Origin of the sequence: Microbacterium esteraromaticum (assembly GCF_900163815.1) — a bacterium.
Taxonomy (GTDB): domain Bacteria; phylum Actinomycetota; class Actinomycetes; order Actinomycetales; family Microbacteriaceae; genus Microbacterium; species Microbacterium esteraromaticum_B.
In genome coordinates, this window is record NZ_FUKO01000011.1 from 1 (window position 1) to 56,038 (window position 56,038).

Genomic DNA, 56,038 nt, shown 5'->3' on the forward strand with positions numbered 1-56,038 from the left:
TGGGAACGAGCCGGATGGGCAGGAAGGGGATGACACGCCCGAACCCATCCACTCCTTTTGGCCGATAACCCCGGATGCCGGCCATAGGCGACGACGTCGCAGACCTCGAGTCCCGAAGGGTGCGGTCGCGACTGCGAGAGCATCGCCACGGTGCGCGCGAACTCCTTGACGGAGAGGGATGCCGCATCGCGCGGGCCGGTGGCGCCGTCGACGTGCACGGTGCCGGCATCGACCCGATGCAGGCGCGACAATGCGCGCAGCGCCGTTGACTTGCCGCTGCCGTTCGGCCCGATCAGCGCGGTGACGACACCGCGTCGAAGATGCAGAGAGACGTCATGGACAACACGGGTGCGCCCATAGCTGAGGGCGAGATGCTCGCCGTGCAGCTCGTCGGCCCGGGCTTCGTGAAAGTGAAGATCTGTCACGTTAGGAGAGCCTAACCTATAGTTGGTTGGGTGAGCCACCATGCCTACCGCACTTTTCGAACGACCGTCGCGCGTCTGACTCCGCTGTCGCCCAACTTCACCCGCGTCACTCTGACCGGCGAGGAACTTCAGCATTTCGGCACAGATGGCCTCGATCAGCGCATCAAGCTCATGTTCCCCTTCCGTGATGGTTCGGTCACGGATGTCGGTCAGTTCGACGAGACGCAGAACCAAAGCGAATGGTACCGACGCTGGCGGGAATTGCCCGACGAGCTGCGCAATCCGATCCGCACGTACACGATTCGCGCGCCCCGCCCGTGGGACCGCGAGATCGACGTCGATTTCGTGCTGCACGGCACCGACGGTCCGGCATCCGCGTGGGCGACTGATGCGCAGGTGGGCGACCCGCTCTGCGTCGTCGGGCCCGACGCTCGCTCGGAGCAGCGCGGCAGCGGCATCGAGTGGCGACCGGGCTCAGCGATCTCTGTGCTCATCGCCGGCGATGAGACCGCGGTGCCGGCGATCTGCTCGATCGTCGAGTCGCTGGATGATCATGTGACCGGCGAAGTCTGCATCGAGGTTCCCGTCGCAGCCGACGCCCTGCCGCTGCGCGCGCCTTCGGGAGTGCGCGTGACCTGGCTGCCGCGCAACGGCGCCGTGCACGGCATGCGACTGAGTGCGGCCGTCCACGCCTGGGGTCGCGAACGCGCGGCATCCGCCGTGGAATCCGCGGCAGCATCCGCCGGCGCCGACGACACCACCACCGCCGAACTGCCCGACGTCACCGACGACGAGGTGCTCTGGGAGGTCCCCGAGGCCGCGCCGACAGCACTCGCGACAGAGCAGAAGACGGAGTACGCGTGGCTGGCCGGCGAGGCCGGAACCATCACTGCGCTGCGCCGCCACCTCGTGCGGAATCTCGGCATCGACCGTCGCTCGATCGCGTTCATGGGGTACTGGCGGGCGGGGCGCGCCGAGGCCTCCTGAGCGCCTCTGGTCACGACACGCCAACCCTTCGGCCGCGCATCTTGCAGATGGTGCCACAGCAGGCGTAATGTCGCCGTTCGTGGCACACGAAGGCCGCGAGAGTGCGGATGCTCCGCAACTCGCCAAACGCATCCTGATCGGCGAACCGCTGACGACCGAGCAGGTGAACGATCAGCTGCTTCCAAAGCGCATGGCGTTGCCGATCTTCGCGTCCGACGCACTGAGCTCTGTGGCCTACGGGCCGCAGGAGATGCTGATGATCATGCTGATCGGCGGCACGACATTTCTCACCCTCAGCCCGTGGATCGCCGCCGCGGTGGTGCTGCTGCTCATCGTCGTGGTGCTCAGCTATCGGCAGATCATCAAGGCGTACACCTCTGGCGGCGGTGACTTCGAAGTCGTGCAGAAGAACCTCGGCGAGCTGCCCTCGGTGATCGTCGCCGCGGCATTGCTGGTCGACTACATCCTCACCGTGTCAGTGTCGATCGCCTCCGGTGTCGACAACATCATCTCGGCTCTGCCGGAGCTGAATCCGTGGCGAGTGGAGCTCGCCGTCGGATTCGTCGTGCTCATCATCGTGGTGAACCTGCGCGGGGTGCGCGAGGCGTCGAGTGTGTTCGCCATTCCGACCTACGTCTTCATCGGTTCGGTCGTCGTGATGATCGGCACGGGATTGATCAGGATGCTGATGGGCGATGCGCCCGTGGCATCCAGCGCCGGCTACGCCGTGCATGCCGAGAGTCTCGGTCAGGCGGCGATGGTCCTGGTGATCCTGCGCGCGTTCTCAAGCGGGTGCTCGGCGTTGACCGGGGTCGAGGCCGTATCCAACGGCGTGCCCGCTTTCCGGGTGCCGAAGGTCGCCAATGCGAAGACGACGCTCGCCCTGATGGGGTCGATTGCGGCGGTGCTCTTCGCCGGACTCACGACGATGGCGCTGGTGTCTGGGGTGCGCTACGCCGAGAATCCGTGCGACCTGATCGGTTTCGACTGCACGGGCCCGCAGCCGAGTCTGATGGCACAGGTGGCGGCGGCGACGTTCGGGGCGGGCAGCATCCCGTTCTTCATCATCCAGGCGGCGACCGCCTGCGTGCTGCTGCTGGCCGCGAACACCGCGTTCAACGGGTTTCCGCTGCTGGGCTCGGTGCTCGCACGCGAGGGATACGCACCCAAGGCGCTGAACACCCGCGGCGATCGGCTCGTCTTCTCCAACGGCATGATCGTGCTGGGAGTCGCGGCGATCGGCGTGCTGGTCGTGTTCCAGGCGAATCTGACCAGCCTGATCCAGCTCTACATCATCGGCGTGTTCGTGTCGTTCTCGCTCGGGCAGATCGGGATGGTGCGGCATTGGCGGCGGATGCTGCGCAGCATCCGCTCCGGTGGCGATGGCGGATCACGACGCGAGATCTACACGGGCATGACGGTGAACCTCGGCGGGGCCGCGTTCACAGTGCTCGTGCTGATGATCGTGACGATCACGAAGTTCACGCACGGCGCGTGGATGGTGTTTCTGGCGATTCCCGTGCTCGCAATGCTCATGCTGGGGGTGAAGCGGTACTACCGCGATGTCGAGCACGAGATCACGGTCGATGACGCCACGCACTTCGGGGCTCGCGGCGATGTGGCGATCGTGCTGGTGAGTCGGCTGCAGAAGCCGGTCATCAAGGCGCTCGACTACGCGATCGCCGCGCGGCACGAGAAGACCATCGCGCTGCACGTGGCGCTCACACCCGCCGACGGCGAAGAGCTGCACCGGCAGTGGCAGGAGTACAGCATCCCGGTGCCGCTGATCATCGTCGACTCGCCGTTTCGCACCTTCGCGCAGCCGGTGGAGCACTTCATCAGGCAGTACCGCGAGAAGCACGGGCCCAGTGTGGTCACCGTGTATCTGCCGCAGTACATCGTGGGGCACTGGTGGGAGAAGGTGCTGCACAACCGCCGCGCCCGCCGCATGGCGAACCAACTCATGCTCGTGCACGGGGTGTCGATCACGCTGGTGCCGTGGCTGCTGGATTCGTCGGAACTCATCTACGGCCGTCGCTCGCGACCGCTGCCCGGCCAGCAGCGCGCCGGTCGGCCGGTCGCCCTGTACGGAGGAGCTCCGCGGCGCGAGCGCCGGGCGCAGCGGCCGGGCGGGCCGCCCGATCGGGAGTGAGTGCGCGTGCGTGCGTCGGGGCGCCGCCGTGATCGGAGGAGTTCTCTCTGATCGGAGGAGATTCTGCGCGCAGGGCTCCTCCGATGGGTGAGATCTCCTCCGATGCAGGTGCCAGGACGCCGCAGAATATGGCGGCCTCGCTGCAGGCTGCCGGTGGCGCGGGACTAATCTGGTGCGGTGAATGCTCCGCATCCGGCCAACGCCTGGCCGATCCGAACCGCGCGACTGCAGATCCGTCCTTGCACGCCGACTGATCTCGACGCCGTATGGGCGTACCGACGCCTGCCCGGCGTGAATCGATGGCTCGGCCGCGCGCCCGACACCCGCGAGTCGTTTCACGAGACCTATCTCGACCCCGAGCGGCTGGCGACCACCTTCGTGATCGAACTGCTCGATGCGAAAGGCGAGCCATCAACGGTGATCGGTGACGTCATGGTGCGCATCGAGGACGGCTATGCGCAGGCCGAGGTTATCGACCAGGCTCGTCGCACCCAGGCGGAGCTCGGCTGGGTGCTCGACACCGATCACACCGGCCACGGCTACGCCACCGAGGCGATCAGAGCCGTGATCGACGTGTGCTTCGGTGCACTCGCGCTGCGTCGCGTGCATGCCGGCTGCTTTGCCGACAACGAGCCGTCGTGGCGACTGATGGAGCGCATCGGCATGCGTCGCGAGGAGTTCAGCCGCGGCACCGCGTTGCACCGCTCAGGCGAATGGATGGATGGGTTGAACTACGGACTTCTCGCCGATGAATGGCCTGCTCCTGGCACGGCGACGGCTGCGTTCAACGCTGGGTGAGGCGCTCGGGGCGCAGGTCGAGTCTGCGCAGCGTCTGCGCGTTCACCGCGACGACGATCGTGGACAGCGACATGAGCACGGCACCGACCGACATCGGCAGCACGAATCCGATCGGGGCGAGCACCCCGGCGGCGAGCGGCACCGACAGCAGGTTGTACCCGGCCGCCCACCACAGGTTCTGCTTCATCTTTCGATAGCTGGCCTGGGAGAGCTCGATCACCGAGACCACCGAGCGCGGATCGTCGGAGGCCAGCACCACGCCGGCTGAGGCGATCGCCACATCCGTGCCAGCGCCGATGGCGATGCCGACCTCCGCCTGCGCGAGTGCCGGCGCATCGTTCACGCCATCACCCACCATGGCGACCTTCTTGCCCTCATGCTGCAGTTCGGCGACCTTGGCGGCTTTGTCCTCGGGACGCACGCCGGCGAAGACGCGGTCGATGCCCAGTTCAGCGGCGACGGCGTGCGCCACGGCTTCGGCATCGCCGGTGATCATGACGACGGCGACGCCGCGGCGGTGCAGCGCATCGACTGCTTCGTGCGACTCGGCGCGGATCTCGTCGGACAGGGCCAGACCACCGATCACCTCTCCGTCGCGCACGACGTGCAGGATGATCGCGCCGTCAGCACGCCAGGCGTCAGCATCCGCCATCTCGGTGCCGTCGACCTCGTCAAGCAGGTGCGGTCCGCCCACACGGATCTCACTGCCGTCGACCACGGCAGTGACGCCGACGGCCGGAGACGAGTGAAAGCCGGTCGCGGATGCCACATCAAGGCCGCGGTCGGATGCTGCGCGCACGATCGCCCTGGCCAGCGGATGCTCGCTGTCGGTCTCGGCGGCGGCGGCGAGCGCCAGCACCGCATCCGCTTCCCACGCTTCGGTCGATGCGATGTCCGTGACCGTCGGCGCACCCTTCGTGAGCGTGCCGGTCTTGTCGAAGAGAACGGTGTCGACCCTGCGCATGCTCTCGAGCGAGAGGCGGTCTTTCACGAGCACACCGGCGCGTGCGGCCCGTTCTGTCGCGATTGAGACGACCAGCGGGATCGCCAGGCCCAATGCGTGCGGGCAGGCGATCACGAGCACGGTGATCGTGCGCACGACTGCAGTGTCGGGACTTCCGACGATCGACCAGACGATCGCCGTGACCACAGCAGCACCCAGCGCGAACCAGAACAGCCATGCGGCGGCCCGATCGGCGAGTCGCTGAGCGCGCGAACTGGAAGCCTGCGCATCGGAGACGAGCTTGCGGATGCCGGCGATCGCCGTGTCATCGCCGATGGCGTCGATCTCGACGCGCAGCCCTGAATCGGTCGCGACGGTGCCCGCGGTGACCCGGTCGCCTACCGTGCGGGACACAGCGCGGGACTCTCCCGTGAGCATGGATTCGTCGATGTCGGCGCGACCGTCGACGATCACGCCGTCAGCGGGGATGCTGCCACCGGGACGCACGATGACGATGTCGCCCACGAGGAGATCGGCGGGCGAGACCCTGGCGACCTCGTCGCCCTCGACCCGTTCGGCCTCATCGGGCAGGAGTGCGGCGAGGGAGTCGAGCGCGGAAGTCGTCTGCGCGAGCGAGCGCATCTCGATCCAATGGCCGAGCAGCATGATCACGACCAGCAGCGCGAGTTCCCACCAGAACTCGAGCTCGTGGTGGAGGATGCCCAGGGTCGCACCCCAGGAGGCGAGGAACGCGACCGTGATCGCGAGCGCGATGAGCAGCATCATGCCGGGGCGCCGGGCCTTCAGTTCATCGACACCCCCGGTCAGGAACGGGCGCCCGCCCCACACGTACATGATGGAGCCCAGCACAGGGGCGATCCACGCGGCCCCTGGGAAGTCAGGAACGCTGTATCCGAGGAGCATCGCGAACATCGGCGAGAAGGCGACGACGGGGATCGCGATGAGCACGTTGATCCAGAACAGGCGACGGAACTGGGCGACGTGGCCGCCGTGGTCGTGGTGCTCGTGATCTTGGCCCGCGGGGTGCGCTTCGTGATCGGAGGAGTTCTCACCATGCGGAGGAGTTCCTGCGCGCGCGGATCCTCCTATCCGTGCGTTCTCCTCCCCTGGGGGCGCTATCCGTGCGTTCTCCTCCCCTGGGGGCGTCTGTGATGCGTTCACGCGCGAGCTGTGGGGATCGGTCATGACGCTCTTCCTGTTGTGACCTGCGACCGGAAACGGCGCAGGCGCAGACTGTTGCCCACGACGAACACGCTCGAGAACGCCATCGCGGCCCCCGCAAGCATCGGGTTCAGCAGGCCGAGGGCTGCCAGCGGAATCGCGGCGGCGTTGTAGGCGAAGGCCCAGAACAGGTTGCCCTTGATCGTGCCCAGGGTGCGTCGCGAGAGCCGCACGGCATCGGATGCTGCCCGCAGGTCGCCCCGCACGAGCGTGATGTCGGATGCTTCGATCGCGACATCTGTACCCGTGCCCATCGCCATGCCGAGCTCAGCCTGCGCGAGCGCCGGCGCATCGTTCACGCCGTCGCCGACCATCGCGACGACCTTTCCTTCGCCCTGCAGACGCGTGATGACATCGACCTTCTCGCTCGGCAGCACCTCGGCGATGACTTCGCTGATGCCGACCTTGGCAGCGATGTGCTGAGCGGCAGCCGTGTTGTCGCCGGTGAGCAGGATGGGCGTCAGCCCGAGCGCCTTCATCGACTCGACGGCAGCGGCGCTGGTGGCCTTCACTTCGTCGGCGACAGCGATCATGCCGCGCGCCTCACCGTCCCAGGCGACGAGCACCACGGTCTGGCCGGATGATTCGGCGTGGGCCTTCGCGTCGAGAAGCGTCTGAGAGGGACGGATCGCCCAGTCATCGAGCAGGGACTCACGCCCGACGAGCATCGCCCGCCCTTCGACAACGCCGCTGACCCCGCGGCCTTCGAGATTCTCGAACGACTCGACGGCAGGCAGCTCCGTTCGGGTGCCCCGAATCGCCGCATCCGCACCCCCCGAAGCGACCACCTGCGACACCTGAGCCGGGTTGAGGGGTGATGCGCCCGACCCGCTGGCCGCGGCCGTCGCGATGGCGCGGGCGATCGGATGCTCACTGGCATGCTCGATCGCGCCGGCCAGGCGCAGCAGGTCGCCGGCATCCGTTCCCGCTTCGGGGACGACCTCGACGACGCTCATGCGCCCCTCGGTCACGGTGCCGGTCTTGTCGAGCACGATCGTGTCGACGCGACGGGTGGACTCCAGTACCTCCGGCCCCTTGATGAGGATGCCGAGCTGCGCGCCGCGGCCGGTGCCGACCAGCAGCGCGGTCGGTGTCGCAAGCCCCAGCGCACAGGGGCAGGCGATGATGAGCACGGCGACAGCGGCGGTGAAAGCAGCGGATGCCGGGAAGCCCGCGAGCAGCCATGCCGACAATGCGACGACGGCGATGACGAGCACGATCGGCACGAAGATGCCGGAGATCCGGTCGGCGAGACGCTGCACGTCGGCCTTGCCTGTCTGGGCCTGCTCGACCAGCCGCGCCATCTGCGCGAGTTGCGTGTCGGCGCCGACGCGCGTGGCTCGCACGACAAGTCGCCCGCTGGCGTTCACCGTGGCGCCGGTGACAGCATCCCCTACTCCGACGTCGACCGGTACAGCCTCGCCGGTGACCATCGACTGATCGACCGCAGACGCACCCGAGACGATCGCGCCGTCGGTGGCGATCTTCTCGCCGGGACGGACGACGAACTCGTCGCCGACGCGCAGTTCGGCGATGGGAATGCGCACCTCGGTCCGGTCGCCACCGGCTGAAGAACGCAGCACCGCGACGTCTTTCGCGCCCATCTCGAGCAGTGCGCGCAATGCGGCACCCGCCGTGCGCTTCGCGCGCTGTTCGAAGTAGCGTCCGGCGAGCACGAACATCGTCACGCCCGCAGCCACTTCGAGGTAGATGTTGCCCGCGCCGTCGCTGCGCTCGATGGTGAACGAGAACTCGTGCGTCATGCCTGTCATGCCGGCAGTGCCGAAGAACAGGGCGTACAGCGACCAGAGGAAGGCGGCCGACGTGCCGATGCTGATCAGCGTGTCCATGGTCGCCGCGCCGTGGCGCAGATTCACCCATGCCGCCTGGTGGAACGGCCACGCCGCCCACACGATCACCGGTGCCGCGAGCGCGAGCGAGAGCCACTGCCAGTTGGGGAACTGCAGCGGCGGAATCATCGCCAGCAGAATCACCGGCACCGAGAGGACGATCGAACCGATCAGGCGGTGGCGCAGGGTGCGCAGCTCGAGGGATTCGGCATCCGGCTCGGCATCTGCGTCGCCGTCCGCCTTGGGCGCCTTCGGCACGACGGCCGTGTAGCCGGCGTTCTCCACCTCGGTGATGAGCCGCGCGGCGTCGACATCGCCCGCGATGGCGACCTGCGCCTTCTCGGTCGCGTAGTTGACGGTCGCGGTGACGCCGTCGATCTTGTTGAGCTTCTTCTCGATGCGCATCGCGCACGAGGCGCACGTCATCCCCCCGATCTCGAGGTTGATGCTGGTCTGCGCTGCGATCGTCATGACGATGTCGGATTCAGACGGATGCTGCCTGATAGCCGGCTTCATCCACGGCGGCGATGACGGCGGTCGCGTCGGCCTCCGCATCGGAGGTGATGAGAAGTCGACCAGTCTGGGCGCTGACGTCGATGCCTTCGATGCCCGCGATCTTCTCGACTTCTTCGCGCACCGACTTCTCGCAGTGCGCACAGGTCATTCCGGTCACGGTGAACTCTGTAGTGGTCATGGCACTTCCTTCCGTTGATACCCCCGGGGGGTACTACTCTCAGGGTACAACCTCGACGCAGATGAGGTATTCCCATCTTCCTCGCGTCAGCGCGCGGTCTGCTACCGCGTGTTCCACCGCCGACCGCAAAATGTCAGCCACCTGGTGCGTGGTTTCTCGAGCGGGAAGTGGTTTCTCGGTGAAATTGCGCGGATGCCGCGGAGCGGCGCGCTCAGGTGCCGATGAACTCCTCGACCGGCCCGAAGACGGGCTCTTCGCGGATCTCGACGCGGTCGCCGAGGCCATCACTGTCGAGCACGACGATCTCGTTCGCTCCGGCACGCCACAGCGGTGCCGGGGCGTAGAGCGTCTCCTGCGGCCCGCGCTCCCAGTACCGACCGAGCAGGAACCCGTTCAGCCAGACCATGCCCTTCGTGCCGCCGGGGAACGCCAGCCAGGCGTCAAGCGGTTCGGAGACCTCGAGGGATGCCGAGGCGAGCCCCGCCGCGCCAGCATCCGCCGCCGATGCACCGCCCGCAGTCGGCGCACCATCGCCGAGCACGCGGTGCGTCCAGCCGTGCACGTAACGGCGGTCGTCGACGACGACGCCGGCGAGAATGCCCTTGCCCTGGCAGGTGAGCGGTCCGTAGTTGATGCGTCCGAGGCTCTCGACGATGATCGTCAGTCGACCCGATCCGCCCGCGGCGGGAAGCGGCAGCGACTGCTCACCGTCGTGCTCGATCACGCCCAGACGCACATCATCGAGGAAGATGACCGCGCGGTCGTGCAGTTCGCGCAGCCCGAGGCTGGCGCCAGCCGGGAACGAGACCTGCGCCTCGTAGGCCACGAGTCCGTCCTCGGCACCGAGCTCGTCGAAGCTCAGTGGCATCGGCGCGGATGCTGTCACGGGCACGGCGCGCACGACGTCCAGCAACGAAGCGGATGCCTTCAGTGGCGTGGATGCGGCACTCTGCCTGCGCGGAGCGTCGGGAACAGCAGGCAGCTCGCCCTCGTGGAACGGTGCGAAAGCGGCGCGCAGCGCGTGGAACTTCTCGCTCAGCGTGCCGTCTTCGCCGATCGGGGCGTCGGAGTCATAGCTGGTGATGGTGGGCTGGATCACGCCGTCGTGGTTGGATCCGTTCCAGAACCCGAAGTTCGTGCCGCCGTGCGCCATGTACATGCTCACCGAGCCGCCGGCGTCGAGCAGTTCGGTGACGGTGGACATCATGCTGTCGACCGAGCGGATGTGGTGCTGCTCGCCCCAGTGATCGAACCAGCCGCCCCACAGCTCGCTGCACATCAGGTGCTCGCCGTCGCGCTTGAGCTCGATGGCGCGCGGCACGCCGGTGCCGAAGGTGAAGGTGGCCATCGCTCCGGGAACGCTGCCGTACTCGATCATGTCGGAGGTGATGCCGTCGGCGGTGGAGAGCATCTCGACGAGTCCGCGATCACGCAGGCCATCGCGCAGGTGCGCCATGTAGCCGGCGTCGCTGCCGAAGGAGCCGTACTCGTTCTCGACCTGGATCAGACGGATCGGCCCGCCGTTGACCGCCTGCAGCGGAACGAGCTGCGGGATGAGCTGGTCGTACCAGGCATCCAGCGCCGAGAGGAAGACCGGTTCGACGGTGCGCACGGCCTGGGTGCGTCCGGAGAGCCAGAACGGGATGCCGCCGTTCGACCACTCTGCGCAGATGTACGGGCTGGGGCGCACGAAGACGTCGAGGCCCACTTCGCCGGCGATGCGGATGAAGCGTGCGACGTCGCGCCACCCCGTGAAGTCGTATTCGCCCTCGACTCGCTCGTGGAAGTTCCAGGCGATGTAGGTGTCGACCGTGTTCGCACCCATGGCTGCGAGACGGCGCAGCCGGTCCTCCCACTGGTCGGGGTGCACGCGGAAGTAGTGCACCGCGCCGGACAGGATACGGTGCGGCTTGCCATCGCGAAAGAGTCCGCCGTCACGCCAGGCGAAAGAGGGGGAAGCTGAACTGAGCATGGATCTCCCTGATCGATAATGTTTGCGCTCTCATCCTTGCATCAAAAGGGCTTGCCGACCAAGTCTCTTGTATCGCTAACATGGGCACATGCCACCGCGCCACCCTTCCGATGACCACACGCCGAACCAGGTCGACGTCGCGCGACTCGCGGGCGTATCCACTCAGACCGTCTCGCGAGTGGTGTCCGGCCAGCAGAATGTGCGCCCCGAGACCGCGCGACGGGTGATGGCGGCGGTCGATGAGCTCGGCTACCGGGTGCACGCGGCGGCGGCATCCCTGGCATCCGGGCGCACCCGCATTCTCGGCCTCATCGTCGTCTCGACCGACCGCTACTCCACCTCGGCCCTGAGCGTCGGCATCGAGCACGCCGCCGCGGCCAACCGGTACACCGTCACCACGGCCGCAGTGCCGGACCACGCGTCGAACGACGCCTTCATCGAAGCATTCGACAGGCTCGAGCGGCAGGGCGCCGAGGGTGTCATCCTCGGCGTGCCCGTCGCCCTCGACAACAAGGCGATGCAGCTGCGCACGGCGCGCACACCATCGACCCGCGTCGAGCGGCCATCGACGGATGCTGATGCGCCCCTCATCGTCGACCAGTACGCGATCGCGCGGCTCGCTGTCGAGCACCTGCTCGACCTCGGGCACCGCACGGTATGGCACGTGACCGGCGACCCGTTCTGGCTGGAGACCACACAGCGACAGGCTGCCTGGGAGCAGGTTCTCATCGAGCGCGGAATCACTCCTCCTCCACTGATCCCCGGCGACTGGACCCCCGAATCGGGCTACCGCGCCGGACGCACGATCGCCGCGATCCCCGAGGCGACGGCTGTGTTCGTCTCGAGTGATGAGATGGCCTTCGGCCTGATGCGCGCCCTGCATGAAGCCGGCCGCAGCGTCCCCGACGATGTCTCGGTCGTCAGCGTCGACGACATCGCGCTGGCCTCCTATGCCTCCCCCGCACTCACGACGGTGCGGCAGCCGTTCGAGGAGATGGGCCGCGCCGCGGCTCTGCGCCTCATCACCCACCTCGAGGGCACGGAGACCGAGGGCGAACTGCCCGACACGCACCCGGAACTGATCGTCCGCGCGTCGACGGCGGCGCCCCGGAAGTAAGTCGACGGCGGCGCCCCGGGACTGATCCCGAAGCGCCGCCGTCGAATCGCGAGCGTCACGCACTCAGAGGCTGAGCGCACGCACCAGACTCAGGGCATGTCGCCCACCGCGCGCGGGCGGGCTACGACCAGCATGCTGCCAGTGTCGGTGAACTCCTTCTGGATCTCATCGTTGTGCTTGTACGTGAGCATGCTCACGACGACGGCAACGATCGTGGCGAGCACGAAGGCGGGCAGCAGCTCGTACAGTCCCGTGTCCAGAGCCTTCCAGACGAAGACAGTAACCGCACCGACGATCATTCCCGCGAGGGCGCCCCAGTTCGTCAGGCGGCGCCAGAAGAGGCTGAGCAGGACGATCGGGCCGAACGCGGCGCCGAAACCGGCCCATGCAAACGAAACCAGACCGAGGATCGTGTCATTCGGCACGATCGCCATGACAATGGCGATGAGCGCCACGATGAGCACGGCGGCACGCCCCATCAGGACCAGCGTCTTCGGGTTGGGCGGATCCTTGCGGATCACCTTGTAGAGGTCTTCCACCAGGGCAGACGACGTCACGATGAGCTGGCTGGAGATCGTGCTCATAATCGCCGCGACCACCGCCGCCAGCACCAGGCCAGCAACGAAGGGGTGCAGCAGTGTCTTCGACATGATCAGCACGACCGTCTCCGAGTCGGCGAGGTCGATCCCCTTGGCAGCCATGTAGGCGATGCCGACCAGACCCGAGAGCACGGCGCCGATCAGCGAGATGACCATCCATGAGATGCCGATGCGGCGCGCGCTCTTGGCCTCCTGCGGCGAGCGCAGAGCCATGAAGCGCACGAGGATGTGCGGCTGGCCGAAGTAGCCCAGGCCCCACGCGAGCGCGGAGACGATGGCGAGAACGGTACCACCGGTCAAGACAGAACCGCCGATCCACGATAGGTGTCCGGCATCGGTGTTCGCGCCGATGAGGGCGGTCGTCTCATCGAGGCCGCCGATGGAGATTACCGCGGCGATCGGCACGACGATCAGAGCGATCACCATCATGAGGCCCTGCACCACGTCGGTGAGCGACGCACCGAGGAATCCCCCGAACAGCGTGTACGCCAGGGTCACGCCACCGATGAGGAACATGCCGAACAGGTAGTCGCCGTCGAACGAGCTGGCGAAGAACTTTCCGCCAGCGACCATGCCCGACGAGACATAGATGGTGAAGAACACCAGGATGATGATGCCGGCGACGATGCGCAGCAGCCGCGTGTTGTCGCGCAGCCGGTTCTCGAAGAAGCTCGGCACGGTGATGGAGTTGCGCGAGACCTCGGTGTAGGCGCGCATCCGCGGTGCGACCAGCAGCCAGTTCAAGTACGCGCCGATGGTGAGTCCGACCGCGATCCAGGCTTCGATGAGTCCGGTCAGGTAGATGGCTCCGGGAAGACCCATCACCAGCCAGCCGGACATGTCCGAGGCGCCGGCGCTCAGCGCCGCCACCCACGGCGGAAGATTACGGCCCCCGAGCATGTAATCTTCATGATCCTTGGTGCGCTTGAAGGCGAAATAGCCGATGAGCAGCATCCCAGCGAAATACAGCCCCAGCGCGATGTAGATGAATATCTGGTCGGACATCCTCGTCTCCCCCTGGCGGTGACGTTCACCGCGACAGTTCATTCGATGATGTCAAACCCCGACGGCGTCCGCCAGGCCATCCTGAACGTAAGCTGTGTGGATGAGTGCGGTAAGTGTCCAGGAATGGCTCGGCGAGCTCGCCGCTCTGGAAGACCCCAAGATGCGGGTCGTGAACGAGCGCCACGGTGATGCGCACGGGGTGAATCTGTCGAAGCTGCGCGCACTGGCGAAGCGCAGCGGGATGAACACCGAGCTCGCGCGTGAGCTGTGGGCGACGGATGACGTCGCCGGTCAACTGCTTGCGCTGCTGGTCGCCAAACCTCGCGAGTTGATGGCTGACGAGGTCGATCGGATGCTGCGCAGCACCCGATCCAACAAGGCCCACGACTGGCTGGTCAACTACATCGCCAAGAAGTCGCCGCACACCGAGGCGCTGCGGGTGCGCTGGTTCGACGATGCGGATGCTGATGCCCGCGCGGCGGGCTGGTCACTCACCAGCGTGCGCGTGATCAAGTCGCCCGAGGGCATCGATCTCGATGGCCTGCTGGATCGGATCGAGCGAGAACTCGTCGCAGCACCCTCGCGTGAGCAGTGGGCGATGAATGAGACCCTCGCGCAGATCGGCATCCATCACCCGGAGCTGCGCGACCGCGCGATGGCGATCGGTGAGCGGCTGCAGGTGCTTGCCGACTATCCGACTCCGCCGAACTGCACCTCACCGTTCGCGCCGGCGTGGATCGCCGAGATGGTGCGCCGCCAGGGCTGAGCTCGGTGGGCAGATGTCGCACCGTGCGACGATCAGCCCCTCAGCGGCGAGCGCCGCAGTGACGGCCGAGAAACCTGCGGGGCGAGGATGCCGAGCACGCGGGCGAGCGTCGACATCCACAGCAGCACGAGTCCGATGACGATGCTCTCCAGCGCTGTGATCGACAACACGGGTACGGCGAAGGCGAACACCACCGCCACCGCGATGAGCGCGACGAGACCGATCGTGAGCACCATGAGCATGCGCGGAGCGGCGGGTACGGCTGTGGTCGTAAGGATCGCTGCGGTGACCACGCACGCGAGCGTGGTGAACGCGGCGATCGCGTGTGCCACCGGCATCCGATCCACCGGCAGCAGACCGACGCCGGCGAGGCCCGCGCCCGCGAGCGCCCAGATCACGACTACCGGCGCGATGAGCCTGAGTGCGTCGTCACCCCGCATCCGGTGAAGGTCCCGTCCGACGTACGAGCCTGTTGTCGCCACGAGCAGACCGGCGATGACGAGGGTGCCGTTGAACGCCCACGCCCCGATGCCGGCGCCCAGCTGCGAGAAGCTGTGCTCCCACCACGCGGTGTCCGTCGCGGTGATCATCGCGAACAGGGTTCCGATGATGAGAAAAGTGAACAGCAGCGCCGAGATCGCGCGCGTGCTCAGCTGCACCCCGAGCTGAAACGACAGTCGTCCGCCGAGCGCCGCGGCCACCGCGGTGAGCACCCCGCCGCCAATCGCCGAGAGCTCAAGGCCCTGCAACCCGACCGCAAGCACCTCGCCGGCGAGCAGCACCCCGAGGCCGGTCACCCCGATCAGCGCGATGGTCACCGCGATCGACGACAGATCCGACACCAGTGCCTGCCAGCGCGGCATCGGCGAGGTCTCTCCGGCCCGGTGCAGCAGCGTGCTGACGACGAAGGCCGCGCCCGCGATCACCCCGGCGATGAGCGCCATCGGGATCATCACCGAGCCGTCACCGGCGAACGGCCGGGTCATGCCCCAGAGCGCAGAAGCACCCGCGACGGCGCCGAGCACGAAGCAGCACGCCGTGGCCCAGAGGCCGCGGGTCTGCTCGCGCAGCATCCGCTCACTGTCATTCATTCCGACATCCGCTCCTTGCCCCATCGAACCACGCCACGCGCCGAAACCGGGGTTGCGACGCCGCCGCGCACGCGTCCGGGCTAGCGTTATGCGCATGCGCTTTCCCTCTGCGATCCGCGCCGCACGGCGGGCGCCGCTGCTGCAGGTGCTGAAGTCTGCCGCAGCGACCATCGGCGCGTGGCTGCTCGCTGGATGGCTGCTGCCGGGGCCCCTGCCGATCTTCGCGGCGATCGCGGCGCTGCTCGTCGTGCAGCCGAGCGTGAATCAGTCGCTCTCGAAGGCGATCGAGCGCAGTGTCGGGGTGATCGTCGGCGTCGTGATCGCGGTGCTGCTGAGCCTGCTGCTCGGGCCGCAGAGCTGGGTGGTGCTGGCGGCGGTCGTGGTCGCGCTGCTCATCGCCTGGGCGCTGCGCGCGTCTACCGGCACAGGAAATCAGGTCGCGATCTCGGCGGTTCTCGTGCTCGCGCTCGGTTCGTCGAACTCCGACTATGCGTGGGAGCGCATCGTGGAGACGCTGATCGGCGCGGTGGTCGGGTTCATCGTGAATGTCGCCGTCGTGCCTCCGGTGCTGTCGGCCCCGGCACGACGTGATGTCGGGATGCTGGGTCGCGAGGTCGCCGCCTCGCTCGAGCGGCTCGCCGACGCGCTGCCATCTGTGCAGAGCGGCCCCCAGCTGCAGGAGCTGATGCTCGAGGTGCGGCTGCTGCGCCCGATGCTCGCCGCGGCCCAGGCATCGATCGCCAGCGCAGAGGAATCGCTCTCGCTGAATCCCCGTCGGTCTCGCCACAACGATGATCTGAAGGAGATCCGTGCGCTGCTCACCCGGATCGCCCCCGTGGTGACGCAGGTGATCGGCATGACCCGCGCGTACTACGACCACTACGAGGATTCCCTCGCTGATGATGCCTCGGTGCGGGCGATCGCCGAGCAGCTGCGCCGGGCAGGGCACGATGTGCGATTGGCGGTGCAGTTGGCGGATGCTGCCCCCGAGCCTGACGTGATGACCTCGGCCGTTCCGGCACTGACCGCTCCCCTGATGATGCGGCCGCCCGAATCAGACCACTGGATTCTCGTCGGGTCGCTGATGGAGGACCTCCGCCGCATTCACGGCGAGCTGCGCGAAGACGACTGAGGGTCAGGGGGCAGCGCGTCAGGCGGCAGTGCGGTCGATGTGACTGCGGGCGTGCACGACCGCCGCAGCGAGATCGTCGAAGAGGTGGTTCTGGTGGCGCAGCGAGGCCAGCACCCCCACCCGCTCGGCGAGCATGCGGTGCTGCGGCGGGATGCCTTTCACGAGAACCGTCATGCCACGGCGTTCGAGCGAGGTGATCAGCTCGGTGATGACCTGCGCACCGGTGGCATCGAGAATCTGCAGCTGCGACATCCGGATCACAACGACCTCGATCTCGCGCAGCGCGGCGATGCGCTCCAGCATCCGCTCTGCCGCTCCGAAGAAGAGGGCGCCCTCGAGGCGGAACACGGCGATGCGCTCGTCGCCCGCGCGCGCCGGGCCGGGCAGCTCCTCCCGGTGCACGCCACTGGTCTTGGCGAGCTGACGCAGGGCGAAGAAGCCAGCCACGACCACGCCGATCAGCACGGCGTAGATGAGATCGACGCTGACGGTGATGATCGCGGTGAGGATGAAGACGATGGCATCCGCCCGCGTCGAGCGCAGCACGACGCGGGCCGTGCGCGGCGAGATCATGCGGGCTGCGGTCACCATCAGCACCCCGGCGAGCGCGGCCAGCGGGATGTGCGCGACGACCGACGCCCCGACGAGTGCGATCAGCAGGAGCAGCACGGCGTGCGCGACGGATGCCAGGCGGGTGCGCGCACCGGCACGGACGTTCACGGCGGTGCGGGCGATCGCGCCGGTAGCGGGCATGCCGCCGAAGAGGCCGGCTGCGAGTGAGGCGAGTCCCTGCCCCACCAGTTCGCGGTCGGCGTCATACGCGCCGGTGTCGGCGAGGGTCGAGGCGACCCGGATCGACAGCAGCGACTCGATCGCGGCAAGGGCTGCGACCGCGAAGGCCGGGCCGATCAGCGACATCAGCGTTGCCGCGTCGAGGGAGGGAAGCGTCGGCGCGGGCAGTCCGACGGGCAGCGCACCGATGGTGTCGACCGGCAAGCCCGCGATCGCCGCGAAGAGCGAGGCGATGACGATGGCCAGCAGCGAACCGGGGAACCGCGGATGCAGCTTCAGCGAGGCGAGCATCACCACGACGACGATGCCCACCAGCAGCAGTGACCAGCCGAGTTTCGGCCACGAGGCAGCAGCTGCGGACTGGACCGCAGCGATCAGCGCGTTGGTGCTCTCCCCCGGCTTCGTGCCGGTCGCAGTGGGCACCTGCTGCAGAAAGATGATGACGGCGATGCCGAGTGTGAACCCCTCGATCACCGGCCAGGGGATGTATCCCACGGTGCGGCCGAGGCGCAGCATCCCGGCAGCGATGACGATCACTCCCGACAGCAGGCAGATCGCGGCGAGAGCGCCCGCGCCGTGCATCGCGAGGATCGGTGCGAGCACGACGACCATGGCCCCGGTCGGACCCGACACCTGCACGTGCGATCCGCCGAAGACGGCTGCGACGAAGCCGGCGATGATGGCTGTGACGAGGCCGCTCTCGGCACCGGCGCCCGAACTGACGCCGAACGCGAGCGCGAGCGGCAGCGCGACGATGCCGACGGTGACGCCGGCGAGCAGATCAACACGCCAGGTGCGGCGGAGGCCGCGGTAGTCGGATGCCGCGGGCAGCAGGGATCGCAGGTTCATGCCGGCGCAGGAATATCGGGCAGGTGGTCGCGTTCGAGGAGCTGCTGCTGAGTCGTCTCGAGTACCTCGGCGAGCAGCGCGCGGGCGACGCGCAGAAGGTCAGCGACCTGTGGGTAGGCGAGGCGGTAGTAGACCAGACTGCCCCGGCGTTCGGAATCCACGAGCCGGTTTCGGCGCAGCACCGCCAGGTGCTGCGAGACGTGCGACGGTTCGAGTTCGACGATGCTGAGCAGCTCCGAGACCGTCGCCTCCGGGGTGGCGGAGAGCGCTTCGAGGATGCGGATGCGGATCGGATGCGCGAGCCCCTTGAACAGCCCTGCCTTCACCTCGTACAGCGGGCGGTTGGGATCGCTGAGCATCCGTTGACTCCTTCCGGGTCCTGTCATTCTTTCACGATGTGATGGTTTCATCATATCGCGATATGGTTGCTTCATGGCTGATTCGCTTCCCCTGTGCCCGGCGTGCTCCAGCGAGCTCGCCTATGAGATGGGCGCGCTGCTCGTCTGCCCGATGTGCGGCCACGAGTGGTCTGCTGAGCAAGAGGCGGCTGACGCCGCAGCATCCGATCCGGCGGTCCGCCCCGTCGTGACCGATGCCGTCGGCAACGAACTCGCCGATGGCGACACCGTCGTGGTGACGACCTCCATCAAGGTGAAGGGTTCACCGCAGGGGATCAAAGCGGGAACGAAGGTGCGCAGCATCCGCCTCATCGACCCGGTCAACGGGCACGATATCGACTGCAAGATCGACGGTTTCGGCGCGATGCTGCTGAAATCGAGCCTGGTCAAGAAGGCCTGACGGTTCACAACTCCTCAAAAATCTGTCGCATCTGCTGCAGCTTCCCGGTTGCGGCGCTCGGCAGAGGGATTCTTGAGGAGTTGTGAACGGTGAGAAGATCAAGGGGTCATGGCTGAGCTCCTCGAAACCTCTTCTCTGCCCGCGGGCTCCGATCCGGATGCTGTTTACGCAGCGTTCGTCGAATGGGCGGAGTCGACCGGCATCAGCCTGTACCCCGCGCAAGACGAGGCGGTCATCGAAATCGTCTCACGTCAGAACCTGATCCTGTCGACCCCGACCGGCACGGGCAAGTCGCTCGTCGCGGTCGGCGCCCACTTCGCCGCGCTCATCGACGACCGCACCTCGTTCTACACGGCGCCGATCAAGGCCCTGGTCAGCGAAAAGTTCTTCGCACTCGTCGATATCTTCGGCGCCGAGAACGTGGGCATGATCACTGGTGACTCATCGGTGAACTCCGACGCCCCGATCATCTGCTGCACGGCCGAGATCCTCGCGAACCTTGCGCTGCGCGAGGGCTCGGATGCCGATGTCGGCCAGGTCGTGATGGACGAGTTCCACTTCTATGGCGACCCCGACCGCGGCTGGGCGTGGCAGGTGCCGCTGCTGGAATTGCCGCAGGCGCAGTTCGTCCTCATGTCGGCGACGCTCGGCGATGTGACGACGCTGGCAGAGGATCTGACGCGCCGCACCGGCCGCGAGACCGCCGTCGTGACCGGAGTCGAGCGCCCCGTACCGCTGCACTACTACTACGAGACGACGCCCATCCACGAGACGATCGACGATCTGCTCACCACCGGCCAGTCGCCGATCTACATCGTGCACTTCTCGCAGGCGGCGGCAATGGAGCGCGCTCAGGCCCTCGCCAGCGCGAAGGTCGCGACCCGTGAGCAGCGCGATGCGATCGCCGAGCTGATCGGCGGATTCCGCTTCACGACCGCCTTCGGCAAGACGCTCTCGCGCCTCTTGCGCATGGGAATCGGCGTGCACCACGCGGGGATGCTGCCGAAGTACCGGCGACTGGTCGAGCAACTGGCGCAACGCGGGATGCTGCGGGTGATCTGCGGCACCGACACCCTCGGCGTCGGCATCAACGTGCCGATTCGCACCGTGCTGCTGACCGCGCTGACGAAGTTCGACGGCAAGCGAATGCGGCAGTTGAACGCCCGAGAGTTTCACCAGATCGCGGGTCGTGCAGGGCGGGCTGGCTACGACACCGCGGGTACCGTCGTGGCCCAGGCTCCTGAGCACGAGACCGAGAATCTCGCCGCGATCCGCAAAGCCGGCGATGACGTGAAGAAGAAACGGAAGATCATCCGCAAGAAGGCACCGGACGGGTTCGTCTCGTGGGGCGAACCGTCGTTTCAGAAGCTGGTCGGCTCGGAGCCCGAGACGCTCACCTCGCACATGCAGATCACGAGCGCGATGATGCTGAACATCATCGCGCGCGGCGGCGATGTCTTCGCCAATATGCGATCACTGGTATATGACAATCATGAGACCCGCGCACAGCAGCGTCTGCTCGCGCTGCGCGCCATCGGCATCTACCGCACCCTGCTGCACTCGGGTGTCGTGGAGCATGTGGACGGTGCAATCCGGTTGACTGTCGACCTGCAGCCGAACTTCGCGCTGAACCAACCGCTCTCGCCGTTCGCGCTGGCAGCATTCGAGCTTCTCGACCCAGACGATGCGAGCTTCGCGCTCGACATCGTCTCGATCGCCGAGTCCACCCTCGACGACCCTCGTGCAATCCTCAGCCAGCAGGAGTTCCTCGCCCGCGGCGAGGCCGTCGGGGCGATGAAGGCCGAGGGCATCGAATACGACGAGCGCATGGAGCTGCTCGAGCAGATCAGTTATCCGAAGCCGCTGGAAGAACTGCTGGGCGCCGCATTCGAGACTTACAGCGCGTCGCAGCCCTGGATTCGCGACTTCGAACTGCATCCGAAATCCGTCGTGCGCGACATGTATGAGCGAGCCATGTCGTTCGGAGAATATGTCGCGTACTACAAGGTCGCGCGCTCAGAGGGAGTCGTGCTGCGATACCTGTCTGACGCATATCGCGCCGCTTCGCAGACGATTCCCGAGCACCTGAAGACCGAAGAGCTGCACGATCTCATCGAGTGGCTGGGCGAGCTGGTGCGCCAGGTCGACTCCTCGCTGCTCGACGAGTGGGAGGAACTGGTGGCCGGGGTGCTCGTCGGCCACGGCGACGGCCCGGTTGTACCGCCAGCCCCCAAACGCCTCACCGCCAACACTCGCGCCTTCCGGGTTCTGGTGCGCAACGAGATGTTCCGCCGGGTGCAGCTGGTCGCCCGAGAGAACGTCACCGGTCTTGCGGAACTGGATGCTGCCTTCGGTGCCGACGCGTGGGATGCGGCGCTGGATGCGTACTTCGCCGAGCACGATGAGATCCTCACCGATGCCGATGCACGCGGCCCGAAGCTGCTGCTCATCACCGAGGAACCCGGCGCATGGCGCATCCGTCAGATTCTGCACGACCCGGCTGGCGACCACGATTGGGGCATCTCGGCGACCGTCGATCTGGCGGCGTCCGACGAGGCGGGCGAAGCCGTCATCGCGGTGACGGGCTTCGACCGGTTGTAGGGCGCGTCATCCCGCGTTGCGGATCGTGGGCCGACAAGCCAGATGCCGAACCAGATGCCGCAGAACGTCCAGCATCGGGTGTGTCGGCCACCAGAACGTCACACCGATTCCACGGTCACGCAGAGTCACGCGCGCGCACTGCCGTCGGAAGACAGCGCCGACGCGAACCACGACGTGATCGTAGTCGGATGCGTGATGGCCGTTCCCACGCAGACTGCGAAGGCTCCTGCGGCGCGCGCGGCGGTGACCTCCGCTGGTGTGCGAATCCGCCCTTCGGCCATCACGGGAGTGCGGCAGTCCGCGGCGATGCTGGCGATCAGCTCGAGATCGGCCCCTGTGGTACGCGGTCGTTCCCCCGTGTAACCGGAGAGCGTGGTTCCGAGGATGTCGGCACCCGCATCTTCGGCGGCACGCGCGTCTGCGAGTGAGCCGCAGTCTGCCATCACGAGCACGGTCGGATGCTCCTGGCGTAGCCGCGCGATCGTCGTCGAGAGGCTCAGGCTGTCGGGTCGCGGGCGTCGGGTTCCGTCGAGTGCGACGATGTCAGCGCCCGCTTCCGCGACCGCGAGCGCGTGGCGAAGGGTCGGTGTGATGAAGACACCGTCAGCGCCGTCTTTCCACAGTCCGATCACCGGAACCGTCAGGTCCTCCGCCGCGCGGATGTCGCCGATTCCCTGCAGACGGATGCTGACTGCGCCGCCTGTCACAGCGGCGCGGGCGATCTGTGCCATCGTGTTCGAGTCTCGCATCGGCTCCCCGGGGTAGGCCTGGCACGAGACCACGAGCCCTCCGTCGAGAGCAGCGAGGATGCCGTCACGGTCTTTCACATTCAACTCCGGTCTCATACGTCACCGTCACGAAGACGGCGAAGCCATTCACGGCGTGCGCGATGCGACTCTTTCGACACCACGGCGTCCTCCACAACGGAGTCGAAGCCGTGGAACCCCCCAGACCACACATGCAGCTCGGCGCTGTTTCCGCACGACCACAACGACGTCGCGAATGCCGTGATCGAATCACGGAACACCTCCGCAGAGCCGGTGTCGAGATAGATTGGCGGCAGACCGGTCAAATCTTCACGCCGTCCGGGTGCCGTTCCGACGGCGCCCACCAGCGCCATCGCCCAGGCGGTCGTGTTCGACAGCAGACTCCACGACGGATCGCCCTCGAATTGTCGAGCGGAGACTGTATCCGCATCATCGAGCATCGGGCATACCAGCATGAGACCAGCCAGGTCGAGGCCGTGATCACGGCATTCCAGCGCGGCGGCCGCGGCGACGCCCCCGCCCGCGCTCTGGCCGGCGAGCACAACCGGCAGACCGTCGCGCTTCGCCTCGGCGACCACGCGCAGAACGTTGTCTACCATCTCGTCAAGATTCGCCTCAGGAGCCAGCGGATATTCGCAGGTCCACACCTCGAGCTGCGCGGACGCGCAGTGGCGTGCAAGCACGTCGACGCCATCGAACCTATTGCCAGCGATCAGCCCTCCGCCGTGCAGGAACACCACTCGAATAGCGGGGACTGCGGAGCTGCGGAACACGGTGACGCCCTGCGCAGGGTCCGACCAGCGCAGATCATGACTGAGTGCCACAGCATCCGGAGTCGTTCCCCGCTCCGCGGCGACGCGGCGGTACTCGGCAACATCCGACATCGATGCGACATCCGTCGGGACGGTCTCGGCGAGCTCTTCCAGCCCCGGACGCAGCGAGGGCGCGACTGTCGGTCTCGAGCTCATCCCTTCACCGCTCCCATCGTCATGCCCGCGACGTAGTGGCGCTGCATCAGCAGGGCGAAGATCACAATGGGCACGCAGATCACCAGGCTGAGTGCTGCCATCGAGCCATACTTGACTCCGGCGTCGGTGATGAAGGAAGCTACCCCTGTGCTCAGCACGGGATTGTTCGAGCGGGTCAGCGACTGCGCAATGAGGAACTCATTCCAGCTGAGCACGGCCGTCAGGACCGCAGCGGTCGCCATGCTGCTGGCGACCATCGGCAGAGTCAGGTGTAGGAATCGCTTCGGCAGGCTGGCTCCGTCGATGGCACCCGCCTCGTCGATCTCGGCCGGCAGCCCACGGAAGGCGATCAGCATCAGCCACGTCGCGAACGGGATCGTGATCGACAGATGCCCGAGGATCACGGCCATCGGCGTGTCGAAAAGCCCCCAGTCGCGCATCATCACGAAGAACGGGATGACCATTGCGATACGCGGGTAGAAGCGGAAGAAGAGCAGTACGAAGATGACCGCGCCCACCACCCACGGACGCAGGCCCAGGCGCGCCAGCGCGTAGCCGCTCAGCGTGCCCAGCAGCACCGAGACGATCGTGGTGACGGTGACGATGACGAGCGAATTACGCAGCATCACCCCCGTCTTGGGATCGCTGAAGATGTCGGCGAAGTTCTCGGTGGTCGGATGCTCCGGCAGGAACGACGCGGTGAAGAAGTCGGCCGGGCTCTTGAAACTCGCAGAGATCAGTTCGAAGAACGGGAACGACCAGGTGAGCACGATGCCGATGATCAGCACCCCCATCAGGAGGGGGACGATGCGCTTTCTCATGATGAGACCTCTCTCGATGCGCGATCGAGCCGGAACATCATCACGATGATGATCGCCACGATGATCATGAACAGCCACGAGCCGGCGGCCGACGAGCTGATCTCGAAGTTGCGCAGGCCGAGGGCGTACAGGTAATAGGTGAGCGTGTAGCTCGAGTACCCCGGCCCACCTTGGGTAAGGGTGTAGACCGTGTCGAGCTGAAGCAACGAGTCCAGCGACCGGAATGTGACGACCAGCGCGAAGGCCCCTGTGAGCATGGGGAGCTCCACGCTTCTGAAGGTGCGCCAGCGGCCAGCACCGTCGACACTCGCCGCTTCGGAGAGTTCGTGGGGGATGGATAGCATCGCCGAGCTCACCACGAGCATCACAAATGGGGTCCACTGCCAGGTATCGACGATGACGATCGCGACGATCGACCAGAAGGGGTCGGCGAGCCATTCCGGCCCGGTGATCCCGACCGATGCCAGCGTCGCGTTCACAGACCCGCTGCGGGAGTTGAACATGAGGCGCCAGATGTTGGCTGCCGCCACCGGTGCGATCACCATCGGCAGCAGCAAGATGGCGCGGGCTGTGCGGTGAAGCAGTCTGCCCTTGCGCAGTAGTGCGGCGAGTCCGGTGCCCAGCAGCAGTTGCAGGGCGACCCCGCACACCGTGATGATCAGGCTGGTACGCGCCGCACCCCAGAAGATCGGGTCGGCGAGCACCTTCGCGTAGTTGTCCCAGCCGACGAACGGGCCGGGCTCAGTGGAGTTCGTCAGCGACCACTCCCGAAACGACAGAATGCTGGCGTTGGCAAGCGGATACACCTGGAGGGCGATGACTGCCAGCAGCGCTGGCGCCAGGCACATCCAGAGAAAGAGCCTGTCGGGCCGGGTCGTGAGCGGGGAGGCCGCGTTCCGGCGCGGCCTCCCCGTCGTGACGAGTGTCGTAGTCACTTCTGAACGAACCCGTTCGCCTCTGCCGTGCTGAGCAGAGCCTCGGGCAGCTCGAGCGTCGACCAGCCCTGGTTGATGGCGGCCACTGCGTCAGCCGGGGACCCCTTGCCCGAGACCAGTTCGCCCATCGGGCGCATGAACGGGTCGAATGCTTTGAGCGTGAGCGGGAGGGGCAGCGCCTTCGCCAGGTTCTGCGCCTGGACGGGCAGGTCGTTAGCATGCTTCTTCAGCAGCTCGGGGTCGTCATAGGTCGATTGGAACGGGGAGCCGATGCCGTACGTGAACATCCAGTCCTTGGAGTGCTCAGGCGTGAGGAACTCGTCGATCCACGACCAGGCCAGATCCTTGTCCTTCGACAGCTTCGAGATCGACAGCGACCACGTCGACAGTGCGGGAGTTCCTGGGCCGGGGTACGGCACTTGTGCCCATGCGTCGCCCAGGGTGGAACGATCCTGGTCATTGAGCGCACCGCGCACGAAGCTCGGCCAGACGATGAGCATGGCCGCGTTGCCAGCGAGGAAATTCTCGTTCGCCTCATCGATGCTCAACGACGCCGCGTTGGGCGTGCCGAGAGCCGCGATGTCCACGATCGTCTGCATCGCCTTCGTTGCGGGTTCCTGATCAAGACCCCACTTGCCGTCGGACGTCACGTAGAAGCTGTCATACGCACCCTGGAAGATCGAGGGGATCTGATCGGCGGCTCCGAAGGCGAATGAGATCGGAACAACACCCTCGGGCAGCGTCGACTTGAGGTCGGTCGCCTGGGCGACGAGATCGTCCCAGTCGGCGAATTCGGTGTCGGCGGGCAGGTACTTCGTGTTCACGAACACGCCGTAGGCGTCAGAGGCGTAGGTGAGGCCGACCTGGTCGCCCGACGCGTAAGGGCTGGGACCGTCCTTCAGCAGCTCGGGAATGTACTGGTCGCGGCTCTTCCAGCCGTCAATCTGCTTGGTCAGCGGGTCCAGGTGATTGTAGACCTCGACGTCCCACGCGCTCGTGGACATCACATCGAAAGCGCCGGTTCCCGTGATCAGGTCAGTGGCATTCTGCTGACCGAGTGTGGCGAAGGGGAAGGCTTCGATGGTCACCTTTGCGTCGTGCTGCTTCTCGAAGTCGGGCGCGAACTTCTCGGCGGCGACGTTGTATGTGCCGGAATCCATGTAAGTCACGGTGAGCGATGCTTCTCCGGATGGAGCGGCATCGCCCCCGGAGCAGGCCGCAAGAGTAACTGCAGTGCCGGCCGCAAGAGCGGCCCCACCAAGCCGACGCACGCGCTGTGCGCGAGAGGACGTCCTCATCAAGTCTCCTTTGATTGATTAACCCTAGGGATTTATGTCTACTCTAGGTGTAGGCGATAACATAACAGTCAGCACGAACCACGTCAACTGACGAGATGGGTGAGAATTTGGCTCAAAACAGGCCTATTCAACGCACGGCAAGACAATTGCCAGCGCTCATACCTAGGTTTGCGGTAAAGTCCCTCGATATCGTCGCCTCGCAATGGCCGGGGAAGCAGTTCATGCAGCATCGTCGCCGCAAGAGAGGATCACGCCGCACATGGTTGCCAAGTACAAACAGATTCTTCAGACCCTGTCGTCGCGCATCGACGGCATGAACCCCGGCGATGCCCTGCCCAGCGAAGAGGAGCTCTCGAAGGAATTCGGCGTCTCGCCAATGACGACTCGGCGAGCGCTGACGATCCTGCTCGATGCGAAGCGGATCGTGGGCATTCGCGGGAAAGGCACCTTCGTTTCGCAGCATCCAGTGACCCGAACGATGACGCTGATGTCCTTCAGCGAGGCGATGCGCTCGCAAGGCCGGGTGCCGAACGCCACGGTGCTGGGGATGTCGATGAGCCCTGCCGATGCGAATACGGCCGAGATCCTCGGCGTACCAACAGGCACGAACGTCTACTCCATCCGCCGACTGCGCTTCGGCGACGACGTTCCGATCGGTGTGGATGAATCACTCCTGCCCGCCGATCGCTTCCCAGGTCTACTCGGTCAGGATCTGGGCGGATCGCTGTACGCCGTGCTACGTGAGCAGTACGACACGGCAATCGAGCGCGCGACCTCTCGGATCACCGCTGTCACACCCTCGCCTGAGACAGCATCGCTACTGGAGCTCGGCGTGAACACGCCCTGCCTTGCCGTACATGCGACGGCAAAAGACGAGCATGGTGCGATCGTGGAGTCCACCCGATCGCAGTACCGCGGTGATCTCTACGAGCTCACCGTCGATCACCACCGCGACGAGCTGGCCTGACGGCATACCGGCGCGACCCGCCCACCACGCGACTCACCAGGCGCTGACCGTGTAATCCTTCAAGAAGCAGCCGTGCACGTCTTCGCCGGCCTCGCCGCGAACGATCGGGTCGTACACCCGCGCTGCGCCATCGACGAGATCGAGCGGCGCGTGGAAGCCCTCTTCGGCCAGGCGCACCTTGGTGAAGTGCGGGCGTTCGTCGGTGATCCAGCCGGTATCGACGGCGGTCATCAGGATGCCATCGGTCTCGAGCATCTCCCCCGCACTGGTGCGGGTGAGCATGTTCAGCGCGGCCTTGGCCATGTTGGTGTGCGGATGCCCCGGGCCCTTGTACCGACGTGAGAACTGTCCCTCCATCGCCGACACATTCACCACGTATTTGCGGTGCGCCGACGACGCGGCCATCGCCGGCCTCAACCGGCTGATCAGCAGGAACGGCGCAGTCGTGTTGCACAGCTGCACCTCGAGCATCTCGAGCGGATCGACGTGCTCGACGTTCTGCACCCAGCTGTTCACGGTGTTCACGTCGGGTACGAGCCCGCCAGCGTCGATCGCGGTGCCGTCGGCGTGCTTCACGAGCGATGACGAACCCGGTGCCATGGCGAGCCGCGCCAGGTCTTCGGCAGTGAGCGCCTGCCCGCCCTGTTCGGCGACCGTGCCGCCCAGCGCCGCCACCGACAGCAGCGGGTGCGCGTCGACCGAGGCCTGCAGCGCCTGCGGGTGCGGGTCGGCGGTGTGGCCGAACGTCTCGACCTCGGGCAGCGGTCCGTCCGGAAGCGGCTGCAGCTCAGCATCCGCCAGCAGGGAATACGAACCCGGCGAGCGGCGCACGGTCTGCGCGGCGTTGTTGATGAGAATGTCGAGCGGCCCCTGCGCCGCGACCGAATCGGCGAGGCCGATCACCTGCGCCGGGTCGCGCAGGTCGATGCCGACCACGCGCAGGCGGTGCAGCCAGTCGGCCGCATCCGGCAGGGAGGCGAATCGACGCACGGCATCCCGTGGGAAGCGCGTCGTGATCGTGAGGTGCGCGCCGTCGCGCAGCAGGCGCAGGGCGATGTGCATGCCGATCTTCGCGCGTCCGCCGGTGAGCAGCGCACGCTTGCCGGTGAGGTCGGTGCGGGCGTTGCGCTTGCCGTGGCTGAACCGCGCGCACTCGGGGCACAGTTGGTGATAGAACGCATCAACGAGCGTGTACGGCTGCTTGCAGATATAGCAGTTGCGCGGCTTCAGCAGCTCACCGGCGATCGGCGTCTCGGCAGATGTCTCCAGCGGAATGCCCCGCGTCTCGTCATCGATGCGGTCGGGTGCGCCCGTCGCCGTCGCGGCGATCACGGCACGATCCGCGTCGGCGATCGCGTCGCGGATCTCGCGCCGGCGCACGCGCTTCGCAGCCTTGAACATGATGGAGGTCGCCCGGCGCACCGAGATGAAATCGGGATGCTGCTGATCGATGTGATGCAGCTCTGCGAGCACCTTCAGAGTGGTGGCGAGCTCATCCGGGTCGACGCCGGAGTCGGCGGGCACAGGGGCATCGGTCATTGGGCCGATTCTACGCGAGCAACCTGGGGAAGACGCGGGCACACGGAGCGCGCTTGCACGGTACCGATGACTTTGTCTCCGCCCCGGCGTATCGTCCAGAGCAAGGACAGCGGAGGTCACGATGACGATGACGATGAACGGGATGCAGGGGATCGTTCCCGGCTACCTGCTGGCGCGGCTCGCTGAATCCGAGCGGCACTCTCACGCGGCCCACGCCGCCCGGCAGACGCTGATCGCGGGTCGGCCGACGTTTCGTGCGGCGCTCGAACTCTCGATCGACGCCAACGGGGCGCTCGTCGCCGAGGTGACGCCGGCGCCCACCCGCACGATCTTCGACGCGCAGAACAGCGAGAAGCTGCCCGGCATGATCGTGCGCGGCGAAGACGATGTCCCCGTCGCAGACGCCTCGGTCAACGAGGCCTTCGACGGGCTCGGCGCGACATTTCGGATGCTGCTCGATGCCTTCGACCGCGACTCGCTCGATGGCGCCGGCGCCGCGCTCAATGCCACCGTGCACTACGGCGAAGACTACGACAACGCCTTCTGGGACGGGCAGCGCATGGTGTTCGGCGACGGCGACGGCGAGGTGTTCCGCGGCTTCACCGGATCGATCTCGGTGATCGGACACGAACTCGGGCACGGCGTGATCCAGAGCGCATCGGGGCTCGTCTACCAGGGCCAATCGGGCGCCCTGAACGAGTCGATCGCCGATGTCTTCGGCGCGCTCACCGAGCAGCATCTGCGCCAACAGTCGGCGGATGAGGCGACCTGGCTGATCGGCGAAGGCATCTTCACGGATGCTGTGCAGGGTCGCGCCCTGCGCTCGATGCTCGAACCGGGCACCGCCTACGACGACGATGAGCTGGGCAAGGATCCGCAACCGGGGCACATGCGCGACTTCGTCCGCACCGAGGAGGACAACGGCGGGGTGCACATCAATTCCGGCATCCCGAACCGCGCCTTCGCGCTCGCAGCACAGGCGATCGGCGGCAATGCGTGGGAGAGCGCAGGCCTCGCCTGGTACCGCGCACTCAGCAGCGGGCTGTCTACGACCGCAGGATTCACAGAATTCGCCGAGCGCACACTCGCCGCAGCCGCTGACATCGGGTCTAGCGTGGAAGAAGCGATCCGCACCGCGTGGGTCACTGTCGGAGTGATCGAGGATGCACGAGTACGAGAATCCCGCTGACGAAGCGGACGGCCGATCGGATGCCATGGACAGCGATCCTGTCATTGTCGCGGTCGTGCGCAGCGGCGGCATCGCCGGTCTTCCTCGTCGCTGGCGCGCAGAAGCGGACGCCGACCGCAGACCCGAGTGGCTCGCACTCGTCGAGCGGTGCCCGTGGGGCGACGCGCCAGATGACGTCGCTGTCGGCGCGGATCGGTTCGTCTGGAGCATTCACGCGCGGGTTCACGACGAGCAGCTCGAGCAGGTGCTGCCGGATGCCCATCTGCAGGGCGCATGGCGCGAACTCGTGGATGCTGTTCGCGACGCCGACCAGCCCCCTGTCACAGACGAGCGCCCTGTCGCAGACGATCACCGCACGGAAGGATAGGAACATGGGACTTTTCTCGCAGAAGCAGCAGGAACCGAGCACCTGGGCAGCGTTGCCCGGCGAGCCACTGGATGAGAAAGACGACGCGAACCGTCTCGTTGAACCACCCGCCAGCGACCTGCTGGGCATCGGGATCGGCGCGCAGTACTCGACCGTGGTGCTTCCGGCCGAGCCGCCGGCCCCGGAGGCCGCCGACACGACGAATGCCGAAGGCGACGACTGAGCCCACACTGGGCGTCTGTCGAAGGTCCCTGAACCTGTCGAAGGGCGCTTCGCTACACTCGCTCCATGCCGAACAGCCAAGAAGCCAGCCGTCTGCTCCAGCTCGCGCGCGATGCCCGCACCCGCGGAGATTCGCTGCTGCACCTGCAGTTCGACGTGGCGCAACTGTCGGGCGAGAGTTCGTCATGGGGGTCGGCAGACAACCGGATGCTGCGCGATGACCACGTCGGCTACTTCCTCAGCGAGGTCGAGAAGCTGGGCTGGCGCCTCGAAAGCACCAGCCACGTGTTCGTGGAGAGCGGTGCCACCACCTCTTCGCGCATCCTCGGCACCGGCCAAGGCGTGGTGAATCACGGCGGCGTCGAAGGGTTCTTCACCTTCCGCGCAGCATCCGTCGACTGACCCCCACCCGCCGCCGACGTTGGATCACTAACCGGTTCACGGCGCTCGCAGCCGACGTTAGTGATCCAACGTCACGAAGCTGCTCGCCGGGGCGACCACGTAGCGATGGACTACTGCACTCGATCGAGCGCGGCTGTCATCGCCGAGAGGTCGTAGCGCGCGGGATTCGCTGAAAACTTCACGCCGCTGCGCGAGCGCACAGTGATGCGTGGCTCCCCCAGAAATCGGCTTCGGTGCTGCGAGGCGACGTCGTCATAGGCGATGTGCTTCTCGCGGCCGAAGATCGTGCGGAAACGCACTTCACACGCCCCGGCCTCGACATACCAGTTGCGGTAGGCGATGACCACGCACGCGCCGGCGACGAAGGTGACCGCGGCGGCGATGCGCATGACCAGCAGCTCGGCGGTGTACCGCGAGACGAAAGAGCTCAGCGCAAGCACGAACCCGATCGCCAGCAGCGCGCCTCCGAAGAGAGCGACGAACGTCGGCATCCGCTGGCGCAGCGACACGCTCTTCGCCGGGCTCACCCGGCGCACGAACCGGGCGATGAACACCAGAATCAGCATGATCGCGACGAGCACGATGATGGCTTTGATGGCGAACCCGGACATCCTCCGACGCTACCAAGGACGGGAGCGCCACGCGGACGCTCTACGGTTGAAGGATGACGATCACCGCCGCGGCAGACGGCTCCGCCCTCGGCAATCCAGGACCGAACGGCTGGGCCTGGTACATCGATGACGGATGCTGGGCCGCCGGCGGTTCCCCCCACGGCACCAACAACCAGGGCGAGCTGCGCGCGGTACTCGAACTGCTGCGCGCGACGGCGGGCATCGACGAGAAGCTCATCATCGAATGCGACAGCCGATACGTGATCGATTCGGTGACGAAGTGGATGCCGGGGTGGAAGCGCCGCGGCTGGCGCAAGTCTGATGGCGGACCGGTGCTCAACCGCGATCTGCTCGAGGGCATCGACGAGGCGATCCGCGGGCGCGACGTGTCGTTCACCTGGGTGAAGGGGCACGCCGGGCATCCGTTGAACGAAGCAGCCGACGAGCGTGCGAATGCTGCCGCGAAGGCGTACCAACAGGGCGAAGAGCCCCGCCGAGGTCCCGGTTTCGTGTCGGCGGCAGGGGCGGGGGCGGCTATTGCTGCGGCCATGCCGGTGGTTGCCGCAGCCGAGACCGCGCAGGCCGAGCACACGACGCTCTGGGGCGAGGGCGATCTGCTGAGCGGGCTCGAAGAGGTAGAGGATTTCCCGCCTGTGGCGGTGCACCTGAGTTTGACTTCAGACGAGCATGCGCGCCTCCGCGACCGGGCCGATGCACAGGGGGTCTCGCTCGGTGAGGCTCTGCGTCGCCTGATCTGAGCGGCAACGCCGGTGGGTACGCACGCACTGCCTGACGCGATCCGCGTACACTCGCCGCATGACTTCTCCCGCGCGCACAGTCGGTCGCATTGTTCTCGGGTCGCTGCTGGCGCTGATCGGGGTCTCGCACCTGACGGTCGCCCGCAAAGGCTTTCGGGTCGCGGTGCCGGATTGGGTGCCTGGCGATCCGGACACCACGGTCGTGGCATCCGGCGTCGTCGAGATCGGTCTCGGAACGGCGATGCTGTTCGCGCGCCGTCATCGAGGGCTGGTCGGCACTCTCACCGCGCTGTTCCTCGTGGCGGTGTTCCCCGGCAATGTTTCTCAGTGGAAGCATCAGCGGTACGCGCCCGGCCTCGACACGGATGCGAAGCGCTTCGCGCGTCTGTTCCTGCAGCCGGTATTGATCTGGCTCGTGCTCTGGGCGACGCGCGCGCCGCGACGCTGACTCGCGCCGCCGATGCGGCATTCCGTATCCCGGCGTAGCATCGAGCGCATGACGACACCGGCACGCACTTTCGCACGCATCGCGCTCGGCTCCATGCTCGCGTTCGCCGGGTTGTCGCACCTGACGGTGGCCCGCGATGAATTCCAGGCGCAGGTGCCCGACTGGGTCCCCACCGACAAAGACACGACGGTCGTGGCATCCGGCGTGGTCGAGGTCGCGCTGGGTTCCGCGCTGCTGTTCGTCGGCCGCCGCCGCCGACTGGTCGGCATCGTCGCCGCACTCTTCTTCGTGGCGGTCCTTCCGGGCAACATCTCGCAGTGGACCCATCACCGCGACGGATTCGGGCTCAACACCGATATGAAGCGCTTCGGCCGGCTGTTCTTCCAACCGCTGCTGGTGGCGTGGGCACTGTGGTCGACGCGCGCACCACGCCAGTCCCGCTGATTCGCGCCAGCGTCAGGCCGCGAGCACAGTGCTCTCAAGCCGGGCGAACGAGGCTTCCATGCCGTCGGCCATGCCGGTGGCGAGGATCATGTCACGCGTCGCCAGGTCGGGGTATTCGATGAGCACGGTGACCAATGTGGCCCCGTCTTCCTCGTAGAGGTTGAGGTCGTTGAGTGTCTGCGGTTCTGCCATGCCCTGCATCCGCTCAGTTGTGACGGCACGGCGAGGCGCATCGGTGAGCAGCAGCTCGCCCTCGAAGCCGAAGGGCTCGCCCTCGGTATCGCCGACGGGCGCCCACGAGTTGCGGTAGGTCTCGCCGACCTCGGTGGCGGCGACGCACTCCGTCATCTCCCATCCGTCCGGTCCGAGCATCCACTGCTGAATGAGCTGCGGGTCATGGTGCGCACGCCAGACCAGTTCACGCGACCCCTCCACCAGGCGGGTGATGCGCACGTGGGTGTCATCGAGCAGCTCCACCCGCGTGCCCTTGCCCTGGGCGTATTCGCGCAGATCCTGCAGCACGGCATCCAGCTGCGCCATCGCCGTGCGCGTGCCCTCGATTGCACCCATCTCGACCATTTGCTCCAGCGCCTCGATCGATTGCAAGTAGCTCGTCATAGTCATGCGCGTTCCGTCGTCGGTGGGCTCGAAGCGCACCGCCATCCGCATCGCGGGCAGGTCCGGATTCGGGTTTCCTTCGTCATCGGCGAAGCCATCGAGCACCTCGAAGCCGTGCGGCTCATCGATCGCGAGGAACTCCCAGTAGCCCGATGCGCGCTCTCCGCGTGGCCCGTGCATCGTGTACTGCGCCCGTCCGCCGACGGTGTGATCCCAGGCGGTGAAGGTCGCCGGCCAGCCGGGAGGACCCCAGAACCGCTCGAGCTGGCGCGGGTCGCTGTAGGCGGCCCAGACGCGCTCGACGGGGGCGGCGAACTCGGCGATGACGGTCATCGTCAGCGTCTCGGTCTCGGTGATGACATCGATGACAGGCATTTCATTCTCCAGATTTCGGTGCGGATGGGGGTGCGGTCGGGGCGGCCAGCAGGTCGTCGAGCCGCGCGACGCGGGCGCGCCAGAGCTCTTCGTAGCGGGCGAGCAGGGATCGGGCACGCGCGATCATCTCGGGATCTGCGCGGACCAGCCGCTCGCGTCCCTCGGCGCGCTTGATGATGAGGCCGGCTTCTTCGAGCACGGCAACGTGCTTCTGCACGGCCGCGAACGACATGTCGTACTCGCCGGCGAGCGCAGATACCGACTGCTCGCGCTCGATGGTCCGGCGCACGATGTCGCGCCGAGTCGATGCCGCCAGTGCGTGAAACACACGGTCGATCTCCGCTTCACTGAGTCCAAGTTGTGCAACCATTTGGTTGTACGTTAGACCCGGGCGGATGCTGTGTCAAGAGCTTTCTTGTCGACAGCCCCGACACTTCTGAAGGACGAACGTCATTCTGAAGGACGCTCGGCCCGCCAGCATCCTTCAGAGTTGCCTCCGTCCTTCAGACTTGCGGTCGGATGCTGCGCACCAGCGACTCCTGCGCACCCAGCGAACCACCCAGACGGGTAGCCGAGTGCGTTTGTCAACGGCATCCGTCCGTCGCCCCAGCCGTGTCACACTGTGCTCCCAACGACGATCGGAGACGACCATGTCTGACCCCACACCTATCCCCACCGACCCGCTCGAGCCTGTCGGCGCAGACCCCGACCTCAGCAAGGATGACGACGACCGCGGTGACGCCGCAGATGCCGAGGCAGGTCGACCCGAAGACGCGCCCGACGATCGCGCGCCGACGCTCGCGGAGCAGCAGCGTGACCGCATCGCGGCCGAGAATCAAGATCCGATAGACCCGTACTCCGCGCTCTCCTGACGCCGCCAAAGACCCGTCTCGGCGCATCACCCGATCAGCGCAACACCGAACTCCGCGACAACCGCTCGCACCTCTGCGAGGTAGCGCTGCGCCTGCTCGGTGAGCGGAATCGCGGCGTGGCCGATCCAGCCGATCTCGATGCGCTCGTCAACGTCGAGCGGAATGGCGACGATCTCAGGGTCGAGTTCGTCGCTGATGATGCCGGTCGAGATCGTATAGCCGCCGAGACCGATCATGAGGTTGAAGATCGTCGCACGATCAGAGACTCGGATCTCTTGCTTGCTCGACAAGGTGGAGAGGATCTCTTCGGCGAAGTAGAACGAGTTGTTCGCGCCCTGGTCGAAGGTGAGCCGTGGCAGGTCTGCGAGGTCATCGAGAGTCGCACGACCTCGAGCGGCGAGCGGGTTGCTCCGAGAGATGAAGATGTGCGGCTCGGCGAGGAAGAGCGGGTGAAACGCGAGACCGGAGTCGCGCAGCAACTTGTCGATGACCCTGCGGTTGAAGTCGTTCCTGTAGAGGATGCCGACCTCACTGCGTAATGTGCGGACATCTTCGATGATGTCCCACGTACGAGTCTCACGCAGCGAGAACTCGTACTCGGGTGCTTCACCGCCCTTGACCATCCGCACGAATGCATCCACCGCAAACGAGTAGTGCTGCGTCGACACCCCAAGCAAACGCCTCGACGGCGGCCGCCCGAGGTAGCGCTGCTCAAGAAGCACCAACTGCTCGACGACCTGTCTCGCGTACCCGAGAAATTCCGCGCCATCAGGGGTAAGCGTGACGCCACGCGCAGAGCGCACGAGCAGCGCGCGCCCCACACGGGCCTCGAGATCTTTCATCGCCGCCGACATGGTCGGCTGCGATACGAAGAGCAGATCGGCGGCCGCCGAGATCGACCCCTCCGCTGCGACTTCGATGAAGTAACGCAGCTGCTGCAGCGTGAGGCCACTCGATCCCTGGGGCATAGGCAGAGTCTATGCCAGCCCATAGTCAAGCCGAGTTACTCGATATCCGCCTTCCTCCCGCACGATGGACTGATCTCCTCTGAAAGGCCGACCCCGGCCCCTCACTCACCGGATTGGCCACCATGGCAGACGCATTTGGTTTCAGCATCCACACCACCCGTTTCGACGAGGATTACTCGCCGTCGGAAAGCTCCCGCGCCACGACGAACTTTGCCAACCTGGCTCGTGGTGAGCACCGTCAGCGGAACCTTCGCAACACCCTGACGATGATGAACCAGCGCTTCAACGACCTCGCGCACTGGGACAACCCGACCGGCGACCGCTACGCGCTCGAACTCGATATCGTCTCTGCACAGCTGGAGTTCACCGCGTCAGGCGCAGACCAGCAGTTCCCGCTGCTCGAGGTACTCGACATCTGGATCGTCGACCGGCAGACCGGTGAGCGCCACCACGGCATCGTCGGCAACAACTTCTCGTCGTACGTGCGCGACTTCGACTTCAGCGTGCTGCTGCCGGCCATCAAGGCGAACGCGGCAGACGCGCCGCTCCCCCACGACTTCGGCGAGCTGCACGGCAAGCTGTTCGAGCATTTCCTCGACTCCGCCGCGTACCTCGAACGCTTCACGGCGCTGCCCGTGATCTGCATCAGCGTCTCGACGAGCAGGACGTACCGCCAGACCGGCAACCACCATCCTGTGCTCGGCGTCGAATACCAGCAGGATGACTCCTCGCTGACCGATGACTACTTCGGAAAGATGGGACTGCGGGCCCGCTACTTCATGCCGCGCGGCAGCGTCGCACCTCTCGCGTTCTATTTCCGCGGCGACCTGCTCAACGACTACACCAACCTGCAGCTGATCGGCACGATCAGCGTGATGGAGACGTTCCAGAAGATCTACCGCCCCGAGATCTACAACGCGAACTCTGCTGCCCCGACCATCTATCGGCCGAGCCTGCAGCAGCAGGACTACTCCCAGACCCAGATCGCGTACGACCGCGTCGAGCGCAGCCAGCTGGCTATCACCCAGGGCAAGTACACCGAGGAGCACTTCATCACACCGCACAAGGACGTCCTCGAGCAGTGGGCCGGCCGCAACCTCGCTTCCGTCGCATGAGCAGCGCAGAGTCGTCGAGCACGCGCGCACTCCTGCCCACCTCGATCGTCGGCAGCCTGCCGAAGCCGTCATGGCTCGCACAGCCGGAGACCCTCTGGTCGCCGTGGAAGCTGCAGGGTGATGAGCTGGTGGAGGGCAAGCAGGATGCCCTGCGCATCGCCGTCCACGAGCAGACCTCCCGCGGCATCGACATCATCAGCGACGGCGAGCAGACTCGTCAGCACTTCGTCACGACGTTCATCGAGCACCTCAGCGGGGTCGATTTCGAGCAGCGCGAAACCGTGCGCATCCGTGATCGCTACGACGCGAGCGTGCCGACCGTCGTCGGCGCAGTGACGCGCGAGCGCCCTGTGTTCGTCGACGACGCGAAGTTTCTGCGCGCGGCGACCGATCGCCCCATCAAGTGGGCCCTCCCTGGCCCGATGACGATGGTCGACACTCTCTACGACGCTCACTACAAGAGCCGCGAGAAGCTGGCGTGGGAGTTCGCGACGATCCTCAACCAAGAAGCGCGCGAGCTCGAAGCGGCCGGCGTCGACGTCATCCAGTTCGACGAACCTGCATTCAACGTCTTCTTCGATGAGGTCAAGGACTGGGGAGTCGCAGCGCTGGAGCGCGCGGTAGAGGGGCTCAGCGCTGAGACCGTCGTGCACATCTGTTACGGCTACGGCATCAAGGCGAACAACGACTGGAAGACGACGCTCGGGTCGCAATGGCGTCAATACGAGGACTCGTTCCCGCTGCTTCAGCGCTCCAGCATCGACACCATCTCGCTCGAGTCGCACCACTCTCACGTGCCGATGGAACTGATCGAGCTCCTCCGCGGCAAGAACGTCATGCTCGGCGCCATCGACGTGGCGAACGAAGAGGTCGAGTCGCCTGACGAAGTCGCCGCGACGCTGCGAAAGGCACTCGAATTCGTCGATGCCGACAAGCTCATCGCCAGTACGAACTGCGGCATGGCGCCATTCCGTCGCGACCTGGCGCTGGCGAAGCTGCGCGCGCTGAGCGCGGGGGCGAGCATCCTTCGCGACGAGCTCTCACTTGCGAAGAGTAAAGTTTCGTAGGTCATGTTTCACGCATACCCCGCGGCATCGTGGACCGAGAAGCCGAAGCACAGCTTCTCGTCCTCACTCTCGCCAGACGAATTCAAGGCGCTCTTTCGCGGCCACCCCGGCGGCGTTGCCGTCATCACGGCGGATGCTGGCGACGGGCCCGTCGTATTGACAGCCACCTCGGTCGTATCGGTGAGCGCCGAGCCGCCGCTGCTGATCTTCTCGATCTCGACGCTGTCATCGGCATCCGAAGTGCTCGCGCGCGCCGAGAGCGTCGTCGTGCACCTTCTCGACGCGAACGACGTCGAGCTCGCGAAGCTCGGCGCGACTCGCGGCATCGACCGCTTCGCGCAGCACCAGACCTGGTCTCGCCTGAGCACCGGTGAGCCCGTCTTCGACGGCGTTCGCGCGTGGGTGCGCTGCGCGGTCATCAATCGCATGGATGCCGGAACCTCGACCGTCATCGCCGCTCACGCACTGGAGTCCCACATCGGGCGCGACGTCGAACCGGGCGAGCCTGGCGATGCGCTGGTCTATCACAACCGCGGATGGCACCGCTTGAGCGAGCATTCCCGCTTCGAAGACTGACCCGCCGCCTGACTAGCGTCGCCCGAACACCGCATACAGCAGCGGCACCGCCGAGACCGACATCAGCACGATGCCGAGCGGAGCCACAATCGGCAGCAGCAGCACCCCGCCGATCAGCATCCCGCCGAAGAGCACGGCCGAGACGGCCCGCACGGCGACGCGGATGATGCGGTCGAGGCGGTTCTCGAGGCTCGAGATGTCGAAGGTCAGCTCACCAGCATCCAACCGGGTGATGACGTCGTCGATGCGACCGGGGATCCGCCACATCGTCGCGGCATTCGACATCGTCTGCTTGCCGAGATCCTGCAGGAGGTTGCCGCTCTCATCGCGCAGCAGCTTGCTGGCGTAGGGCTGAACCGGTTCCCAGATGTTGAATTCCGGATCAAGCGCACTGCACATTCCCGACGTCAGCGACACCGCGCGCATGAGCAGCAGCAGGTTCTCGGGCAGCTGCACCGGCAGCGAGCGCACCGTGTCACCGAACTCGACGCCGAAGTCCTGCAGCTCACGCGGGTCGACGTCGCGCAGCTCGTTGAATCCCATGCCGCCGAATCGCGCGAACAGGGTCGTGAGCGCACGCTCGAGTTCTTTCGTGTCGGCTGAGGGCAGCAGTACGCCGATCTGCTTCGCGGCGGCGACCAGCCCCTGGCTGTCGCGCGCGGCGACGGCGATGATGAGAGTGCGCAGACCCGAGCGGATGCCATCGGGAACCTCGGCCATCATCCCGAAGTCGATGAAGGTCAGCTTCCAGCCTGCGCCATCGGCGCCCGGCCTCGGCGTCACGAACAGGTTCCCAGGGTGCGGGTCGGCGTGCACGAACGAGTGCGTGAACACCTGGTCCATCATCACCTCGGCGAACACGTTCGCCACCTCGGCTGGATCTATTCCGGCTGCCCGCAGCGCATGGGTGTCGCTGATCTTGATGGCAGTGACGTCTTCGAGGGTGAGCACGCGGCGCGTGGTGCGCTCCCAGACGATCGCAGGGGCTGCGACTCTGGCATCCGATGCGAAATTCTCGGCGAAGCGCTCGGCGTTGGCCGCCTCGTGCAGGTAGTCGATCTCCTCATGGCAGGTCTGCGCGAACTCCTCGATGAGCGCGGGTGCATCGACTCGCGACGAGACGAAGCGCACGCGCCGTGCCCAGCGGGCCACGCGGCGCAGGGCTGCGAGATCGACGGCGACGATCTGATCGATTCCGGGGCGCTGCACCTTCACGACGACACTGCTGAGCCCGGTGTCGGCGGCGTCGATTTCCGACAGCGTCGCACGGTGCGCCTGGCCGAGGGATGCTGCCGCAACCGGCGCCGGATCGAACGACGCGAAGGCGCGCTCGAGCGGCATCCCCAACTCGGCTTCTGCCGCCATCCGGATCTGCTCGAACGGCACGGCGGGCACTTCATCCTGCAGCCCGGCGAGCTCGGCCGTGATCTCGGGCGGCAGCACGTCGAGGCGAGAGGAGAGGAACTGGCCGACCTTGATCATCAGCCCGCCGAGCGAGGTGGCGAGCTCGCGGAAGCCGTGCGCTTGGCGCAGCATCCGCTTGTCACGCGTGCGATCCGCCACCCGCGACAGGCCGATCCGGGGCAGCACGAGCTCGAACCACCAGGTCTGCACGAAGGCGCGCGCGGCGAAGGACAGGATGCGTCGGTAGCGGGCGCGATGGGCGCCCTCGATGACCGGCGGGGAATCGTGCTTCGCCATCGAGACCTCTTCTTTTGGCGTCACCCCTCGGCGAGGATCGCGTACAGCTTACGTCGCGCGTCTTCGAGTACGGCGGTGCCCTCCTCGACCTGTTCGGGTGTTCCGGTGCGCGCCAGCTGCGCGGTGGCACTGGCGAGTTCCATTCCGGCCTTGGGCAGCGCCGAGAGGTGGCCGCTCGGGCGCCCGCCGACGTTCTCCCACGGTGCGGGCTTGGTGGCGGCTTCTTCAGACTCGGCGATGCCGGCCTCCGTCAGCGAATACGTCTTGCGGCCGCCCTGTTCCTCTGCGCTGATCAGCCCTTCGTCGGCAAGTAGCTGCAGGGTCGGGTAAACCGATCCGGCGCTGGGCTTCCAGGCTCCGCCGGAGCGCGTGCTGATCTCGCTGATGATCTGATAGCCGTGCATCGGGCTCTCGGCGAGCAGCGAGATGACCGCTGCGCGCACGTCACCGCGGGCCATGCGCGAGCCGCCGGTGCGCTGTTCGAAGCTGGTGCGCAGCTGGTCCATCGCGTCCCAGACGCCGGCGAGCGGGTTGCCGTTGCCATTGCTCGCGCCGAAGCCGAACGGTCCGGAGGGGAATGCGTTGTTCATGATGACCTCCTGTAGTCGAACGATAGTTAACGATATGTCGTTACCTGTCGCTCATCAAGGGCTTCCGTCGCTCTGACACCTTGACTTCCATAATATGGAATCAGTTCTCCAAAATCACCGCATCGGGCGTACAGTAGGGGTTGAGAACCCCAGCGAACCGAGGAACACCATGACGACAGCGCCGACCATCTCCACCACTTACCTCGATCGCGCGGGCCTCGCCGTCGCGGCGCCGATCGCCGAGTTCGCCGAAACGTCGCTGACGGATGCTGGCATCGACGCCGACTCCTTCTGGTCGGGTGTTGTCGAGATCATCCACGACCTCGGCCCGCGCAACGCCGAACTGCTGCGCGTGCGCGATGAGCTGCAGCAGAAGATCGACGCCTTCCACAAAGCCTCCCCCGGGCGCCCCGACCCCGAGTCATACCGCGCCATGCTGACCGAGATCGGCTACCTCGCCCCCGAGCCCGCACCGTTCGCCGTCACGACCGAGAACGTCGACCCCGAGATCGCAACGATGGCCGGCCCGCAGCTGGTCGTGCCGCTGCTGAACGCCCGCTTCGCACTGAACGCCGCGAACGCGCGATGGGGTTCGCTGTACGACGCCCTTTACGGCACCGATGCGATCGACCAGAGCGGCGAGCTCGCGGTGGGTGCAGAGTTCAACGTTGCCCGCGGCGCCGAGGTGGTCCGCCGTGGCCGCGAACTGCTCGACCAGGCGGCGCCATTGACCGAGGGCTCGCACGTCGACGCCACCGCGTACCGCGTCGACGGTGAGGGTCTCGTCGTCGAGACGGATGCCGGCATCCGCCGCCTTTCTGACGCCGACACGTTCGTCGGCTTCACGGGCGACGCCGAGGCGCCGGCCGCGATCCTGCTGCGCCACCACGGGCTGCACCTCGAGATCGTCATCGATCACGCTGGCCCGATCGGGCACACGGATACCGCCGGTGTGCAGGACATCTTGCTGGAGTCGGCGATCACCACAATCATCGACCTCGAGGACTCGGTCGCCGCCGTCGATGCAGACGACAAGGTGCTCGGCTACCGCAACTGGCGCGGCCTCATGGATGGCACGCTCACCGAGACAGTCACGAAGGGCGGGCGCGAGTTCACCCGCCGCCTCGCCGATGACCGCACCTACAACACACTCGACGCCGGTGAGCTGACGCTGCCTGGCCGCTCGGTGCTGTTCATCCGCAACGTCGGCCACCTCATGCACACCGACGCGGTGCTCGACCGCAACGGCGGCGAGGTGTTCGAGGGAATGCTCGATGCCATCATGACCGCGCTCGGCGCCCTGCCCGACCTCATCGGCCGCGACGCCACAGCTGCCACCACCGGCAACTCGCGCACCGGCTCGATGTACATCGTGAAGCCTAAGATGCACGGTCCCGACGAGGTGGCTTTCGCCGTCGAGCTGTTCGCCCGCGTGGAGAAGCTGCTGGGCCTGCCGGAGCGCACGATGAAGATCGGCATCATGGACGAAGAGCGCCGCACGTCGGCGAACCTCGGAGCGTGCATCGCGGCAGCATCCGATCGGGTCGTCTTCATCAACACCGGTTTCCTCGATCGCACCGGCGACGAGATCCACACCTCTCTGCATGCCGGGCCTTTCCTGCCCAAGACGGGCATCAAGGCGCAGCCGTTCATGCAGGTGTATGAGGACCGCAACGTGGCGATCGGGCTGGCCGCGGGCATGGATCACCGCGCGCAGATCGGCAAGGGGATGTGGGCGATGCCCGACCTGATGCACGACATGCTCGAGCAGAAGATCGGCCACGTGCGCTCCGGCGCATCGACCGCCTGGGTGCCGTCGCCGACCGCCGCGACCCTGCACGCACTGCACTATCACCAGGTCGATCCGTTCGAGGTGCGGGCAGGGCTCCCCGCCTACGACCCGGCGTCGCTGACCACCCTGCTGGCTCCCCCGCTGGCCGAACCAGGCGACCTCACGGCAGACATCGTGGCGACCGAGCTCGACAACAACGTGCAGTCGATCCTCGGATACGTGGTGCGCTGGATCGACCAGGGCGTCGGATGCTCGAAGGTGCCCGACATCCACGGTGTCGCGCTGATGGAAGACCGTGCGACGCTGCGCATCTCGAGCCAGCTGCTGGCGAACTGGCTGCAGCACGGGGTGATCACTGAAGCCGAGGTCGACGCCTCACTGCGTCGGCTTGCGGTCGTCGTCGACGAGCAGAATGCGGCGGATGCTGAGTATGAGCCGCTCGCTCACGATGGTGAGCCCGGCATCGCGTACACCGCCGCGCGCCGGCTGATCCTCGAGGGAGCAAGCCAGCCGAGCGGCTACACCGAGCCGCTGCTGCACGCACTGCGCCGTGAGAAGAAGTCCGAACGCTGATCTTGCGGGCGATGTCAAGAGCATCGTCTCGAAAGACTTCGGCGCCTAGTGTCGGAGGATGAGCGAACTCACGCAGCCCACGGGCCAAGAAGAGTCTCTGCGCGCCAAGCCGCGCGCTGACGGCACCGCACCGCGAGCCCTCGTGCTCGGCGCGACCGGATACATCGGGGGTCGCCTCACTCCGCGTCTGCTCGCAGCGGGCTACCGGGTGAGGGTGCTGGCCCGCGACGCTGGCCGCGTCGCGGCCTTCCCGTGGGGCGGCGAGTGCGAGGTCGTCGAGGGCGATGCGGCCGATGCGGATGCCGTCGCCGAGGCGATGGCAGACGTCGACGTCGTCTACTACCTGATCCACTCGATGAGCGCCGGCAGCGACTTCGAAGAGAAAGACGAGCGCGCGGCGCAGAACGTCGCGGATGCCGCGAAGCACGCGGGCGTGGGCCGGCTGATCTACCTCGGCGGTCTGCATCCGTCTGATGCGAAGCTCTCGGCGCACCTGCGTTCGCGGGTGCGGGTGGGCGAGATCTTCCTCGAGTCGGGCGTGCCGACGCTTGTGCTGCAGGCCGGTGTCGTGATCGGCTCGGGTTCGGCCTCGTTCGAGATGATCCGTCACCTCACCGATGTGCTGCCGTACATGCCGGCGCCGAAGTGGGTGCGCAACCACATTCAACCGATCGCGGTGCGTGACGTGCTGCATTATCTGCTGGGCGCCGCGCGGGTGGATGCGGATGTGAATCAGGCGGTGGATGTCGGCGGACCCGATGTGCTGCGCTACGGGCAGATGATGAACGGCTACGCACTGGAGGCCGGGCTGCGGCAGCGCGCCATCGCGTCGCTGCCGGTGCTGACGCCATGGTTGGCATCGCACTGGGTGAATCTCGTGACGCCGGTGCCGCGGTCGATTGCACGACCGCTGGTCGCGTCGCTGCAGAACGAGTGCGTCGCCAAGGACCACGCCGTCGACGATCTCATTCCAAGGCCTGCTGACGGGTTGACGCCGTATCGTCGCGCGGTCGCGATGGCTCTGGGCCGCGCGGATGCGGATTCGGTCGAGACCAGCTGGCGCGATTCTGAGGTCAACGGTGCGCCGAGCGACCCGCTGCCGAGCGACCCCGACTGGGCGGGACGCACGGTGTTCACCGATGAGCGTTCGCTCGACACCAGCGCTGACCTGCCCGATCTGTGGGCCGTGATCGTCGGGATCGGGGGCGAGAACGGCTGGTATTCGTCGGGGTTCTTGTGGGCGGTGCGCGGCTGGATGGACCGGCTCGTCGGCGGGGTCGGGCTGCGGCGCGGGCGGCGCAGCCGCTCGCACGTGACCGTCGGTGATGCGCTGGACTTCTGGCGGGTGGAGACGTTGCACGAGCCGGACGCCGAGGATGCAGAGGGGCTGCTTCGGCTGCGGGCTGAGATGAAGGTTCCGGGTGCGGCGTGGCTCGAGCTGCGTGCCCGGGAAACCGCCGAGGGATCGCACTACGAGCAGCGGGCCGTGTTCTTCCCGCGCGGGCTGTTCGGGCGGCTATATTGGCTCGCCGTGCTGCCATTCCACGGTTTCATCTTCTCGGGAATGGCAGCGCGCATCACTGCGGCTGCCGAAGAACGTGAAAAGGCGCGTGCGGAAGAGATGGACAACGGGGGATCGGAGGAGGCATGAGGATGCGTCAGAAAATGATGGTGGTTGCCGGAGTGATCGCCGCAGGAGCAATGCTCGCGGGCTGCAGCGGTGAGACGACGGCGAACCCGTCGTCTCCGGGCGCCGAGCAGGTGGCATCTCCGTCTGCATCTGCGACCGAACCGAGCGATAGCGGGGATGCTGGCAGCGACGACCTCGGCGTCGGAGTGGCCGTGGATGAAGTACGCGACGGCCTGTGGCAGGTCGGCGACGCGGGCGAGGTCAATTTCTCAGCGGACGGCGGCAGCCTCTCGCTCGGCGATGCAACGCCCGCTGATGGGTGGGAGCACCGTGTCGCCGACGACAAGCCCGACGAGATCGAAGTGCACTTCGTTCGCGGCGACCAGAGGTGGAAGTTCGAGGTCGAGCTCGAGAACGGCACAATGCAGATCTCGAAGCAGCTGACGATCACGAACGCAAAGAGTGGTTCCTACAGCGTCGGCAGCATCGCAACGCTCGAATTCCGTGCCGATGGCGACGCGTTCACCGTCGAGAACGTGCAGCACAACCAGGGTTGGCCGATCGAGAAGACCGACGAGGACTCCGGTTCCGTCGAGGTGAGCTTCAGGATGCCGGATGGTGCTGGCAGCGCGGAGTTCGAGGCCGAGCGGGATGCCGGTGTCGTGACCGTCGAGATCAGCCAGAAACTGCGGCGTGCGCTCGGCTGAGAGCTGCGCGCGAAGCGGGTTGTCGCGCCGCTCGCCGTCGCCAGCTAGCGGCTGGCTGCACGGGCCGGCGACGCAGAGGCGTGCTCTCGCAAGAACGCCTCGACCTCTGCGGCATCCGGTGCCGTGGTGGGGCCACGCCGGGTGACCTTGATCGCGGCGGCGGCATTGGCGCGTCTACAAGCGTCGACCCACCCCACTCCGTCGGCGATGCCTGCCAGTAGCGCGCCGGTGTGCGTGTCGCCGGCACCGTTGGTGTCGACCGGCGTCTGCGGAAAGCCAGCAACGTAGGTGGTTTCGCCGTCGGCGTGCACCGAGCCGCCCTCGGCGCCGTCGCGCACGATGGCCACGGCGCCGTCGCGCAAGAGCGGCACCACGGCCTGCGCCTGTGCCGAGATCTCGCGGTCAGATGCAGGGACAGCGACGCCGCGGGCAGCGAGCAGGTCGGTGGCTTCTTCGGCGTTGCTGGTCCAGACGTCGGTGCGGGCCAGCATCCGCTCTCGCACTTCGGAAGGCAACGCAGCGAAGGCCGCCCCGGGGTCGAGCACGACGACGGCTGCCTCGGGAAGAGTATCCAGCCAGGCCAACAGCGGATCGCGGGTCTGTGCGACGGCGAGCGAATACCCGGTCACACAGACGAGGTCGCCCGGCTGCACGGCGGCGGTCGAGAGAGAATCCACGCTGATGTCGCGCTCGGCGCCGAGTGTGGTGACGAAGGTGCGCTCAGCGCTCGGTTCGAGCATCACGATGCACACCCCGGTGTCGTGGGTGGTGACCGGAGGGGCGGATGCTGCGATGCCGTCTGCTTCGAGCGTCGCGCGGATCACGTCGCCATGCGGCCCCGCGCCGATCGCTCCGGCGTGCACGCAGGCGGCGCCGAAGCGCGCGGCCGCCAGCAGCACGGTCACAACGCCGCCGGCGTACTGGGCGTCTGAGGTGGCCATCACGTTCTGGCCGCGGGCGGGCAGGCCGGGAACCTCGACGATCAGATCGACCAGCGCCTGGCCGGTGTGGATGACTCGTGTGCGCATGCGGTCAGCCTACTGAGGGCGGGCCTGGCCGGGCCAGGCCGCCGCCCCGCCGCCGCACGGATGGCGGGAGTTTGTACGCCTGCAGGCAGACACGCCGGTGTTTCTCCCGCCAAACGTGTTTTCTCCCGCCATCCGTGCCGGGCAACGGCCGGGAACCACTCGACAAGAACCATCCACAACCGGCAACGCCTACACTGATTGCCGTGTCTTCGCCTGATTCGCTGATCAACGGGCTTCGCGAGAGCATCCGCGACCCGCATCCGCTCGCTCTGCTCGATGTCGCCAGCATGCTCGCCGCATCGACTGAACCCGACCCGATGGCCGAATTGCGTGCCCAGATCGGCGGAGCCCTCGATCGCCCGCGACTTGATCGCGACCAGCTCGTCAGCGCCTTCCTCGACGTCGGCGAGCGTGAGACCGACGCGCTGCTGCTGGTGTGGGCGCGGATGCTGCAGGACGAAGTGCCCGCGGAACAGATCGTCCGAGACGTACGAACGAGGCGGCATCCGCTGCCGCGCTGGCTACACAACCTCGACGAAGTGCGCCCGACGCGAGCGATCCAGGCATCACATGTGATCAATGACGGCGACAATCTCTTCATCGGCGTCGAGACTCCGGGCCGCTCGTTCACGATCGTGCTGTATATCGATCACAACATGGGGACGGTGCCGAAGGACGGCTACACCGTCGACCGGCCCATCGGCGACCTGATCAGTTTCAGCGAGAACCAGAACGTCACCGATGTGACGCTGACCGAACTGCTGCTCGAAGACGCCCGCGCACAGATCGAAGAAGTGCTGCAGAACGAGAGTCGGCTGCTGCATCCGTTCGAGAATGACGGCTGGCCCAGCGCGCGTCCGCTGCTGCGATGGATGCTGCGCCTGATGCCGTCCGGCGGAACCGGATACGACCGCCGGGAGTGGTCGGATGCCGACCTCACGGAGCTCACGCGCGATTTTGCCGCGTCGCCGCATGGGACGGATGCTGACTCCGACACGCTCGACCGTGTCGAGACGCTGCTCACGTTCGCCAGCTCGTATGGCCGCGCGGATCCGCTGCACTGGAGCAACGTCGTGGTGGAGATCATGCTCGTCGACCTGCTGCCGCGCAAGATCATGGCCGACCAGGCATACCTGCGCGGGATGCCGGATGCCATGCGCCGCACCGTCCGGTTCGCGCATGCCAGCCGAGAGGTGCCGTCGGAGCACACGGTCAGTGCACTGGCGGCCGTCGACCACTTCGAGCCGGAGTACCTGCGGCTGATCTCCGAGCACGGCGACGAGTCGGGAGAGCTCTCGTTGTCGGTCGATGAGTTCTTCCTCCGTGACGCGGCCGCCCGCATCGGCGGCTTCGAGACGCTGGCGGCCCTTGACGACGCACCTCTGCCCGACGAGCCATTGCGGCTGCACGACGTTCCAGATGCTGCGCGCGAAGCAGCATCCGTAGTGGGCGAGCATCTCGACCGAGCATGCACGGAGTTCTTCAAGAGCGTCGAGCTGCGCACCGCTGCCCGACGTCTACTGGTGCAGATCGCACAGGTGGAACCGCTGACGATCGTGCGCGGCAAGCCAGTGAACACCGCTTTGGCCATCTGCTTCATCATCGGCCACGCGAACGGGCTCTTCAGCCGGAGCCCTGCGGGTCTGACGATCAAGTCGCTGTCGGCATACTTCGCGGTGAAGAACCCGCCGAACGATCGCGCGAGTGCATTGCTGAGTGTGCTCGACATCAACTATTACGACTGGCAAGACGACGGGTACCCGCTCGGCGACGCCGCACTGCTCGTGTCATCCGTGCGCACGGAGCTGATCCGGGTGCGCGACCAGTTGCAGGAGTCACTCGCGGACGGCGTCTGACTTCCCGTGTACGGATGCAGGGAGTTTGTACGCTTGCAGGGAGACACGCCGGTGTTTCTCCCGCCAAACGTGTTTTCTCCCTGCATCCGTGCGGCGGATTTTGACCGAATGTCTGACACCCCGTCTACGGTCTGAATCAGTCGATCCGCACGGACGACAGGAGACCACCCGGACTCCGCGTCTCACGCCCTGATCAGGGCGGTATTCGGCGTGCGTGCGAGTCGGCGCCCTACGGCATCCGTCGTGGGGCAGGCCGGTGCTCCACGCACACTCCTGAAGGAGATTTTCATGTCCGTACCCAATCCTCCTGCTGGTTCGCAGCAGTTGCCTCCTCCGCCGTACACGGCGCCCGCTCCCGGTGTCGCGCCGGTGCCGGCCGCGAAGAAGAACAACGTGCTCGCTTTGGTCGCGCTGATCGTCGCCGCGGTGGGCTTCTTGTTTGCCTGCATCCCGGGCGCGCTGATCGTCGGCTGGATTCTGCTGCCGATCGCGTTCGTGCTCAGCATCGTCTCGCTGTTCATGAAGGGCGATCGCAAGTGGATGGGCGTCGTCGGGCTGGTGCTGTCGATCGTGGGGACGATCGTCGGCTTCGTCGTGTTCTTCGCCGGGCTCTCGGCCGCCATCGACGATGCCTTCGGCGGCTCAGAGACCACGGTCTCGCAGCCGGTCGATGCCGCGGCTGCCGACGACGCGGCGGCAGACGATGAGAAGGCGGAGGACAAGCCAGCGGATGCTGCGCAGGGCACGCGCGACAACCCGTATCCGCTGTCGTCGAAGATCAGCAGCGACGACTGGACCGTCGTCGTGAACAGCCACACCCCCGATGGCGCAGCCGCTGTCGCCGCAGGCAACCAGTTCAACGACAAGGCGCCGGCGGGCTCGCACTACGAGCTGGTGAACTACACGGTCACGTACACCGGCGATGAGTCGGGCCTCGCAGCCGAGGTGGGCATCTCGTTCGTCACCAGTGCAGGCAACGTGCTGAACAGCTACGACGCGATGGTCGTTCTCGAAGACGGCTTCGGGCTCGACGAGCTCTACAACGGAGCATCCGCCACCGGATCTGACGCGTTCCTCGTTCCCGACGGCGAGAGCGTGCTGATCCGCGTCAGCCCTGGATTCTTCGCCAACGAAGTGTTCGTTCAGCCGTAACCCATAAGCTGCAGGGGGCCCCGAGGCTGGGGAGCCGGGGTTCCCTGCTGTATCTGGCAGCAGAAGATGAACGCGCAGCATCCACGGACCGCGATGTCGCCGCCTGCTGTTACAGTGCACTTCAGGTTCAAGAGTTGCAGCCATCGGTACCTGGCCGGCTGCACGGCAACCCTCCTCCATCGAGCGGGGTGCCCCAGGGGAAGAACCGGCCCGACGCACTCGCGTGCGGGCAAGTCGATGGGTGAGCGCCTGATACACGCGCCGCCCCTCTGAGAAAGGGGTACGCCATGAGCGACCAAATGCACGAATGGAAAATGGCCGGTGCAAACGACTGGCTGCATGCACTCAGGCTCAGCCCCCGCGCAGCATCGGTCCGGCAGCGGTAGCTGATGCGCTCGTTGGCTCCGGCCGGCTTCACCCGCCAAGCGAAAGAGGAGCACCCTATCGCCGATGACAAGCCTGACGAGATCGAAGTGCATTTCGTTCGCGGGGATCAGCAGTGGAAGTCCGAGGCCGAGCGGGATGCCGGTGTCGTGACCCTCAAGATCACTCAGAAGCTGCGCCGACCGATCGACTGAGTGCGGGCGGCTGCCAGGTCGTGGACCCCGGTCACGCCGCGATATCGAACCTGCCCCTGCCGCCCCGGCGTGGCGTGCCGGACGGATCGACATGGGGCGGTGGAGTGAACCAGACCGCTGATTTCGTGCCGACACCGTCGACCGTCACCTGCCATCCGTTGTCATGGATGCGGTGATGACAGCTCTCGCAGAGCAGCACGCCGTTCGACAGGTCTGTTCGCCCGCGGTGTCGTTTCCACCATTGAATGTGATGGGCTCGAGTCATTTCCGGAGGAAGGCCGCACATCGCGCATCCGCCGTCTCTTTCGACCAGCGCCAGTCTTTGCGCGCGGGTGAAGAGGCGCTTGCGACGCCCCCAGTCGAGTACGGTGCTGTCGCCGCCGAGTACGCAGGGGATCACGCCGCCATCGGCGGCCATTCTTCGCGCGGCACTGATGCTGATCGGCTGCTCGATCCCGTCGACCGTCGCCGAGCCAGTCCCCGATTCCAGGTCGTTCAGGTTCATCCGCACGACGACGGTCGCCCCGGCGAGGGGCGAAGTCTGGCCTTCGCATCCGAGCAGGTGCGCGCAGAAGAGACTGAGCGCATCGGCCTGAATCATCGGAACGCTGCGGCGATCGGCGTCGGGGGCATCGGCATCCGTCTGGTCTTTGCGCGCGGCGAACGCTGCGCTGACGAAGCCTCGGATCGCGGCGACGACGGGGGCGGCGCTCTCCGGGTCGAGGAGTGCGTTGAGGTGCACCATGCCGTCGCGTTCGAACAGCGTGACCGAGCGCTGGCTGCGCTGCTCTTCAGCGCGCGGCTCGACACCGTCGGGATCGAGCCAGGCCTCAGCGCGAACGATCAGCTTTCGCACCTCATCGACGGCGAGCCCAGTAGCCGCTTCTACGAGAATCCGCTCGCCTTCAGCCGTGCGCTCGTATCCAGCGGCCACGCGGCAGCGATCGAGTACCGCGACGATGAGTCCGGCGACCGTGGCGCTGAGGGTGCCCGTTGCTAGCGCCTCGCGCACAAGTGGGTACCGTGGGGGGAGGCGTTCACCGAGCAGGTCGGTTCGCGGTGCGGTGGCTTCGCCGACCTTGATGAGCCGCGTCGCATCACCGGTAGACATTCCGGTCGTTGCGGCGATGAGCTTTGCGGGGGAACGGTAGCCCTGCTGCTTGGCCAGGCTGTCTGCACCGAGTTCAGGACGAGATTCGCGGGAGATCTCGGCGGCGACGTCGACATGCACAGCATCCAACCGTCTTTTCACCATTCCGATAGCGCTGTCAATGGCGATGAGCTGCTCACGTGACAGTTCGCGCGCGTCGTCGATTTCACCCCAGACCTCATCGAGGCGACTCATCGCCTCGAGCACCGGGGTCATCTTCGACATGTCTCCATTGTAATTGAAATCGCCCTCAGTGTCGAACATTTATTCGAACTATTTTGAACGAATCTCTTGTTTTCAACTCGTCCCAACCGGCGTTCGACGAGCGGAGACCGACCTTCAACGAGCAGCAGAAGACCGCATGGTCGCCGGACGACGCCGCCCCAATGTCGCCGCCCCCTGCTACAGTCCATTTCAGGTTCAAGAGTTGCAGCCTTCGGTACCTGGCCGGCTGCACGGCAACCCTCCTCCATCGAGCGGGGTGCCCCAGGGGAAGAACCGGCCCGACGCACTCGCGTGCGGGCAAGTCGATGGGTGAGCGAGTCGTCTCACCCTTGCGTGAAGGGAAGACCCATGCGTGCTCAGGGCTATCGCGAGACCCGCACCAAGGCCGAAATCGACAGGCTGCTGCACTACGACTTCGTCATCCCGATCAGCCGCGGCTTCACGACGAAGCACGTGAATGAGAACTATCCGGGATGGACGTGGAATCAGCTCGTCTGCACTCTGAACAACGCGGGAGTTCGTGTCGCTCGGCCGGGTAGCCCGAGCGCCTGCCACGACGAAGTTGTGCGCGTGCATTTCGACAGCGAGCAGTCCTGGCTGGTCGAACGGGCCGACGGCTCGACGACAACCGGCCCCGCGCCAGCGGGAACCACGTCTCCGAAACCGCCGTCTGGGTCAGCAACCGGAATCCACGACCTCAGCACCGGAATGATGGTCGAGATCGAGCGCGACTGAAAACCGCTGGTCGAGGGGTCGCCTCGTCCGCTCGCGAACCGTCTCGCCGTTACGGCGGCGCAGCGCGTCTAGAAAACGACCCCTCGAACCGGAGCCCCGTCGCCTTGCAGCTTCATCGGAAAGAACCCGACCTGCAGGCGTGACGGCAGACCATCGAGGTTGCACACGTTCTCGACGATCAGGCCGTCGCTGCCAAGCACGATCTCGTGCACGGGAAAGGCGCCGGATGCGCCGCCGGTCTCATCGGGGCTCAGCGTGTCGACGGCGAGCACACGCATGCCGCGCCGCCACAGCTCCGAGGCGGCCTCCGCACTGAGATACGGATGCCGCGTGGCCTGCTCCTCGCCGAACCACCGCGCCCAGCCGGTATCGATGATGATGATCGAAGGAACCTCGTCGGGGATGCCGCCGTCCGCCTCAAGCTCATCCCATCCGTACGGCTGCGCTTCACGGGCGCCCGGCACACGCAGCACGAGGGCGTCTCCTACGAGCTCGTCCAAAGCCACGTCGGCCATCGTTCGGCCTCCCGCAACGGTATGGATGGGCGCATCAACGTGCGTTCCGGTTTGCGAGCCCATCGTGATGCGCTCGACGACCACGCCGTCGTGCTCCAGTGTCAGCCCCGGGCTGATCGTCACAGCAGGATCCCCCGGATAGACCATCATCGCGTCGGTGAGCGGGTGGCTCAGGTCGCGCAGCATCCGCTCATCCCTTTCTGGCAGCCACGGGCTCGTCGGCGAGGTTGCCGACGTGCCCGCCTCGCACCTGCGATCGCGTCGGCCACGACACGAGCAGATACAAGACGAAGGTGATCACGAATGCTGGCGCGGTCGATCCGAACGGCAGCGGGAAGACGTACGCCCACACGTAGGCGAGAACAGCGCCCACCACCCACGCACCGACGGCGAGCCAGTTGACACCGGCCGTGTACCAGAACCGTCCTGCCCGAGAGCGGAGGATGTCGTGGTCGTACGAGGAGCGCTTGATGAAGTAGTAATCCACGATCATGATCGCGAAGATCGGCGCGAACAGCGCGCCGATGGTCACGAGGAACGTCGTGAACTGGTCGAGCAGGCCGAAGAAGGTCGCACCGATGATCGACAGCACGCCCAGAACCAGCGCGGTCGGGAAGAACCGCAGGCGGGTGCCGGGCACTGCATTCACGACGGTGGTCACCATGCCGTAGACGACCATCGTGTTCGTGGCCATCACCGACAGGAAGATCGCGACGCCGAAGATCCAGCCGAAGGGCTCGATGATCGTCACCGGGTCGAAGGCGACAGCGTCGCCGCCGTTGAGAATCACGTAGCCGATCGCCGTGGCGCCGAGCGACATCGAGATGATGGTCGACAGTGTGTAGCCCACGCCCGCTCCGACGACACTGGCGCGGGTGCTGCTGGCGAGGCGGTTGATGTCGGCCGACAGCACGGTCCACGAGATCGCCGTCGCCAGAACGACGTCGAAGACGAGGCCGGGCGTGTAGAACGGTTCGGCGGGCGCAGCGATCGACGAGAACTCCGCCGGGGCGAACGAGGTGAACGCGGTGATGAAGATATAGGCCGCGATGCCGAGGATGACCACGGCGAACCACGGTTCGATGCGGGCGACGCCCGCGTGACCGAAGATCGCGAGGATGACGACGATCGTCTGGCAGAGAACCGCGAAGATCACCGGGTTCGAGAATCCCGTGAAGGTCATCACCACGTAGTCGAGCGCGATGCCGGCCAGCATCGCCTGCACCCAGCTCCACCCCATGAGGATGATGACGTTCGCGGCAACAGGCAGCAGGCTGCCGCGGATGCCGAAGGGCCCGCGCGTGATGGCCATTGTCGGAAGCCCCGTGCGGCGACCGATCGTGCCGACCGCGACGAGCACTGCCGCTCCGGCGACTGTGCCACCGACGATCAGCAGCAGCACGAGCCCGTAGGGGACGTCGGGCACGAACAGGGTTCCGGTGAGCAGGGTGGTGACGACGAGGTTCGCGGCCAACCAGATCATCAGCAGACGACCGGTGGGATAGGTGCCACGGATCGGCCCGGCGTCATCCGACTGGGTTTGCAGCCTCTGTTCGAGACGGGAGTAGAGAGACATCGTAAAGCTCCTTCGCTTCGCGATCGCGTCGTCGCGGGTCTGAGATTCGGGTCAGAGGTCGCGGGTCTGAGATTCGGGTCGGGGTTTCAGGTCAGGCTGTTTGGGTGAGCGGTGAGAGATGCTCGTGCACGGCGGTCAGGTGCTCGCCGTCGAGCGTGAAGACGATGGTCTCCCGCTCTTGGTACGACTCCTCGCCTTCTGGAGTGCGCACGGTCGTGTCGACGGTGTGGCTGAAGACGGCGCCGCCGTCGAACGTCTGGATGCGGCTGTCGCTCGATTCGCACGAGACGACACTCCAGGCACTCTCGAGCCATTCGCCCCAGAGCCGTTCGTAAGCGGCCCGGCCTTCGAGACGGTGCGGCTCGGTGTGGAAGATGAACGTCGCGTCGGGCGAGAACCCGGCGAAGTACCGCTCGGTGTCGGTCGCGGCGAACGCGTCGACGATGGCGGCGGCAGCGGCTGCCACTGCATCCGTGTTCGGGGTGGTCATGATCGCTCTCCTTCAGGGGTTGCGGCCGGCCGCGGGGCCATTGCGCTGAGCAGTTCGTAGATCACGTGGCTCGCAGCCACCGCGGTCAGCTGCGCGTGGTCGTAGGCCGGGGCGACCTCGACGACATCGGCGCCGACGATGCGGAAGTCGGCGAGCGCACGCAGCATCCGGAGCAGTTCGCGGCTGGTCATGCCACCCGCCTCGGGCGTGCCGGTGCCGGGCGCGTGCGCGGGGTCGAGCACGTCGATGTCGATGGAGATGTAGAGCGGCTTGTCGCCGATGCGTGCGTGCATGCGCTCGATCGCGGCGGCGACTCCGTGCTTTTCGATGAACTCGCTGGTGATGATCGCGAAGCCCAGACGCTCGTCGTCGTCGAGGTCGCTTCGGTCGTAGAGCGGCCCACGGATGCCGACGTGCATGCTCGCCGTCATGTCGATGAGGCCCTCTTCAGATGCCCGGCGGAACGGCGTGCCGTGCGTCGTGGGGGCGCCGAAGTAGGTGTCCCAGGTGTCGAGGTGCGCATCGAAATGCAAGACGGCGACCGGCCCGTGGATGGCAGCGACCTCGCGCAGGAGGGGGAGTGCGATGGTGTGGTCACCG

54 protein-coding genes and 2 riboswitches (1 of these 56 cut by a window edge) are annotated in these 56,038 nt (G+C 66.3%); of the genes, 27 read left to right on the plus strand and 27 right to left on the minus strand.

All coding sequences use genetic code 11. The annotated features are described in order from the left end of the window. Window positions 1-425, minus strand: a 425-nt coding sequence (locus tag FM104_RS02750; RefSeq protein ID WP_256971487.1) for an ATP-binding cassette domain-containing protein, incomplete at its 3' end; no start/stop codon positions are given. A gap of 30 nt (window positions 426-455) precedes the next feature. On the opposite strand from FM104_RS02750, the gene FM104_RS02755 reads away from it, so the two are divergent. From FM104_RS02755 to FM104_RS02765, 3 genes are all read left to right on the plus strand, one after another. After that, window positions 456-1,412: a siderophore-interacting protein gene (locus FM104_RS02755; RefSeq protein ID WP_256971488.1), complete on the plus strand. Its 957-nt coding sequence runs from the start codon at window positions 456-458 to the stop codon at window positions 1,410-1,412. A gap of 67 nt (window positions 1,413-1,479) precedes the next feature. Continuing rightward, window positions 1,480-3,564: an APC family permease gene (locus FM104_RS02760; protein WP_087129938.1), complete on the plus strand. Its 2,085-nt coding sequence runs from the start codon at window positions 1,480-1,482 to the stop codon at window positions 3,562-3,564. A gap of 177 nt (window positions 3,565-3,741) precedes the next feature. Beyond that, window positions 3,742-4,362, plus strand: a complete 621-nt coding sequence (locus tag FM104_RS02765) for a GNAT family N-acetyltransferase (protein WP_256971489.1) — start codon at window positions 3,742-3,744, stop codon at window positions 4,360-4,362. Here FM104_RS02765 and FM104_RS02770 read toward each other — a convergent pair. From FM104_RS02770 to FM104_RS02785, 4 genes are all read right to left on the minus strand, one after another. Then, window positions 4,349-6,511: a heavy metal translocating P-type ATPase gene (locus FM104_RS02770; RefSeq protein ID WP_218778543.1), complete on the minus strand. Its 2,163-nt coding sequence runs from the start codon at window positions 6,509-6,511 to the stop codon at window positions 4,349-4,351. The two genes, FM104_RS02765 and FM104_RS02770, sit on opposite strands and share 14 nt — an antisense overlap. Beyond that, the gene (locus FM104_RS02775; protein ID WP_087129939.1) at window positions 6,508-8,868 is read right to left on the minus strand and encodes a heavy metal translocating P-type ATPase; all 2,361 of its coding nucleotides are present in this window, start codon (window positions 8,866-8,868) and stop codon (window positions 6,508-6,510) included. Before FM104_RS02775 ends, FM104_RS02770 begins: the two co-directional genes overlap by 4 nt. A 13-nt stretch (window positions 8,869-8,881) precedes the next feature. After that, entirely contained in the window at window positions 8,882-9,091 is a 210-nt protein-coding gene (locus FM104_RS02780) for a heavy-metal-associated domain-containing protein (RefSeq protein WP_087129940.1), read from the minus strand. Window positions 9,092-9,302: 211 nt separating this feature from the next. Then, complete coding sequence (locus FM104_RS02785; RefSeq protein ID WP_087129941.1) at window positions 9,303-11,063, minus strand: glycoside hydrolase family 35 protein; 1,761 nt, start codon at window positions 11,061-11,063, stop codon at window positions 9,303-9,305. 88 nt (window positions 11,064-11,151) lie between these two features. Between FM104_RS02785 and FM104_RS02790 the strand changes: the two genes are divergently transcribed. Beyond that, on the plus strand, window positions 11,152-12,180 hold the full coding sequence (locus FM104_RS02790) for a LacI family DNA-binding transcriptional regulator (RefSeq protein ID WP_087129942.1): 1,029 nt from the start codon (window positions 11,152-11,154) through the stop codon (window positions 12,178-12,180). A gap of 89 nt (window positions 12,181-12,269) precedes the next feature. On the opposite strand, the gene putP is transcribed toward FM104_RS02790, so the two are convergent. Continuing rightward, entirely contained in the window at window positions 12,270-13,784 is a 1,515-nt protein-coding gene (gene putP / locus FM104_RS02795) for a sodium/proline symporter PutP (protein ID WP_087129943.1), read from the minus strand. Window positions 13,785-13,884: 100 nt separating this feature from the next. Between putP and FM104_RS02800 the strand changes: the two genes are divergently transcribed. Continuing rightward, window positions 13,885-14,550: a DNA alkylation repair protein gene (locus FM104_RS02800; protein WP_087129944.1), complete on the plus strand. Its 666-nt coding sequence runs from the start codon at window positions 13,885-13,887 to the stop codon at window positions 14,548-14,550. 32 nt (window positions 14,551-14,582) lie between these two features. On the opposite strand, the gene FM104_RS02805 is transcribed toward FM104_RS02800, so the two are convergent. Continuing rightward, window positions 14,583-15,641 (minus strand): DUF998 domain-containing protein, encoded by a 1,059-nt coding sequence (locus tag FM104_RS02805; protein WP_256971490.1) that lies wholly within the window; start codon window positions 15,639-15,641, stop codon window positions 14,583-14,585. Between the two features lie 94 nt (window positions 15,642-15,735). On the opposite strand from FM104_RS02805, the gene FM104_RS02810 reads away from it, so the two are divergent. Continuing rightward, window positions 15,736-16,773, plus strand: a complete 1,038-nt coding sequence (locus FM104_RS02810) for an FUSC family protein (RefSeq protein ID WP_087130037.1) — start codon at window positions 15,736-15,738, stop codon at window positions 16,771-16,773. An 18-nt stretch (window positions 16,774-16,791) separates the two neighbouring features. Here FM104_RS02810 and FM104_RS02815 read toward each other — a convergent pair whose 3' ends face one another. Both FM104_RS02815 and FM104_RS02820 read right to left on the minus strand, forming a co-directional pair. Then, a complete protein-coding gene (locus FM104_RS02815) occupies window positions 16,792-18,414 on the minus strand; it encodes a SulP family inorganic anion transporter (RefSeq protein ID WP_087129945.1) in 1,623 nt (540 codons plus the stop codon). Then, window positions 18,411-18,773 (minus strand): ArsR/SmtB family transcription factor, encoded by a 363-nt coding sequence (locus FM104_RS02820; RefSeq protein ID WP_087129946.1) that lies wholly within the window; start codon window positions 18,771-18,773, stop codon window positions 18,411-18,413. The genes FM104_RS02815 and FM104_RS02820 overlap by 4 nt, the downstream gene beginning before the upstream one ends. 73 nt (window positions 18,774-18,846) lie before the next feature. Here FM104_RS02820 and FM104_RS02825 point away from each other — a divergent pair, with 73 nt between their 5' ends. Together FM104_RS02825 and FM104_RS02830 are read left to right on the plus strand one after the other, a co-directional pair. Next, on the plus strand, window positions 18,847-19,212 hold the full coding sequence (locus tag FM104_RS02825) for a zinc ribbon domain-containing protein YjdM (protein WP_087129947.1): 366 nt from the start codon (window positions 18,847-18,849) through the stop codon (window positions 19,210-19,212). Between the two features lie 108 nt (window positions 19,213-19,320). After that, window positions 19,321-21,813 (plus strand): DEAD/DEAH box helicase, encoded by a 2,493-nt coding sequence (locus FM104_RS02830; protein ID WP_087129948.1) that lies wholly within the window; start codon window positions 19,321-19,323, stop codon window positions 21,811-21,813. A gap of 125 nt (window positions 21,814-21,938) precedes the next feature. Here FM104_RS02830 and FM104_RS02835 read toward each other — a convergent pair whose 3' ends face one another. From FM104_RS02835 to FM104_RS02855, 5 genes are all read right to left on the minus strand, one after another. Further along, window positions 21,939-22,640, minus strand: coding sequence for an N-acetylmannosamine-6-phosphate 2-epimerase (locus tag FM104_RS02835; protein ID WP_087129949.1), 702 nt, complete (start codon window positions 22,638-22,640; stop codon window positions 21,939-21,941). Window positions 22,641-22,654: 14 nt separating this feature from the next. Then, window positions 22,655-23,548, minus strand: a complete 894-nt coding sequence (locus tag FM104_RS02840; protein ID WP_087129950.1) for an alpha/beta hydrolase — start codon at window positions 23,546-23,548, stop codon at window positions 22,655-22,657. Continuing rightward, window positions 23,545-24,369 (minus strand): carbohydrate ABC transporter permease, encoded by an 825-nt coding sequence (locus tag FM104_RS02845; RefSeq protein ID WP_087129951.1) that lies wholly within the window; start codon window positions 24,367-24,369, stop codon window positions 23,545-23,547. The genes FM104_RS02840 and FM104_RS02845 overlap by 4 nt, the downstream gene beginning before the upstream one ends. Next, window positions 24,366-25,217, minus strand: a complete 852-nt coding sequence (locus FM104_RS02850) for a carbohydrate ABC transporter permease (RefSeq protein WP_087129952.1) — start codon at window positions 25,215-25,217, stop codon at window positions 24,366-24,368. Before FM104_RS02850 ends, FM104_RS02845 begins: the two co-directional genes overlap by 4 nt. A gap of 83 nt (window positions 25,218-25,300) precedes the next feature. Next, window positions 25,301-26,464 (minus strand): extracellular solute-binding protein, encoded by a 1,164-nt coding sequence (locus tag FM104_RS02855; protein WP_179206648.1) that lies wholly within the window; start codon window positions 26,462-26,464, stop codon window positions 25,301-25,303. 397 nt (window positions 26,465-26,861) lie between these two features. Here FM104_RS02855 and FM104_RS02860 point away from each other — a divergent pair, with 397 nt between their 5' ends. Continuing rightward, entirely contained in the window at window positions 26,862-27,569 is a 708-nt protein-coding gene (locus tag FM104_RS02860; RefSeq protein ID WP_179206649.1) for a GntR family transcriptional regulator, read from the plus strand. A gap of 33 nt (window positions 27,570-27,602) precedes the next feature. Here the strand turns inward: FM104_RS02860 and FM104_RS02865 are convergent, their stop codons facing one another. After that, entirely contained in the window at window positions 27,603-29,108 is a 1,506-nt protein-coding gene (locus tag FM104_RS02865) for an SDR family NAD(P)-dependent oxidoreductase (RefSeq protein ID WP_087129955.1), read from the minus strand. 142 nt (window positions 29,109-29,250) lie between these two features. Between FM104_RS02865 and FM104_RS02870 the strand changes: the two genes are divergently transcribed. The 4 genes from FM104_RS02870 (at window position 29,251) to FM104_RS02885 (ending at window position 31,288) form a co-directional block, all read left to right on the plus strand. Continuing rightward, a complete protein-coding gene (locus FM104_RS02870; RefSeq protein ID WP_087130038.1) occupies window positions 29,251-30,297 on the plus strand; it encodes a M4 family metallopeptidase in 1,047 nt (348 codons plus the stop codon). Continuing rightward, complete coding sequence (locus FM104_RS02875; protein ID WP_256971491.1) at window positions 30,272-30,664, plus strand: protealysin inhibitor emfourin; 393 nt, start codon at window positions 30,272-30,274, stop codon at window positions 30,662-30,664. Before FM104_RS02870 ends, FM104_RS02875 begins: the two co-directional genes overlap by 26 nt. 4 nt (window positions 30,665-30,668) lie before the next feature. After that, window positions 30,669-30,887, plus strand: a complete 219-nt coding sequence (locus FM104_RS02880; RefSeq protein ID WP_087129956.1) for a hypothetical protein — start codon at window positions 30,669-30,671, stop codon at window positions 30,885-30,887. A 65-nt stretch (window positions 30,888-30,952) separates the two neighbouring features. Beyond that, complete coding sequence (locus tag FM104_RS02885; protein ID WP_087129957.1) at window positions 30,953-31,288, plus strand: hypothetical protein; 336 nt, start codon at window positions 30,953-30,955, stop codon at window positions 31,286-31,288. A gap of 110 nt (window positions 31,289-31,398) precedes the next feature. Here FM104_RS02885 and FM104_RS02890 read toward each other — a convergent pair whose 3' ends face one another. Next, window positions 31,399-31,899 (minus strand): hypothetical protein, encoded by a 501-nt coding sequence (locus FM104_RS02890; protein ID WP_087129958.1) that lies wholly within the window; start codon window positions 31,897-31,899, stop codon window positions 31,399-31,401. A 53-nt stretch (window positions 31,900-31,952) separates the two neighbouring features. Here FM104_RS02890 and FM104_RS02895 point away from each other — a divergent pair, with 53 nt between their 5' ends. From FM104_RS02895 to FM104_RS02905, 3 genes are read left to right on the plus strand one after another with little or no spacing between them, the layout of a single operon-like run. Then, a complete protein-coding gene (locus tag FM104_RS02895) occupies window positions 31,953-32,657 on the plus strand; it encodes a ribonuclease H family protein (protein WP_087129959.1) in 705 nt (234 codons plus the stop codon). 58 nt (window positions 32,658-32,715) lie between these two features. Next, window positions 32,716-33,105 carry a DoxX family protein gene (locus tag FM104_RS02900; protein ID WP_087129960.1) on the plus strand — a complete coding sequence of 130 codons (390 nt, stop codon included), beginning with the start codon at window positions 32,716-32,718 and terminating at the stop codon, window positions 33,103-33,105. A gap of 48 nt (window positions 33,106-33,153) precedes the next feature. After that, window positions 33,154-33,549 (plus strand): DoxX family protein, encoded by a 396-nt coding sequence (locus tag FM104_RS02905; protein ID WP_087129961.1) that lies wholly within the window; start codon window positions 33,154-33,156, stop codon window positions 33,547-33,549. A 12-nt stretch (window positions 33,550-33,561) separates the two neighbouring features. Here FM104_RS02905 and FM104_RS02910 read toward each other — a convergent pair whose 3' ends face one another. Both FM104_RS02910 and FM104_RS02915 read right to left on the minus strand, forming a co-directional pair. Further along, window positions 33,562-34,542 carry an SRPBCC family protein gene (locus tag FM104_RS02910; protein ID WP_087129962.1) on the minus strand — a complete coding sequence of 327 codons (981 nt, stop codon included), beginning with the start codon at window positions 34,540-34,542 and terminating at the stop codon, window positions 33,562-33,564. Between the two features lies 1 nt (window position 34,543). Further along, window positions 34,544-34,912 carry an ArsR/SmtB family transcription factor gene (locus FM104_RS02915; protein ID WP_087129963.1) on the minus strand — a complete coding sequence of 123 codons (369 nt, stop codon included), beginning with the start codon at window positions 34,910-34,912 and terminating at the stop codon, window positions 34,544-34,546. Window positions 34,913-35,192: 280 nt separating this feature from the next. Between FM104_RS02915 and FM104_RS02920 the strand changes: the two genes are divergently transcribed. Beyond that, window positions 35,193-35,414 (plus strand): hypothetical protein, encoded by a 222-nt coding sequence (locus tag FM104_RS02920; RefSeq protein WP_087129964.1) that lies wholly within the window; start codon window positions 35,193-35,195, stop codon window positions 35,412-35,414. Window positions 35,415-35,440: 26 nt separating this feature from the next. Here the strand turns inward: FM104_RS02920 and FM104_RS02925 are convergent, their stop codons facing one another. Then, a complete protein-coding gene (locus tag FM104_RS02925) occupies window positions 35,441-36,382 on the minus strand; it encodes a LysR family transcriptional regulator (protein WP_087129965.1) in 942 nt (313 codons plus the stop codon). Window positions 36,383-36,504: 122 nt separating this feature from the next. On the opposite strand from FM104_RS02925, the gene FM104_RS02930 reads away from it, so the two are divergent. From FM104_RS02930 to FM104_RS02940, 3 genes are read left to right on the plus strand one after another with little or no spacing between them, the layout of a single operon-like run. After that, window positions 36,505-37,497 (plus strand): DUF1852 domain-containing protein, encoded by a 993-nt coding sequence (locus tag FM104_RS02930; protein ID WP_087129966.1) that lies wholly within the window; start codon window positions 36,505-36,507, stop codon window positions 37,495-37,497. Next, window positions 37,494-38,564 carry a methionine synthase gene (locus tag FM104_RS02935; RefSeq protein ID WP_087129967.1) on the plus strand — a complete coding sequence of 357 codons (1,071 nt, stop codon included), beginning with the start codon at window positions 37,494-37,496 and terminating at the stop codon, window positions 38,562-38,564. The genes FM104_RS02930 and FM104_RS02935 overlap by 4 nt, the downstream gene beginning before the upstream one ends. Window positions 38,565-38,567: 3 nt before the next feature. Then, window positions 38,568-39,140: a flavin reductase family protein gene (locus FM104_RS02940; RefSeq protein WP_087129968.1), complete on the plus strand. Its 573-nt coding sequence runs from the start codon at window positions 38,568-38,570 to the stop codon at window positions 39,138-39,140. Window positions 39,141-39,152: 12 nt separating this feature from the next. Here FM104_RS02940 and FM104_RS02945 read toward each other — a convergent pair whose 3' ends face one another. Both FM104_RS02945 and FM104_RS02950 read right to left on the minus strand, forming a co-directional pair. Further along, window positions 39,153-40,841 carry an ABC1 kinase family protein gene (locus FM104_RS02945; protein ID WP_087129969.1) on the minus strand — a complete coding sequence of 563 codons (1,689 nt, stop codon included), beginning with the start codon at window positions 40,839-40,841 and terminating at the stop codon, window positions 39,153-39,155. A 20-nt stretch (window positions 40,842-40,861) separates the two neighbouring features. Further along, entirely contained in the window at window positions 40,862-41,431 is a 570-nt protein-coding gene (locus tag FM104_RS02950; RefSeq protein WP_087129970.1) for a PadR family transcriptional regulator, read from the minus strand. A gap of 169 nt (window positions 41,432-41,600) precedes the next feature. Between FM104_RS02950 and FM104_RS02955 the strand changes: the two genes are divergently transcribed. The 3 genes from FM104_RS02955 to FM104_RS02965 are packed head-to-tail and all read left to right on the plus strand — an operon-like array spanning window position 41,601 to window position 46,133. Next, the gene (locus FM104_RS02955) at window positions 41,601-43,796 is read left to right on the plus strand and encodes a malate synthase G (protein ID WP_087129971.1); all 2,196 of its coding nucleotides are present in this window, start codon (window positions 41,601-41,603) and stop codon (window positions 43,794-43,796) included. 58 nt (window positions 43,797-43,854) lie between these two features. After that, complete coding sequence (locus tag FM104_RS02960; protein WP_087129972.1) at window positions 43,855-45,447, plus strand: SDR family oxidoreductase; 1,593 nt, start codon at window positions 43,855-43,857, stop codon at window positions 45,445-45,447. Next, the gene (locus tag FM104_RS02965; protein ID WP_143738235.1) at window positions 45,444-46,133 is read left to right on the plus strand and encodes a hypothetical protein; all 690 of its coding nucleotides are present in this window, start codon (window positions 45,444-45,446) and stop codon (window positions 46,131-46,133) included. Before FM104_RS02960 ends, FM104_RS02965 begins: the two co-directional genes overlap by 4 nt. Before the next feature lie 44 nt (window positions 46,134-46,177). On the opposite strand, the gene FM104_RS02970 is transcribed toward FM104_RS02965, so the two are convergent. Continuing rightward, entirely contained in the window at window positions 46,178-47,161 is a 984-nt protein-coding gene (locus tag FM104_RS02970) for a PfkB family carbohydrate kinase (RefSeq protein ID WP_087129974.1), read from the minus strand. A 203-nt stretch (window positions 47,162-47,364) separates the two neighbouring features. Here FM104_RS02970 and FM104_RS02975 point away from each other — a divergent pair, with 203 nt between their 5' ends. From FM104_RS02975 to FM104_RS02985, 3 genes are all read left to right on the plus strand, one after another. Beyond that, window positions 47,365-49,017, plus strand: coding sequence for a DUF6398 domain-containing protein (locus tag FM104_RS02975; RefSeq protein ID WP_087129975.1), 1,653 nt, complete (start codon window positions 47,365-47,367; stop codon window positions 49,015-49,017). A 288-nt stretch (window positions 49,018-49,305) separates the two neighbouring features. Then, window positions 49,306-50,169 (plus strand): hypothetical protein, encoded by an 864-nt coding sequence (locus tag FM104_RS02980; RefSeq protein ID WP_256971492.1) that lies wholly within the window; start codon window positions 49,306-49,308, stop codon window positions 50,167-50,169. Window positions 50,170-50,294: 125 nt separating this feature from the next. Continuing rightward, a riboswitch (SAM riboswitch) is annotated at window positions 50,295-50,411 on the plus strand. Window positions 50,412-50,558: 147 nt separating this feature from the next. Next, window positions 50,559-50,747, plus strand: a complete 189-nt coding sequence (locus tag FM104_RS02985) for a hypothetical protein (RefSeq protein ID WP_087129976.1) — start codon at window positions 50,559-50,561, stop codon at window positions 50,745-50,747. Between the two features lie 31 nt (window positions 50,748-50,778). Here FM104_RS02985 and FM104_RS02990 read toward each other — a convergent pair whose 3' ends face one another. After that, window positions 50,779-52,122 (minus strand): HNH endonuclease signature motif containing protein, encoded by a 1,344-nt coding sequence (locus FM104_RS02990; protein ID WP_256971493.1) that lies wholly within the window; start codon window positions 52,120-52,122, stop codon window positions 50,779-50,781. Between the two features lie 193 nt (window positions 52,123-52,315). Continuing rightward, a riboswitch (SAM riboswitch) is annotated at window positions 52,316-52,432 on the plus strand. A 38-nt stretch (window positions 52,433-52,470) separates the two neighbouring features. On the opposite strand from FM104_RS02990, the gene FM104_RS02995 reads away from it, so the two are divergent. Beyond that, window positions 52,471-52,857 carry a hypothetical protein gene (locus FM104_RS02995; RefSeq protein ID WP_087129977.1) on the plus strand — a complete coding sequence of 129 codons (387 nt, stop codon included), beginning with the start codon at window positions 52,471-52,473 and terminating at the stop codon, window positions 52,855-52,857. Window positions 52,858-52,925: 68 nt separating this feature from the next. Here the strand turns inward: FM104_RS02995 and FM104_RS03000 are convergent, their stop codons facing one another. From FM104_RS03000 to speB, 4 genes are all read right to left on the minus strand, one after another. Continuing rightward, window positions 52,926-53,558, minus strand: coding sequence for a cyclase family protein (locus FM104_RS03000; protein WP_087129978.1), 633 nt, complete (start codon window positions 53,556-53,558; stop codon window positions 52,926-52,928). A 4-nt stretch (window positions 53,559-53,562) separates the two neighbouring features. Beyond that, window positions 53,563-54,948 carry a purine-cytosine permease family protein gene (locus FM104_RS03005; protein WP_087129979.1) on the minus strand — a complete coding sequence of 462 codons (1,386 nt, stop codon included), beginning with the start codon at window positions 54,946-54,948 and terminating at the stop codon, window positions 53,563-53,565. Window positions 54,949-55,039: 91 nt separating this feature from the next. Next, the gene (locus FM104_RS03010) at window positions 55,040-55,438 is read right to left on the minus strand and encodes a YybH family protein (RefSeq protein ID WP_087129980.1); all 399 of its coding nucleotides are present in this window, start codon (window positions 55,436-55,438) and stop codon (window positions 55,040-55,042) included. Continuing rightward, window positions 55,435-56,038, minus strand: partial view of an agmatinase gene (gene speB, locus FM104_RS03015; protein WP_087129981.1) — the 3' portion only. It continues 443 nt past the right edge of the window; the window shows 604 of its 1,047 coding nt (coding positions 444-1,047); its start codon lies beyond the right edge, outside the window — the gene reads right to left on this strand; its stop codon occupies window positions 55,435-55,437. Before speB ends, FM104_RS03010 begins: the two co-directional genes overlap by 4 nt.

Bases quoted from the DNA above. Each gene is read 5' to 3' on its own strand.
- FM104_RS02760 (WP_087129938.1), top strand. From the start codon at position 1,480: ATGTCGCCGTTCGTGGCACACGAAGGCCGCGAGAGTGCGGATGCTCCG.
- FM104_RS02770 (WP_218778543.1), bottom strand. From the start codon at position 6,511: ATGACCGATCCCCACAGCTCGCGCGTGAACGCATCACAGACGCCCCCA.
- FM104_RS02775 (WP_087129939.1), bottom strand. From the start codon at position 8,868: ATGACGATCGCAGCGCAGACCAGCATCAACCTCGAGATCGGGGGGATG.
- FM104_RS02780 (WP_087129940.1), bottom strand. From the start codon at position 9,091: ATGACCACTACAGAGTTCACCGTGACCGGAATGACCTGTGCGCACTGC.
- FM104_RS02785 (WP_087129941.1), bottom strand. From the start codon at position 11,063: ATGCTCAGTTCAGCTTCCCCCTCTTTCGCCTGGCGTGACGGCGGACTC.
- FM104_RS02790 (WP_087129942.1), top strand. From the start codon at position 11,152: ATGCCACCGCGCCACCCTTCCGATGACCACACGCCGAACCAGGTCGAC.
- putP (WP_087129943.1), bottom strand. From the start codon at position 13,784: ATGTCCGACCAGATATTCATCTACATCGCGCTGGGGCTGTATTTCGCT.
- FM104_RS02800 (WP_087129944.1), top strand. From the start codon at position 13,885: ATGAGTGCGGTAAGTGTCCAGGAATGGCTCGGCGAGCTCGCCGCTCTG.
- FM104_RS02805 (WP_256971490.1), bottom strand. From the start codon at position 15,641: ATGAATGACAGTGAGCGGATGCTGCGCGAGCAGACCCGCGGCCTCTGG.
- FM104_RS02810 (WP_087130037.1), top strand. From the start codon at position 15,736: ATGCGCTTTCCCTCTGCGATCCGCGCCGCACGGCGGGCGCCGCTGCTG.
- FM104_RS02815 (WP_087129945.1), bottom strand. From the start codon at position 18,414: ATGAACCTGCGATCCCTGCTGCCCGCGGCATCCGACTACCGCGGCCTC.
- FM104_RS02820 (WP_087129946.1), bottom strand. From the start codon at position 18,773: ATGCTCAGCGATCCCAACCGCCCGCTGTACGAGGTGAAGGCAGGGCTG.
- FM104_RS02825 (WP_087129947.1), top strand. From the start codon at position 18,847: ATGGCTGATTCGCTTCCCCTGTGCCCGGCGTGCTCCAGCGAGCTCGCC.
- FM104_RS02830 (WP_087129948.1), top strand. From the start codon at position 19,321: ATGGCTGAGCTCCTCGAAACCTCTTCTCTGCCCGCGGGCTCCGATCCG.
- FM104_RS02840 (WP_087129950.1), bottom strand. From the start codon at position 23,548: ATGAGCTCGAGACCGACAGTCGCGCCCTCGCTGCGTCCGGGGCTGGAA.
- FM104_RS02845 (WP_087129951.1), bottom strand. From the start codon at position 24,369: ATGAGAAAGCGCATCGTCCCCCTCCTGATGGGGGTGCTGATCATCGGC.
- FM104_RS02850 (WP_087129952.1), bottom strand. From the start codon at position 25,217: ATGTGCCTGGCGCCAGCGCTGCTGGCAGTCATCGCCCTCCAGGTGTAT.
- FM104_RS02855 (WP_179206648.1), bottom strand. From the start codon at position 26,464: ATGGATTCCGGCACATACAACGTCGCCGCCGAGAAGTTCGCGCCCGAC.
- FM104_RS02860 (WP_179206649.1), top strand. From the start codon at position 26,862: ATGGTTGCCAAGTACAAACAGATTCTTCAGACCCTGTCGTCGCGCATC.
- FM104_RS02865 (WP_087129955.1), bottom strand. From the start codon at position 29,108: ATGACCGATGCCCCTGTGCCCGCCGACTCCGGCGTCGACCCGGATGAG.
- FM104_RS02870 (WP_087130038.1), top strand. From the start codon at position 29,251: ATGCAGGGGATCGTTCCCGGCTACCTGCTGGCGCGGCTCGCTGAATCC.
- FM104_RS02875 (WP_256971491.1), top strand. From the start codon at position 30,272: ATGCACGAGTACGAGAATCCCGCTGACGAAGCGGACGGCCGATCGGAT.
- FM104_RS02880 (WP_087129956.1), top strand. From the start codon at position 30,669: ATGGGACTTTTCTCGCAGAAGCAGCAGGAACCGAGCACCTGGGCAGCG.
- FM104_RS02885 (WP_087129957.1), top strand. From the start codon at position 30,953: ATGCCGAACAGCCAAGAAGCCAGCCGTCTGCTCCAGCTCGCGCGCGAT.
- FM104_RS02890 (WP_087129958.1), bottom strand. From the start codon at position 31,899: ATGTCCGGGTTCGCCATCAAAGCCATCATCGTGCTCGTCGCGATCATG.
- FM104_RS02895 (WP_087129959.1), top strand. From the start codon at position 31,953: ATGACGATCACCGCCGCGGCAGACGGCTCCGCCCTCGGCAATCCAGGA.
- FM104_RS02900 (WP_087129960.1), top strand. From the start codon at position 32,716: ATGACTTCTCCCGCGCGCACAGTCGGTCGCATTGTTCTCGGGTCGCTG.
- FM104_RS02905 (WP_087129961.1), top strand. From the start codon at position 33,154: ATGACGACACCGGCACGCACTTTCGCACGCATCGCGCTCGGCTCCATG.
- FM104_RS02910 (WP_087129962.1), bottom strand. From the start codon at position 34,542: ATGCCTGTCATCGATGTCATCACCGAGACCGAGACGCTGACGATGACC.
- FM104_RS02915 (WP_087129963.1), bottom strand. From the start codon at position 34,912: ATGGTTGCACAACTTGGACTCAGTGAAGCGGAGATCGACCGTGTGTTT.
- FM104_RS02920 (WP_087129964.1), top strand. From the start codon at position 35,193: ATGTCTGACCCCACACCTATCCCCACCGACCCGCTCGAGCCTGTCGGC.
- FM104_RS02925 (WP_087129965.1), bottom strand. From the start codon at position 36,382: ATGCCCCAGGGATCGAGTGGCCTCACGCTGCAGCAGCTGCGTTACTTC.
- FM104_RS02930 (WP_087129966.1), top strand. From the start codon at position 36,505: ATGGCAGACGCATTTGGTTTCAGCATCCACACCACCCGTTTCGACGAG.
- FM104_RS02935 (WP_087129967.1), top strand. From the start codon at position 37,494: ATGAGCAGCGCAGAGTCGTCGAGCACGCGCGCACTCCTGCCCACCTCG.
- FM104_RS02940 (WP_087129968.1), top strand. From the start codon at position 38,568: ATGTTTCACGCATACCCCGCGGCATCGTGGACCGAGAAGCCGAAGCAC.
- FM104_RS02945 (WP_087129969.1), bottom strand. From the start codon at position 40,841: ATGGCGAAGCACGATTCCCCGCCGGTCATCGAGGGCGCCCATCGCGCC.
- FM104_RS02950 (WP_087129970.1), bottom strand. From the start codon at position 41,431: ATGAACAACGCATTCCCCTCCGGACCGTTCGGCTTCGGCGCGAGCAAT.
- FM104_RS02955 (WP_087129971.1), top strand. From the start codon at position 41,601: ATGACGACAGCGCCGACCATCTCCACCACTTACCTCGATCGCGCGGGC.
- FM104_RS02960 (WP_087129972.1), top strand. From the start codon at position 43,855: ATGAGCGAACTCACGCAGCCCACGGGCCAAGAAGAGTCTCTGCGCGCC.
- FM104_RS02965 (WP_143738235.1), top strand. From the start codon at position 45,444: ATGAGGATGCGTCAGAAAATGATGGTGGTTGCCGGAGTGATCGCCGCA.
- FM104_RS02970 (WP_087129974.1), bottom strand. From the start codon at position 47,161: ATGCGCACACGAGTCATCCACACCGGCCAGGCGCTGGTCGATCTGATC.
- FM104_RS02980 (WP_256971492.1), top strand. From the start codon at position 49,306: ATGTCCGTACCCAATCCTCCTGCTGGTTCGCAGCAGTTGCCTCCTCCG.
- FM104_RS02985 (WP_087129976.1), top strand. From the start codon at position 50,559: ATGCGCTCGTTGGCTCCGGCCGGCTTCACCCGCCAAGCGAAAGAGGAG.
- FM104_RS02990 (WP_256971493.1), bottom strand. From the start codon at position 52,122: ATGTCGAAGATGACCCCGGTGCTCGAGGCGATGAGTCGCCTCGATGAG.
- FM104_RS02995 (WP_087129977.1), top strand. From the start codon at position 52,471: ATGCGTGCTCAGGGCTATCGCGAGACCCGCACCAAGGCCGAAATCGAC.
- FM104_RS03000 (WP_087129978.1), bottom strand. From the start codon at position 53,558: ATGCTGCGCGACCTGAGCCACCCGCTCACCGACGCGATGATGGTCTAT.
- FM104_RS03005 (WP_087129979.1), bottom strand. From the start codon at position 54,948: ATGTCTCTCTACTCCCGTCTCGAACAGAGGCTGCAAACCCAGTCGGAT.
- FM104_RS03010 (WP_087129980.1), bottom strand. From the start codon at position 55,438: ATGACCACCCCGAACACGGATGCAGTGGCAGCCGCTGCCGCCGCCATC.